The organism is Candidatus Enterococcus huntleyi, from assembly GCF_009933175.1.
GTDB lineage: Bacteria > Bacillota > Bacilli > Lactobacillales > Enterococcaceae > Enterococcus_K > Enterococcus_K huntleyi.
Map to the genome: position 1 here is coordinate 4,792 of NZ_MAEJ01000005.1, position 56,126 is coordinate 60,917.

At 40.1% G+C, this 56,126-nt stretch carries 46 protein-coding genes, 1 rRNA gene and 1 other RNA gene (1 of these 48 running past the window's edge); 12 read left to right on the forward strand and 36 right to left on the reverse strand.

Features of this window, described 5'->3' with window-relative positions; all coding sequences use genetic code 11:
* The 3 genes from BAU15_RS04230 to BAU15_RS04240 all read right to left on the reverse strand — a co-directional run.
* Positions 1–56, reverse strand: a 16S ribosomal RNA gene (locus BAU15_RS04230); it reaches 1,533 nt to the left of the window's first position.
* Between the two features lie 586 nt (positions 57–642).
* Positions 643–1,008: a hypothetical protein gene (locus tag BAU15_RS04235; RefSeq protein ID WP_161841524.1), complete on the reverse strand. Its 366-nt coding sequence runs from the start codon at positions 1,006–1,008 to the stop codon at positions 643–645.
* An 85-nt stretch (positions 1,009–1,093) separates the two neighbouring features.
* Entirely contained in the window at positions 1,094–1,456 is a 363-nt protein-coding gene (locus tag BAU15_RS04240) for a CvfD/Ygs/GSP13 family RNA-binding post-transcriptional regulator (protein WP_161841525.1), read from the reverse strand.
* Positions 1,457–1,545: 89 nt separating this feature from the next.
* Between BAU15_RS04240 and BAU15_RS04245 the strand changes: the two genes are divergently transcribed.
* Positions 1,546–2,712: a MalY/PatB family protein gene (locus BAU15_RS04245; protein WP_161841526.1), complete on the forward strand. Its 1,167-nt coding sequence runs from the start codon at positions 1,546–1,548 to the stop codon at positions 2,710–2,712.
* Between the two features lie 99 nt (positions 2,713–2,811).
* On the opposite strand, the gene BAU15_RS04250 is transcribed toward BAU15_RS04245, so the two are convergent.
* A complete protein-coding gene (locus BAU15_RS04250) occupies positions 2,812–3,399 on the reverse strand; it encodes a peptidylprolyl isomerase (protein WP_161841527.1) in 588 nt (195 codons plus the stop codon).
* 445 nt (positions 3,400–3,844) lie between these two features.
* Here BAU15_RS04250 and BAU15_RS04255 point away from each other — a divergent pair, with 445 nt between their 5' ends.
* Positions 3,845–4,834 (forward strand): NAD(P)/FAD-dependent oxidoreductase, encoded by a 990-nt coding sequence (locus BAU15_RS04255; RefSeq protein ID WP_161841528.1) that lies wholly within the window; start codon positions 3,845–3,847, stop codon positions 4,832–4,834.
* A 175-nt stretch (positions 4,835–5,009) separates the two neighbouring features.
* On the opposite strand, the gene BAU15_RS04260 is transcribed toward BAU15_RS04255, so the two are convergent.
* Positions 5,010–5,252 carry a DUF1450 domain-containing protein gene (locus BAU15_RS04260; RefSeq protein ID WP_161841529.1) on the reverse strand — a complete coding sequence of 81 codons (243 nt, stop codon included), beginning with the start codon at positions 5,250–5,252 and terminating at the stop codon, positions 5,010–5,012.
* 83 nt (positions 5,253–5,335) lie between these two features.
* On the opposite strand from BAU15_RS04260, the gene BAU15_RS04265 reads away from it, so the two are divergent.
* Complete coding sequence (locus tag BAU15_RS04265; protein ID WP_161841530.1) at positions 5,336–5,836, forward strand: phosphatidylglycerophosphatase A family protein; 501 nt, start codon at positions 5,336–5,338, stop codon at positions 5,834–5,836.
* A gap of 44 nt (positions 5,837–5,880) precedes the next feature.
* On the opposite strand, the gene BAU15_RS04270 is transcribed toward BAU15_RS04265, so the two are convergent.
* From BAU15_RS04270 to BAU15_RS04285, 4 genes are all read right to left on the reverse strand, one after another.
* Positions 5,881–6,525 carry a TIGR01906 family membrane protein gene (locus BAU15_RS04270; protein ID WP_161841531.1) on the reverse strand — a complete coding sequence of 215 codons (645 nt, stop codon included), beginning with the start codon at positions 6,523–6,525 and terminating at the stop codon, positions 5,881–5,883.
* Positions 6,522–7,295: a TIGR01457 family HAD-type hydrolase gene (locus tag BAU15_RS04275; RefSeq protein ID WP_161841532.1), complete on the reverse strand. Its 774-nt coding sequence runs from the start codon at positions 7,293–7,295 to the stop codon at positions 6,522–6,524. Before BAU15_RS04275 ends, BAU15_RS04270 begins: the two co-directional genes overlap by 4 nt.
* Positions 7,296–7,973 carry a YutD family protein gene (locus BAU15_RS04280; protein ID WP_237580133.1) on the reverse strand — a complete coding sequence of 226 codons (678 nt, stop codon included), beginning with the start codon at positions 7,971–7,973 and terminating at the stop codon, positions 7,296–7,298.
* A 70-nt stretch (positions 7,974–8,043) separates the two neighbouring features.
* Positions 8,044–9,423 carry a bifunctional metallophosphatase/5'-nucleotidase gene (locus BAU15_RS04285; protein ID WP_161841534.1) on the reverse strand — a complete coding sequence of 460 codons (1,380 nt, stop codon included), beginning with the start codon at positions 9,421–9,423 and terminating at the stop codon, positions 8,044–8,046.
* Between the two features lie 88 nt (positions 9,424–9,511).
* Here BAU15_RS04285 and BAU15_RS04290 point away from each other — a divergent pair, with 88 nt between their 5' ends.
* Entirely contained in the window at positions 9,512–9,973 is a 462-nt protein-coding gene (locus tag BAU15_RS04290) for a methylated-DNA--[protein]-cysteine S-methyltransferase (RefSeq protein ID WP_161841535.1), read from the forward strand.
* A 141-nt stretch (positions 9,974–10,114) separates the two neighbouring features.
* Here BAU15_RS04290 and BAU15_RS04295 read toward each other — a convergent pair whose 3' ends face one another.
* Positions 10,115–10,987: a helix-turn-helix domain-containing protein gene (locus tag BAU15_RS04295; RefSeq protein WP_161841536.1), complete on the reverse strand. Its 873-nt coding sequence runs from the start codon at positions 10,985–10,987 to the stop codon at positions 10,115–10,117.
* Between the two features lie 151 nt (positions 10,988–11,138).
* Between BAU15_RS04295 and tadA the strand changes: the two genes are divergently transcribed.
* Both tadA and ffs read left to right on the forward strand, forming a co-directional pair.
* Positions 11,139–11,672 (forward strand): tRNA adenosine(34) deaminase TadA, encoded by a 534-nt coding sequence (gene tadA / locus BAU15_RS04300; RefSeq protein WP_161841537.1) that lies wholly within the window; start codon positions 11,139–11,141, stop codon positions 11,670–11,672.
* A gap of 40 nt (positions 11,673–11,712) precedes the next feature.
* Positions 11,713–11,797: signal recognition particle sRNA small type (gene ffs / locus BAU15_RS04305), an RNA gene on the forward strand.
* Positions 11,798–11,934: 137 nt separating this feature from the next.
* On the opposite strand, the gene BAU15_RS04310 is transcribed toward ffs, so the two are convergent.
* From BAU15_RS04310 to BAU15_RS04360, 11 genes are all read right to left on the reverse strand, one after another.
* On the reverse strand, positions 11,935–12,270 hold the full coding sequence (locus tag BAU15_RS04310; RefSeq protein ID WP_161841538.1) for a hypothetical protein: 336 nt from the start codon (positions 12,268–12,270) through the stop codon (positions 11,935–11,937).
* Between the two features lie 169 nt (positions 12,271–12,439).
* A complete protein-coding gene (locus BAU15_RS04315) occupies positions 12,440–13,144 on the reverse strand; it encodes a zinc metallopeptidase (protein ID WP_161841539.1) in 705 nt (234 codons plus the stop codon).
* 157 nt (positions 13,145–13,301) lie between these two features.
* Positions 13,302–13,640 carry a zinc ribbon domain-containing protein YjdM gene (locus BAU15_RS04320; RefSeq protein WP_161841540.1) on the reverse strand — a complete coding sequence of 113 codons (339 nt, stop codon included), beginning with the start codon at positions 13,638–13,640 and terminating at the stop codon, positions 13,302–13,304.
* A 288-nt stretch (positions 13,641–13,928) separates the two neighbouring features.
* Positions 13,929–14,897, reverse strand: coding sequence for a DHH family phosphoesterase (locus BAU15_RS04325; protein ID WP_161841541.1), 969 nt, complete (start codon positions 14,895–14,897; stop codon positions 13,929–13,931).
* A 39-nt stretch (positions 14,898–14,936) separates the two neighbouring features.
* Positions 14,937–16,268 (reverse strand): DRTGG domain-containing protein, encoded by a 1,332-nt coding sequence (locus BAU15_RS04330; protein WP_161841542.1) that lies wholly within the window; start codon positions 16,266–16,268, stop codon positions 14,937–14,939.
* A 177-nt stretch (positions 16,269–16,445) separates the two neighbouring features.
* A complete protein-coding gene (locus BAU15_RS04335) occupies positions 16,446–17,126 on the reverse strand; it encodes a metal-dependent hydrolase (protein ID WP_161841543.1) in 681 nt (226 codons plus the stop codon).
* 479 nt (positions 17,127–17,605) lie between these two features.
* Entirely contained in the window at positions 17,606–19,033 is a 1,428-nt protein-coding gene (locus tag BAU15_RS04340; protein ID WP_161841544.1) for an MFS transporter, read from the reverse strand.
* A gap of 1,027 nt (positions 19,034–20,060) precedes the next feature.
* Positions 20,061–21,743 (reverse strand): ribonuclease J, encoded by a 1,683-nt coding sequence (locus tag BAU15_RS04345; protein ID WP_161841545.1) that lies wholly within the window; start codon positions 21,741–21,743, stop codon positions 20,061–20,063.
* Positions 21,744–21,763: 20 nt separating this feature from the next.
* The gene (gene dapA / locus BAU15_RS04350; RefSeq protein WP_161841546.1) at positions 21,764–22,636 is read right to left on the reverse strand and encodes a 4-hydroxy-tetrahydrodipicolinate synthase; all 873 of its coding nucleotides are present in this window, start codon (positions 22,634–22,636) and stop codon (positions 21,764–21,766) included.
* A 24-nt stretch (positions 22,637–22,660) separates the two neighbouring features.
* The gene (locus BAU15_RS04355; protein ID WP_161841547.1) at positions 22,661–23,713 is read right to left on the reverse strand and encodes an aspartate-semialdehyde dehydrogenase; all 1,053 of its coding nucleotides are present in this window, start codon (positions 23,711–23,713) and stop codon (positions 22,661–22,663) included.
* 414 nt (positions 23,714–24,127) lie between these two features.
* On the reverse strand, positions 24,128–25,378 hold the full coding sequence (locus BAU15_RS04360; RefSeq protein ID WP_161841548.1) for a glycosyltransferase: 1,251 nt from the start codon (positions 25,376–25,378) through the stop codon (positions 24,128–24,130).
* 228 nt (positions 25,379–25,606) lie between these two features.
* On the opposite strand from BAU15_RS04360, the gene BAU15_RS04365 reads away from it, so the two are divergent.
* Complete coding sequence (locus tag BAU15_RS04365; RefSeq protein ID WP_161841549.1) at positions 25,607–26,077, forward strand: S-ribosylhomocysteine lyase; 471 nt, start codon at positions 25,607–25,609, stop codon at positions 26,075–26,077.
* 103 nt (positions 26,078–26,180) lie between these two features.
* Here BAU15_RS04365 and BAU15_RS04370 read toward each other — a convergent pair whose 3' ends face one another.
* The 5 genes from BAU15_RS04370 to BAU15_RS04390 all read right to left on the reverse strand — a co-directional run bounded on the left by BAU15_RS04370 (position 26,181) and on the right by BAU15_RS04390 (position 34,002).
* A complete protein-coding gene (locus BAU15_RS04370; protein ID WP_161841550.1) occupies positions 26,181–28,592 on the reverse strand; it encodes a glycoside hydrolase family 2 TIM barrel-domain containing protein in 2,412 nt (803 codons plus the stop codon).
* A gap of 69 nt (positions 28,593–28,661) precedes the next feature.
* On the reverse strand, positions 28,662–30,377 hold the full coding sequence (locus BAU15_RS04375) for a glycoside hydrolase family 3 protein (RefSeq protein WP_161841551.1): 1,716 nt from the start codon (positions 30,375–30,377) through the stop codon (positions 28,662–28,664).
* A 182-nt stretch (positions 30,378–30,559) separates the two neighbouring features.
* Complete coding sequence (locus BAU15_RS04380; protein WP_161841552.1) at positions 30,560–31,819, reverse strand: PTS sugar transporter subunit IIC; 1,260 nt, start codon at positions 31,817–31,819, stop codon at positions 30,560–30,562.
* A gap of 15 nt (positions 31,820–31,834) precedes the next feature.
* Positions 31,835–32,584, reverse strand: coding sequence for a ChbG/HpnK family deacetylase (locus tag BAU15_RS04385; RefSeq protein ID WP_161841553.1), 750 nt, complete (start codon positions 32,582–32,584; stop codon positions 31,835–31,837).
* The gene (locus tag BAU15_RS04390) at positions 32,581–34,002 is read right to left on the reverse strand and encodes a 6-phospho-beta-glucosidase (RefSeq protein ID WP_161841554.1); all 1,422 of its coding nucleotides are present in this window, start codon (positions 34,000–34,002) and stop codon (positions 32,581–32,583) included. The genes BAU15_RS04385 and BAU15_RS04390 overlap by 4 nt, the downstream gene beginning before the upstream one ends.
* 180 nt (positions 34,003–34,182) lie before the next feature.
* Here BAU15_RS04390 and BAU15_RS04395 point away from each other — a divergent pair, with 180 nt between their 5' ends.
* Positions 34,183–35,274 carry an AraC family transcriptional regulator gene (locus BAU15_RS04395; RefSeq protein WP_161841555.1) on the forward strand — a complete coding sequence of 364 codons (1,092 nt, stop codon included), beginning with the start codon at positions 34,183–34,185 and terminating at the stop codon, positions 35,272–35,274.
* A gap of 68 nt (positions 35,275–35,342) precedes the next feature.
* On the opposite strand, the gene BAU15_RS04400 is transcribed toward BAU15_RS04395, so the two are convergent.
* From BAU15_RS04400 to BAU15_RS04410, 3 genes are all read right to left on the reverse strand, one after another.
* Positions 35,343–35,561, reverse strand: a complete 219-nt coding sequence (locus tag BAU15_RS04400) for a CsbD family protein (protein WP_161841556.1) — start codon at positions 35,559–35,561, stop codon at positions 35,343–35,345.
* Positions 35,562–35,632: 71 nt separating this feature from the next.
* The gene (locus BAU15_RS04405; RefSeq protein ID WP_161841557.1) at positions 35,633–36,238 is read right to left on the reverse strand and encodes an alpha/beta hydrolase; all 606 of its coding nucleotides are present in this window, start codon (positions 36,236–36,238) and stop codon (positions 35,633–35,635) included.
* 228 nt (positions 36,239–36,466) lie between these two features.
* Positions 36,467–37,510 (reverse strand): aldose epimerase family protein, encoded by a 1,044-nt coding sequence (locus tag BAU15_RS04410; RefSeq protein ID WP_337247986.1) that lies wholly within the window; start codon positions 37,508–37,510, stop codon positions 36,467–36,469.
* Between the two features lie 230 nt (positions 37,511–37,740).
* Here BAU15_RS04410 and BAU15_RS04415 point away from each other — a divergent pair, with 230 nt between their 5' ends.
* Entirely contained in the window at positions 37,741–38,211 is a 471-nt protein-coding gene (locus tag BAU15_RS04415) for a helix-turn-helix transcriptional regulator (RefSeq protein WP_161841559.1), read from the forward strand.
* A gap of 163 nt (positions 38,212–38,374) precedes the next feature.
* Here the strand turns inward: BAU15_RS04415 and BAU15_RS04420 are convergent, their stop codons facing one another.
* The 6 genes from BAU15_RS04420 to BAU15_RS04445 all read right to left on the reverse strand — a co-directional run bounded on the left by BAU15_RS04420 (position 38,375) and on the right by BAU15_RS04445 (position 51,899).
* A complete protein-coding gene (locus BAU15_RS04420; RefSeq protein WP_161841560.1) occupies positions 38,375–39,847 on the reverse strand; it encodes an AcpB/EbpR/MafR family transcriptional regulator in 1,473 nt (490 codons plus the stop codon).
* Positions 39,848–40,141: 294 nt separating this feature from the next.
* Complete coding sequence (gene yfcC, locus BAU15_RS04425) at positions 40,142–41,869, reverse strand: putative basic amino acid antiporter YfcC (protein WP_420022117.1); 1,728 nt, start codon at positions 41,867–41,869, stop codon at positions 40,142–40,144.
* A 318-nt stretch (positions 41,870–42,187) separates the two neighbouring features.
* Positions 42,188–50,437 carry a SpaA isopeptide-forming pilin-related protein gene (locus BAU15_RS04430; RefSeq protein WP_161841562.1) on the reverse strand — a complete coding sequence of 2,750 codons (8,250 nt, stop codon included), beginning with the start codon at positions 50,435–50,437 and terminating at the stop codon, positions 42,188–42,190.
* Positions 50,438–50,880: 443 nt separating this feature from the next.
* Positions 50,881–51,093 (reverse strand): DUF2922 domain-containing protein, encoded by a 213-nt coding sequence (locus tag BAU15_RS04435; protein WP_161841563.1) that lies wholly within the window; start codon positions 51,091–51,093, stop codon positions 50,881–50,883.
* Positions 51,090–51,311, reverse strand: coding sequence for a hypothetical protein (locus tag BAU15_RS04440; RefSeq protein ID WP_161841564.1), 222 nt, complete (start codon positions 51,309–51,311; stop codon positions 51,090–51,092). Before BAU15_RS04440 ends, BAU15_RS04435 begins: the two co-directional genes overlap by 4 nt.
* Before the next feature lie 93 nt (positions 51,312–51,404).
* Complete coding sequence (locus BAU15_RS04445) at positions 51,405–51,899, reverse strand: hypothetical protein (RefSeq protein ID WP_161841565.1); 495 nt, start codon at positions 51,897–51,899, stop codon at positions 51,405–51,407.
* A gap of 168 nt (positions 51,900–52,067) precedes the next feature.
* Here BAU15_RS04445 and BAU15_RS04450 point away from each other — a divergent pair, with 168 nt between their 5' ends.
* The 3 genes from BAU15_RS04450 (at position 52,068) to BAU15_RS04460 (ending at position 54,166) form a co-directional block, all read left to right on the forward strand.
* On the forward strand, positions 52,068–52,868 hold the full coding sequence (locus BAU15_RS04450) for a competence protein ComK (protein WP_161841566.1): 801 nt from the start codon (positions 52,068–52,070) through the stop codon (positions 52,866–52,868).
* Between the two features lie 310 nt (positions 52,869–53,178).
* On the forward strand, positions 53,179–53,460 hold the full coding sequence (locus tag BAU15_RS04455) for a hypothetical protein (protein ID WP_161841567.1): 282 nt from the start codon (positions 53,179–53,181) through the stop codon (positions 53,458–53,460).
* 73 nt (positions 53,461–53,533) lie between these two features.
* On the forward strand, positions 53,534–54,166 hold the full coding sequence (locus BAU15_RS04460; RefSeq protein WP_161841568.1) for a helix-turn-helix domain-containing protein: 633 nt from the start codon (positions 53,534–53,536) through the stop codon (positions 54,164–54,166).
* 129 nt (positions 54,167–54,295) lie between these two features.
* On the opposite strand, the gene BAU15_RS04465 is transcribed toward BAU15_RS04460, so the two are convergent.
* Positions 54,296–54,928, reverse strand: coding sequence for a DUF1361 domain-containing protein (locus BAU15_RS04465; RefSeq protein ID WP_161841569.1), 633 nt, complete (start codon positions 54,926–54,928; stop codon positions 54,296–54,298).
* Positions 54,929–56,126: the final 1,198 nt, after the last annotated feature.

Here is a 56,126-nt window from a genome sequence, read left to right on the forward strand (position 1 = left end):
GAATCAAGTGCACACTACACATTTGGTTTGTCTTACTTTGTTCAGTTTTCAAAGATCTACCATTGCTGTTTCAGCAACTTTTATATCTTATCAGTTAATCAAGTGAATGTCAACATCTTTTTTATAAAAGTTTTTTCAACTTCTTTTTCAGAAAGTTGTTTGCCTGTTTCAGCAACTCAATTAGAATAACAGTCATTTCGTTATTTGTCAATAACTTTTTTCAATAAATTTTATTGATTTATCAACTGTTTTTCTTGCCATCTCTCTCGAGCGACTTTGTTATTCTATCATGCTGATTACTCAGCGTCAAGAACAATTTGAAAAAGTTTTTTGAAAAAGAATTGAAAAGAAACAAATCTTTTTCTCTCTTCATCAACATATAATAATTTAGCATGTAACACTTGTCTGGTCAAGCCCTTTTCAGTGATGTTTTTCACCTGTCTAAGGGATTTTTCCAACCTATTAATCGATAACATTCGGCTTTTAGTTAAATTGCGTTTTGTCAGATCTTAGGAACAATAGAAAAGTTTGTTTTTCACCTTATAACTACACTGATGACAAAGGTAACATTCGGGAAAAATTCTTTTCAAAAAAAATAAAAGCTACAACAGAGACTGTTGTAGCCTTTATTTACCTAACTTTTTAGAAAAACGGGACACCTTCAAAATCATACGCACCTAGAACCTCTCTCATAACAGCTGGTTCTTCCCAGTGATAGCCTTCTGCAAGCGTCGTAATTTGTTGTGCAGCTTGTGTTTCAAAAACAAATAACGGAATATTTTCTTCTGTATTACTATGTGTGTTTGTTAATTCTACTAAATTAATTTCATTAACATCGATGTTCACTGTGTCCGTCAATAATTTCAAGATATTGGCTAACCCAGTCTGTTCTGCCGAAAAATCTGCGATTGCTAACTCTTTTGACTCTCCTACTGAATGCATCAAAAACTTCTTCGATCCATCCTCCAAATGCAACATAATTGTACCAGCGACTCTTTTGTCCCCCAAAATTTCCACCTCGATCAATTTAGTATGATTTTAGTAAATTCTAACACATTTTCAGAAAAAATCTACTTTACTTTCATATAAAAGCTCAGTCTAATTCATCAAGTGCCTCATCAATCCATATAGGAAGCTGTTCACCGATGGTTTGAAAGCCGATTTTTTTATTTTTATTCGTAAAATATCTTTTTCTTCTATGTTGAACAGGTGGAACGAATTGCTCTAGTGTTCGCAAAGATAAACTAATCTTTTGCGAGTACTCATCAATATCAATCACTTGCACCTGAACCTCTTGCCCAACAGTTAGTAACGATTGAATCGTTTTGGTGTAACCTGCTTGTACCTCTGATACATGGATTAGTCCCTGATTTTCTTCATCTAATGAGACAAAAGCACCATAAGGTTGAATCCCAGTAATCTTGCCTTCAATTATTTGTCCAATTTTATACTTCATTTGCTTCCCTCTCTTCGCACAATTCATTATACTGTAATTAGCAAAAAAATAGAAGTTCCATCATGGATTGTTTGAAAGGATGAAGCAAAATGTCAAGATTTGATGAACAAATTGATCGAAAAAATACGGATTCTGTCAAGTGGGATAGTATTGAAGAGACTTATCAAGCAACTGATTTACTACCATTATGGGTGGCTGATATGGATTTTCTAGCCCCGTCACCGGTTATCAAAGCATTTGAGGAGTATAGTAAGAAAGGATTATTCGGCTATTCGATCATCCCAAATTCCCTCTATCAAGCAGTCATCGACTGGCAAAAGAGACGCCATCACTATCTACTTGAAAAAGCAGACATTTTATTTTCTAGTGGAGTCGTTCCTAGCATCGCATTAGCTGTCCAAAGCTATACCAACGAGGGCGACAGTGTTTTAATTCATGACCCCGTCTATCATCCCTTTGCAGCGGTTGTTAAAGAAAATAATAGAAATTTGGTTCGTAGCTCACTTACTACAGAAAATGGTCACTTCCAGATGGACCTGGCGGAGATGGAACAATTAATTGTTGCACATGCGGTCAAGTTATTCATTCTCTGCAACCCACACAATCCTGGAGGGCGTGTGTGGTCAAAAGAAGAGTTATTAGCTGTTGGAAAATTATGTCAAAAACACGGTGTGACGGTTGTTAGTGATGAAATTCATCAAGACTTGGTATTCGCACCGCACACTTTCACAAGTTTTCAACTGGTTGATCCTTCATTTGAAGCATTTTCGATTGTGCTAACTGCCGCTACAAAAACTTTCAATTTGGCTGCGATTAAAAATTCTATGGTGTTCATTAAAGATCCTACGCTGCGTGAACAATTTCAGGAAACACAGAAACGAACAATGCACGGAGAAATTAATACCTTCGGCTACATTGGCACCGAAGCAGCTTATAATCAGGGCGAGGCCTGGTTGGAAGAGCTTTTGCCTTATCTACAAGAGAACATCCAATTTGTCGAATCTTATCTAGCTGAACATTTACCTGCGGTGGGTGTTATGTCACCGGAAGGAACTTACTTGATGTGGCTTGATTTTTCTAGTTTTGGTTTGACTGATACTGAACTACAGACACACTTCATTGAAAAAGCAAAAGTAGTCTTAAATTCCGGTATCATCTTTGGTTCAAAAGGAACGGGTCATATGCGTTTAAATATTGCCTGCCCAAGAGCAACACTTGAAGAAGGCCTGGCGCGGATCGTTCACTCATTTAACTAAGAAAAAAGCTAAGCTGTCTCACTCTTCAATGAAGAGGGACAACTTAGCTTTATTTGTATCTATTTAGACATAATCCTTATTACGAATAGTGGCAAAAGATTATTCTGTAATTTCAATGCTTTCAATCACGATATCATACACTGGCTTGTCTTGAGGACCTCTTTGGGCACCTGCAATATCATCCACCACGTTCATTCCTTCAATCACATGGCCAAAAACGGTATGACGCATATCTAACCAAGGCGTTCCGCCACCTTTGTAAGCTTCGATAATTTCCGCAGGGAAACCAGCGCCTTCTAGTTGACCAAGCATGTTTGCTGGAACGTTTTGATTATTGACGATGAAAAATTGACTACCATTAGAGTTGGGACCTGAGTTAGCCATTGACAATGCTCCACGTAGATTGAACAAATTAGGCGTGAACTCGTCTTCAAAGGAATCCCCATAAATACTTTCGCCACCCATACCAGTACCGGTAGGATCGCCCCCTTGAATCATAAAGTCTGGAATTACTCGGTGGAAAATCACTCCATCATAATAGCCTTTTTTAGCTAATTCAACAAAGTTTTTAACTGTTTTAGGGACTAATTCTGAGAATAGTTGAACGGTAATATCCCCTCTATTTGTTTTGATCGTTGCTTTTGGTCCTTTGGCGTTTTCTAAATCTATTTGTGGAAATTGAGACACAAAAATCTCCTCCTAAAAATTATTTTCTCCTTATGATAACGAATAATTCAAAAAAATGCTATTGTTCAAGAAAAAAAGAGTAAAAATAATCGATCTGATGGAGCCGAACCCTTTCTCAGCTAGTCCGCAGAATAAAATGTCGGGTTTCTAAACGCCTCAGCTAAAATACTAATTCTTCCTAGTGGTTTCAGTCACTCACTTTTTATAATATAGAAGCATTCACGTTTTTTCCTTCCTATGATACACTAGATAGAAACTAACAAAGCCGCAAAAATGCCCCTTTTTTTGCCCTACTTAGTCAATTTAACAAGTAGGCTATCGTTTCACAGAATCATTCTGAGAGCTTGACTACTATTTTTCTGTTGGACAAACTCTTTCACAAGCTAAAATAAAGAACAAATACGTATTTTTTTGTTAGACTATTTGAGATAGGAGGAATGTGACTATGGATATTTACGATATTACCATTGTCGGTGCCGGACCGGTGGGTTTATTTGGTGCCTTTTATGCAGGAATGCGAGATGCAAAAACAAAATTAATAGATAGTCTTCCTCAACTAGGCGGACAGCTCTCGACACTTTATCCAGAAAAATACATTTATGATATTCCTGGATTCCCGGCGATTAAAGCGGCGGATTTAGTAGATAATTTGGAGAAACAATTGACGACCTTTAATCATACTTACTGCTTAGAAGAGGAAGTTTTACTGATTAAAAAAGTCGATGATGTGATTGAAATTCATACGAACAAAACCGTGCACTATTCAAAAGCGGTGATTTTAGCCTTAGGAAATGGTTCATTTCAGCCACGGAAGCTCGCAATTGAAGGAGCTGAAGCGTTTGAAAATCGTGGACTTGATTATTACGTTACTGATTTGATGAAATACGCGGGCAAAAAAGTGGCTATAGCTGGCGGGGGCGATTCTGCGATTGACTGGGCCTTAATGCTTGAACCGATTGCAAAAGAAGTATATCTTATCCATCGCCGACCAGAATTTCGCGGACATGAACATAGCGTCAAAAAATTGATGGCTTCTTCAGTCAACATTTTAACCCCTTATGTGATTAATTCACTGCAGGAAGAAAATCAACGCTTAGCCGGACTGACCCTCAAGAAAGTCCGAACTGACGAAGAAATATCGTTGTCGTTGGATACATTAATTGTTAATTACGGCTTTTCTTCTTCCTTAGATCACTTAAAATCTTGGGGCTTAGAGGCAACCAGAAATGCTATTTTGGTTTCCTCGGATATGTCCACTTCAATTCCAGGTGTCTATGCGACGGGTGATATTTGTCAATATGATGGCAAAGTTCGCTTAATTGCGACCGGTTTCGGCGAAGCACCTACTGCGGTAAACAATGCATTGCATTACCTCAATCCTAAAAATAGAACGCAGCCGATGCATAGTACTAGCCTATTCTCTAATAAGCAATAAATAATAAATGAGTAAGAGTCACTTCCTTCCTTTTGCGGAGGGAACGACTCTTACTCATTTTTACGCTTTTTTACGCTCATTTTTTTTGCCGATTCGACTTGGCTCACGCGCGGTCTGCCTACTTAATCCTACTATATAATCCTGTAGACTTTGGATACGAAAAAAAACCGCTTCATTACATATATTCTTCTTGCCAAGACTTGACTGCCTTGAGAATTTCCTCTTTCAATGCTTCTGGTGAGTCGGCGACTAAGCGCTCCCCTTCAAAAAAAGCAAAATTTTTCTGAGCACATAAGGTACATTCGTTCATACAGGAATACGTCAGTATCTCTACTTGGCTAGTAACGGCCGTATCTTCTAAAATAAGCTGACTTCCTTGCGCTAAATTTTGCTCACAAAACTCAAGTAATGGATCCATTTAAGACACTCCTTGCTTTTCACTCTTCATATAGTATACCATTAGGCTAAGAAATCAAATTAGAACGCTTGGAGGATATATGGATGGTTATACAAACAGAAACGTTAGAAAAAAAAGCCCGGAATTTATTGATTGAACGTGGTGTCGGTATGCAAGATATTGCAGAATTAGTCATGTTTCTTCAAAAACAATACATTGTCGGCTTAACTATGGAGACTTGTATGGCAAGTGTCGACGCTGTACTGGTCAAGCGTGAGGTGCACAACGCAATTATCACGGGAATTCAATTAGATATTTTGGCAGAAGAACAACAACTCTTGCAGCCTTTACAAAATATAATCGAAGAAGATGAAGGATTATATGGCATTGATGAAATTCTGGCTTTATCAATCGTCAACGTCTATGGCTCGATTGGTTTTACTAACTATGGCTACATCGATAAAGTAAAGCCTGGGATTTTGGCTGAATTAAATTCCCATGAAGGACCTCGTGTACACACCTTCTTAGATGATATTGTGGGAGCGATTGCCGCAGCGGCAGCTAGTCGTTTGGCCCATAGTCAACCAGAGAAAATAAATCTATAATAGCCAAAAAGCTTGAGTTTCCTCTCCAACATCAGGAGAAGCACTCAAGCTTTTTTTAATTCTCTTTTTCCTAAAAGATAGAATCCTAAGAAAATCAGTTCAATCAAAAGGAAAAATAAGATAAAGCTATGCATAAAAAATTCTTCGGGTAAAACATTAATAATCGGATCCGTTGCTGGATCAAATAACCAATCATCATTATTAAAGAAAACTTCATGAAAAGTCACAAAGAACCGATCAAAGCCTAAGGCCATAAGAAAGCCAAAAAGCACAGGGATCAGCATACCAATCTGAAAGGGTCGAATAAGTAACCATTTCCGTTGATTTTTAAAAAGAGAACGTAAAAATAAAATCGTTGGAATGAGCGTAATAAAAAACACACCATAATCCAATAAAAATAACAATTTCACTTCATAAAAATGCTGAGCTCCACTAGCAGATGAAGGAAAATCCGCCATCGCCAAGACCGACTGAAATGGATTATTCAGATAGCTCATCAGCTGCCCAAAATTTTTCATCAGAACGTCTTTGCTGACCTCAGTGTAGTCAAGAATCTTCAGATAGTCGACATCAAACCGATACAAGGGTCGAAAATTAATCGTCACCAGTACCGCAAAACTAATACTCGTCAAAAAAAGTGAAAGCAGACCGCCGCGTTCAAGCCAGCGCCATTTTTTTAATTGGTTCATTCACCAATCACCCACTCATCCAATGAATCGATGACATAGCTTGGCGCCTCGGGTAAGCTCGGAACTGCTGATTTAGGCGTAAAGCCTGATAAAACTAACAAGGTATCAATCCCATTTTTTAGCCCTGCTTGAATGTCGGTTTCATAATTATCGCCAACCATAATGACTTGCTCTTTATGTAAGCCTAGATGAGCAACTGCTTTTTCCATAATAATCGCTTCAGGTTTTCCGATAAAGATAGGCTTGGTTTGGGTCGCTGTTTCGACTAATGAAATGAGTGAGCCTGCACCAGGAATTAAGCCTCGTTCAGTGGGTATATTTTTATCTGGATTGGTGCCGATAAAGGTCGCGCCTTTTTGAATCGCTAAGGTAGCTGTGACAAATTTTTCATAAGTCACTTGGCTGTCTAAACCAACCACGACATAGTCAGGATTCTCTTCATCCCAGACAAAGCCTGCCTCTAAAATTAAATCAATCAAGCCTGCCTCGCCAATCACAAAGACTTTTTTCCCGCGATTGTTGTCCTTCATGTAATCAATCGTCGCTAAACTAGCCGTGTAGACCGTCTCCGGCGAGACATGAATGTCAAACTCATTGGCTAAGCGTTCCGCTACAACTGCTGGACTTTTTGTCGTGTTATTGGTCACAAAAAGAAACGGAAGCTGAGCTTTTTGTAGTTGTTCAACAAAGCGTTTCCCCGCAGGAATTGGCTCTTTCCCTAAATAAATCGTCCCATCCAAATCAATTAAGTATCCTTGATAATTCTTCATCTATTCTTCTCTCTGACGAATGGTAAAACTAGCTTTTTTACCTTCTGGTTTCTTGCTTCCATTCGTTTTCTTTACTTCTTTTTTAGGCGTACTGTTCTTTTCCTCTTCCCGTTTCTTGATTACGGGCTTCGTCTTTTTCTTAGGAGAGACGGGTGCTTTTTTCTCTTCGATGTGCGCTTGATTTTGGCCTGTCGGTTTTTTCCGTCTTCTTCTGTTTTGCGGTTTTTCCCGTTTGCCACCTACTCGTTCAATAACAAAATAAGCACAACCAAAATTACAATATTCATACAAATAATCTTCCAGTGTATCAATTCGTTGATCTGGGTAGGCTTTGCGATTGTCTTCTTTAAAGAAGCCCTTTAGTCGCAGCTGCTCATAGCCCCAATCACCAACAATATAATCATATCGTGCAAGAACTTCACTATATCTTTCGCCTAATTTCTCGGCATCAAATCCTTCACGATGATTGCGTACGATATGATAGTGGCGTTCACCAACTAAAACGTTTGTTTCATCAATCAGTGTGACTGTCTCGCCTTTTTTCTTTTCTTTTACAGGCTCTTCGACAATCTCTTCAAGGACAGCGGCTAATTCATCCGTTACTGTACTTGGTTTTTCTGATGGGTTGGTCTTTTCTGAAGGGCTGGCATTGCTGGATCTATCGGCCTTTTTCTCCATACTCACACCTGATTCTTTTACTTCTTGCTTTGTCATCTCTTCACCACCTAAAAATTATTATACCTTGTTTTTAATCGATTAGATAGTGGCTCTTAAGGGAATCTCCCAGAACACTTCGAATAAATTCTGGAAACAGAAATTCACAGCTACCCGCAATTTCAATCGTTGGGAAAAATGGGATGAACATGAAATGATCCACAGTCACAAAAGTGTAGCTGCTCTCAGGGATAATCGGCTCACCCAACCAGCGGACTTTATGATTGACGGCATCAAATTCTAAGCCACTATAGCAAATTTCTCCAAAAATTTTCCCTCGGAAGCCCATTCCGATAATCGGATAATTTCTAAGAAAACTGCGATTCTTCTCCATTTCTAAAACCAATCGAATCAGATCACTTCCCAACAATGAAACACGAATTAAGTGCATAGGATGGGGCAAACTTTGGTGCAATTGATCTTGATCTACAAGGCCTTTCATAATAGGCGCCAAAAAAAGACCAGAATTAACAATCGCAACCTCAACGTCTGCGCGCTCCTTCATTGCCCGTAGTGTCGCTTCGATCAATAAATAATCACCTGTCCCCACCTTTAAATCATGAGGGATAGCCGCAACCTTTTTTTCTTGTAAAAGAGCATGACCACGAGCCAAATACCCTTCAATCTCGGCTTGATCTTCTGGAAACTCTGTCATAGTAGCCGTAGGAACCGCTCGAACAGTCGCCTCTTTCAAACGATGCTGTTGATCAACCGTCAACACAATATCACCGACGTATTGACCAAATTTGCCAGCCGCAGCTAATTGAACCCCGTTGACGATTTCCCCTTCCATAAATAAATGGTGCGTATGTGAGCCCAAAATTAAATCAATCTCAGGAAATGTCGCAGCAATCTTACGGTCCTCAGTAATTCCTAAGTGACTCATCAGAACGAGCACATCAACTTGACCACGTAACGACTCGACCAATTCAGGTAATAAATCTTGCGGAAATCGAATATCCCAGCCGTTCGGACTGTAGGTCAGTGGAAATGGCGCGGTCAAGGCAAACAAGCCTATTTTCGTTCCTTCTATACTAGTGATGATTTTTGATGGCTGGGCCCATTTGGGCATCTCTAATGTTCGTTTATCAAATAAATTTCCCAGTAGCACATCAAAATTAGCCTGATCATATAGATGGTCTAGCTCATCTTTTGAGCTCCCGACGCCTTCGTTATTCCCAATCGTCACTGCATCGTAGCCAATCTGATTCATCAATTCAACGTTCGCTTGCCCACTAGTTGCCTCTGTCAACGGATGCCAGCGATCGACAAAATCCCCTAGGTCAACCGTGAGTATTGTTTCATTATTTTGACTGGCTTCACGTTTTCTTTGATCCAAGAAACGTCGAATTTTTGGCCAATTTTCTAAATGGGAATGTAAATCATTGGTATGCAAAAGTCTAATTTTTTCCATTTTTGGTTCGCCTCGATTTCTTTTTTCCTCTAAAATATAGTACCATATCTTTGTATAGAAGAAAAAAACTTGAGTGGAGTGAAAAAATATGAAGATCCAGTTACCCATCGGCGAGTTTTGGCTGACTGCCACCGATAAAGGCCTAAGTCATGCATCATTTGTCCCGTTGCTAGTTGAAAATGAAGACTTAGACAATCCCTATCTGATCCAAGCAAAAGAAGAGCTACTCAGTTATTTCAATAAAGAACGTACCCAATTTACCGTCCCTTTCGATATCCAAGAAGGAACAGCCTTTCAACGAGCAACCTGGCAGGCCCTGTGTACAATCCCTTACGGTGAAACGCGTTCCTATCAAGAAATTGCTGAAAAGATTGGCAACGCAAAAGCCGTTCGTGCGATTGGACAAGCCAACCACAGAAATCCTTTAGCCATCTTCATTCCTTGTCACCGCGTCATCGGCAAAAATGGACAATTAACTGGTTATATGGGCCTGTCCGGAATCGAACTAAAAAAATCGCTATTAACGCTAGAAGGCATTCCCTTGCCTTAAACATGAAACACGCGCATTACCGTGTGCTTCACCAGACTGCTACACTGAAATTCCCCGATTGTTAGCTAAACTATTGATTATAAATATAAAAATAGACCGTCGTTTTCTGGCTAACTAATCCAGAAAACGTCGGTCTATCATTTAATTCAATAACAACAAATAGCACAAAATTAGTTCATCCATGTGGCGAACATTCAACCCAGAAGCTTCCTGGAATTTTTCTAAGCGATATTGTAGCGTGTTACGATGCATAAACAACTCTTTCGCCGTGGAGCTGATATTTCCTTGATTGGACCACAGTGTCTGAATAATATCTGACATCTCTTGATCAATCACTAAATTCTTTTTGTAATTCTGAATCACTGCGCTTTTTTGCATCTTTGTCTTTGTATAATAATGTAGAGCCACGTTGGCAATCGAAAAGACGTGTTGAGATTTAACAAAATCTAGCTCTTCTTGAAAAATTTCTTGTTCCTCCAAAAATAATTCAGCTAGATTTTCTTGGCTTGAATAGAAGCTCCCCACAAAAACCTTACTATTTGTTTCAAAATCGGCATCTAATGTGAGAAAAATGCCTTCTAATTCTTCAATCGAAAAATTGGCCTCTGCCTGTTGCTCAACGAGTAACACATCTCTTTCCGTATAGAAAAATAAATCAACCCAGTGAGGAAACATTTCTTGGAAGTTTTGTTTCCATTCTTTCAAAAGAAAGTCCGCTTTCTTCTGTAGCTGGATTTGAATGACCCGAAACGTGCCTTCTTTTTTTACGGGTTGCTGTTTAAATAAAATACCATACCATTCATGTGTTGCCCCTTGCTGTATTTTTTCATTAGGGACGAACATTTGTAATAAGCGACGTTCTCTTTCGCTTAACTCTTTTTTATCAATCCACAAATACCCTTCATCCATTGGGATAGAAAGCACTTCTGAATCTGAAGACGCCATTTTTTTCACCTGAGCGTCTGGATAAATTTCTCGTAATTGGCCTTTGTTCACGCTAGTCACCTCAACCATTCTACTCTAATCTAAATGAACCTATTTAAAAATTGCTGCATATATTGCTTGATAGATTACTTATATCTTACTATATATATTACCACGTCTAAGCGAATAACAGCTTAATTTATTGGAGAAAATATGCTAAAGTATACGGGGGTGAGCGGAAATGGAGAAAAAAAGTCTATTAACAAAAGAAGAAAAAGAATTCTTCATGGCAGAAGCACTCCGTGAAGCACAGAAAGCGGAGGCACTAGCAGAGGTGCCAATCGGGGCAATTGTCGTATTGGATGGAGAAATTATTGGCCGCGGACATAATTTGCGAGAAGATTCGCAAGATGCAACGGCTCATGCAGAAATATTTGCAATAAAAGAAGCCTGTGAAGCCATCGGTAATTGGCGGCTAGAACGAGCACAATTATTTGTAACCTTAGAACCTTGCCCGATGTGCAGTGGTGCAATGATTTTATCACGAGTCGATGAGGTCTACTTTGGCGCTTATGATCCAAAAGGTGGGACTGCGGGTTCACTCTTAAATCTCTTAGAAGATGAGCGATTCAATCACCGCGCCTATGTCGAAGGCGGAATTCTAGAGGAAACCTGCGGGCAACAGCTGACCACATTTTTCAAAGGAATTCGTTCACGAAAAAAGCTAGCAAAAAAACTAGCAAAGAAATTACAGGAAGATTTCGAGAAAGACTAGCCAAACAGATTAAAATACGTTATACTAATTATTGCCGCAAGGCTAGGACAATGGTGGGCTCACGAAGCGTGTCAGATCCGGAAGGAAGCAGCACTAAGTGGGTGCCGCCATGTGTCTGATTATATAAAAGAGAAACAATCTATAAGTTTAACGATTTGCCAGGCTGATGAAGCCTTTTTATTTTGCCCAAAAACTCCCCTTGTCCAAAGAGAAACAGAAAATAAAAAAAGTGGAAAGCGTCATTACACGCCTCCACCTATTTTTATAAGATACGATCAACAAATTTGAAGAGACGATCTTTTAACTCTTCCGAAGTATCTTTTACTGTTTCGCCTACCTCAGAAACCTTTTCGTGACCCTCTTTCACTTTGCCCACCACATGCATCAATGAATCCAATTCAGAATCAGATAAATCATCGACAATGCCGACTAATTTTTCGTTTCCATTGAATGTATCAGATACAAATTTTTTCACTTTGCAGCGTGTAGAAAGATGTTTGACCTTTTCAAAAACCTTTCCTGAGACGATGACAGTCGCCGTGGTACCAGCAGCGGCCGCAACACCTAGGGCAATCGCAACTTTTGTTGAAGTTTTCATTCCAATCAGCTCCTCTATTCCGATAGTTTATACATCAATCATAGCACAGCTACCTGAATAATACACTTATTCCACTTTGCTTATCGCTGACAGAAAAAAAGTTCAAGAAAGTCTTCGTGAAAGACCCTTCTTGAACTTTTTTGGATGAATAAGTAAACAGAATCAACCTTTAATCTCGACGATTTCCACCGAATAAAATAATTAATCGTAGTAACTGCAAGAAGGTTGCTGCAGCGGCTGCGACATAAGTCAAAGCGGCTGCAAATAAAACGTGCCGTGCCATCGGAACTTCCTCTTCAGTCAATAGGCCACCTTCACCGAGAATTTGTAGTGCTCGGCGTGACGCATTGAACTCAACAGGTAAGGTCACCAACTGAAAAACCAAGGCTAGTGAAAACGCCAGAATCCCTAGATTAATCAGGAATTGATTTTGGCCCAAAAATAAGCCTAGTAAAATCAACGGGAATGACGCCATCGAACCAAAATTCGCAACTGGCACAATCGCCGCCCGAATTCTTAGGGGAGCATAACCGGTCTGATCCTGTACCGCATGCCCACATTCGTGAGCTGCCACGCCAATCGCTGCGACAGAAGTTGATTGAGCGGTCGCTTGCGAAAGACTCAATAACTTGTTGCCAGAATTGTAATTATCCGTCAAATCCCCAGAAATCTGCTGGACACCGACATTCGTAATCCCTTGGCTTTGCAAAATATATTGAGCTGCTTGCGTACCCGTCACATGATTTTTACTCTTTATTTGATCATATTTTCGAAAAGTACTATTCACATAGCCAGACGCGGCCATGGAAAGCACCAGTCCTATGATAACTAAAAAATAGGTTGGGTCAAAGAAGAATCCACCTAATCCATACATCTAAATCTCCTCCTCAACTACTATCTTATGCTTCTATTTTTTCGAGTAAATGGTCTGTCAGAAATAACTTCTGCCATAAGCCAACTTTCTACTCCCTTACAATTGTAGCATGAAATCAGTGAAAAATTTGTGAAGAGACTTTGAACAATGCGTAATTTTAGTTTTTCTTCACGAATTCTGATTTTAATTTCATTGGACCAAAGCCATCAACTTTACAATCGATGTTGTGATCACCTTCGACTAAACGAATATTTTTAACCTTTGTTCCTTGTTTAATTGGGTTAGATGCACCCTTTACTTTCAAATCTTTAATGACAGTCACGCTGTCGCCCTCTTGTAAAAGATTGCCATTTGAATCCTTCACAACCAAGCCTTCTTCCTCTTGTGCTGCTACAGATTCATTCCATTCATTTCCACATTCTGGACAAACAAATAATCCTCTATCTTCATAAGTGTACGCTGACCCGCATGTTGGGCAATTCGGTAATGTTGTCATCTTCTTTCTCCTACTCTATTCTTTTTTCTTGAACCTCCATTTTAGCCTATCCCACCCCATTTGAAAAGCCCTCTTCACTTGGCAAATGAGGACCCACTCCCTATTTCCGAGATTATCCCATAACTACTCTACACACGAGAACCCCTCAGCAGTATAGGAAAAATGGCGGGTATAAATAGTTTTCCTGTAGCTAGTTTACGCAAAAAATCAGATAACCCATAGGAAGCAGTTATCTGATAGATTGGTCTTATTTAACAGAAAAAGAGCTATTTACTAGACTCAGATTCTTTATTTTTCAGCCACAAAGGCCTGGCATAATTGTTGAATTTCTTGATAGATTTCTTCTACTTCGGCTAAATCTTTGGCATTTGCACCACTAGCCAACGGATGCCCACCGCCGTGATGGCGTTTGGCCAATTCATTGATAATTGGACCTTTTGAACGTAATCTTACTCGGTAATAGCCTTCCGGTTGTTGAACAAAAATCGCCCAAGCCAAGACTTCGTCAATTGAGCCTGGTAAAGAAACAACTGCGGCTGTTTCAGAATCGACCACCTGAAACTCAGTCAACACTTCCTGTGGCAACATGACTTTGCCGGCGCCATTTGTGTCAACGTGAATATTTTGATACACGTAGCCAGATAATTTAGCCACAGACATTGGTTTTTGATCCAATTCTCGATTTAATTGCGTCACGTCAAAACCAAAACTCATTAATTCCGCTGCTGTTCTCATCGTCTGCGGAGTAGTGGCAGGATATAAGAAGCGACCCGTATCGCCCACAATTCCGCCATATAATAAGCGTGCTGCTTCTTGATTCATGGTTAAATCATCTGGAAATTGGAAGCAAAAATCGGCAATAATCTCACTACAGCTGCTAGCTTTTGTATTCACGTACACCAAATCGCCATAAGGCTCATCATTTGGATGATGGTCAATTTTAATTAATTTGTCCCCGAGCGCATAACGCTCATCACTGATGCGTGGCGAATTGGCAGTATCCGTCACAATCACCAAAGCCCCTTTGTACAGCGCATCCTCCACTGGTTGCATCTCAGCCAAAAACTCTAGGCCTTCAACGGGACCGCCCACTTGATAGATTTCTTTATCAGGAAAACTCGTCCGTAAAATCTCCGCCAGTCCGACTTGTGAACCCAACGCATCTGGATCAGGGCGTTGGTGGCGATGAATAATAATCCGCGGATATTCTTTAATTGCTGCTAAAATCTCTTTTTGAATTTGTTCTTGTACTTCCATCGTGTCTTCTGCACTCCTCTTATTTACGAACCGCCTCTATTATGACCGTTCCATCATTTGACACACAACAATGGCTTTTGCCACAATCGTATTTTCAATGTAGACTTCAATATCTAATTTTGCTGAACGACGCCCCATCTCAAGAATCTTAGGTCGAACGTCCAATTCACTTTCCAACTGGATCAAACGTAGGTAATGTAAATTCATTTGTTCAATCACAATATTGCGTTTTTGATTCATCATCATGGTTTTTTGCGCGACATTTGAAATCACTTCACTCAAGACGCCAAATGAAATCGTGCCGACACTGTTGACCATTTGCGGAGAAACAATAAAATGAAATTGTGGTTGACTAAGCTTGATTCCCTCAGGATCTTCTTCAATCGTAATCACTTCACCCGAAATTTGATCAGAGAGTGTATCAGAAATTTGCGGTTGTCTTTGGACCAGTTGCATTGCCTTCATAACATCTTGACGCGTCACCAAACCACATAACGAGAGATCATCCTCCACGACGGGCATGACTTCAAGTCCATCCCAAATCATTTGATGACTGACAGAAGCGACACTCATGCCTTTTTTCACCACAATAGGTTCCTTCGTCATGACCCGCTCAATCAGCTGGCTATCCACCTTGCCCACTATATCTTTGGCTGTAACAATCCCAACCACACGTAAACTTTTATTTACCACTGGAAAACGCGAATGTCCCGTCGATTCTGATATTTTTTTATACTCGAGTACGGTATCTGTCGCCGCAAGATACTGCGTTTTTTCGAGAGACATGTAAATATCACTGACCAGCATTATATCCTTTTTAATCAACTGATCGCTTAGCGCACGATTGATCATCGTGCCGACGGTAAACGTATCATACGTCGTACGCAAAACTGGCATCTCTAATTCGTCTGCCAATTGGGCAATTTCTGGCGTCGTATCAAAGCCCCCTGTGATTAACACCGCCGCGCCATCTTCTAGCGCAAGCTTTTGGACTTCCACACGGTTCCCCACAATCATCAGAGAACCTGGCGTAATGTAGCGTTCCATCGCCTCTTTGGTCATCGCCCCAATAACAAATTTGTTCAAGACCTTATCCAGTCCAGCCTGTCCACCCAACACGTCGCCTTCAATAATGCGAACCACTTCGCCAAAGGTCAAACGCTCAATATGTTTCTTTAATTTTCGCTCAATCCGAATCGTTCCAACCCTTTGAATAGTCGAAACAAGTCCAACATTTTCAGCATCTTTAATCGCTCGATAAGCTGTACCTTCGCTGACACCCAAATCCTTGGCGATACTTCGAACAGAAATTCTGTGTCCAACTGGTAAGCTTTCAATGTGCGCAAGTATTATATCATGTTTTGTTGCCATAAATTTCTCCTTTACCCTTCAATGCTTCAATCCGATACACCGCTAAAACACCGTAGTTTCATACTTTTTTCAATCGATTATCTTACTCGTTACTCCAATGCTTTCTTCCGGCAATTATTTCTACTTATATCCGATAATTTCTGCTAATTTATTCCTGCTAATTGCTAATGAACTAATTTAAAGCTCAATGCTTTCGCCAGCTGCTAAAACGAGACCACTATCACCGGGCAATTTAGCTACGAAGGCGTGAGGATCTTGTTTGATTACAGGGAAGGTGTCATAGTGAATAGGCACGACTTTCTTAGCCTTCAATAGTTTCGCAGCATAACAAGCTTCTTCTGGACCCATCGTAAAATTATCGCCAATCGGTAAAAAGGCTACGTCGATGGCGAACTGATCACCCCACAGCTGCATGTCACTATACAGTGCCGTGTCCCCTGCGTGATAAATGGTTTTGCCCTCTGCTTGAAAAATAATGCCACTTGCTAAGCCCATATATTGGTTAACGCCGTCAATCTCAATACTTGAGCTATGGTCAGCTCGAACTAATTTTACTGTCCCAAAATCAAAAACGTGTGTGCCACCCAAATTCATGCCATGACTCTTCGCCCCTTGACTCTGAGCGTAATTAGCCACCTCAACCATGCTAATAATCGGCGCATCATTCTTCTTAGCAATCGGAATCATGTCACCAATATGGTCGGAATGACCATGCGTAATTAATAGTGCATCCGTCTTGACCTCAGCTACTTTCAGGTCTGACAATGGATTTCCGCTGATAAATGGGTCGATCAGCACCGTTTTACCTGTTGCTAATTCAATCTCAACACAGGAATGTCCGTGATAAATTAGTTTCACAAAATCGCCTTCTTTCTGACAACTTTTTATTTTCTGTTGCTATACTGTATTATAAAGATGGTACAGTTCTACTCTCCTATTGTAACAGAGAGCAGACAAATCACCAATTACTATAGCTTGTTTTTAGTCGATTTTTTTTGGATGACTTGGATGAACCTACGATATTCTCATCAGCTGTTTCACCACTGACTAAAATTTACAAACCTTAACGTTCCTTCCAGTGGATTTCTAGCGTTATTTCAGCAAGCAAATCTGACAGTTTCCGAGGCTCTTAAGCACCAAAAATAGAGAGAACTAAATTCAAATAAAATTTTTGACAAACTAAATGAAAAGCTTCCTAAATTTCGTAATAGATACTCTCCCTTTAACAGCAAAAGAAGCATAGAAAATCAATACTACTGCTGACTTTCTATGCTTCTACTTTATTCGGACACTTCATTTATTGATGACTGAATACTATTTCTTGTAACAGAAATGGATTACACTGTTGCTTTCTTTCTCAAACGAATGATGGTAAGAAGGAGTGCTACCGCACAAATAATAAATGAACCAAGGAAAGTTACGCGCATCCCTGTGATAAAAATATCAGGTCGATCCGTAATAAAAGTCGTGACACGTTGCCCATATTCCGCACTCATGGCGTGATACAAGATCGTAGTTGCTAAAGCAATCCCGATGACCATCCCAATATTTCGAGCAAAGGAGTTCATGCTACCAGCCACGCCTAAATTTTCTTTTGTCACACTACTCATGACCATCGTATTATTTGGCGACTGGAACAACGAGTTACCTAGGCCCATAATGCCTGTGGCAATTACGTAGTACCAAATCGGCGTTGCTTCGGTCATGAACATATACATTAATTGCGTAATGGCTAACATTGCTAAACCAATTAGCACCAGGATTTGCGGTCCAATTTTATCCGTCAAATAGCCACTAATCGGCGAACCTATCACCATTAAGAAAGGAAAGACCATCATCAGCATTCCTGAATAGCTAGCACTCAAATGGCGCGCATCTTGCAGATAAAAAGGAATCACCACATTGACGAAGAAATTCGAAGAGAAAATCAAAACGGCCGTAATCAAACTCATGGTAAATATTTTATTTTTAAAAATAGTAAACTGGATTAAAGGATTTTCCTTCTTCTTTTCGATAGCGAAGAAGAAAATAAAAGTGATGACTGAAATAGCCAATAAAACTAAGGTTTGAATCGAGCCAAAACCGAGCTCTTGACCGATGAAAATACCGCCAAAGAAGGTCATGATCGTCATCGCAAAGGTCACAAAACCAGCATAATCAATTTTTTCACGAGATTTCGTAATATCCTTAGGCAAGAATTTTTCGCCAATCAACATCGTGATAATCCCCACTGGAATATTGATCCAGAAGATGTACGACCATGAAAGATTCGACAAAATTAAGCCGCCAATCCCAGGACCCGCGATTGAACCTAGAGAAACAAACGCCCCAATCGAACCCAGCGCGCGGCCTCGTTCATTCATGGGGAAAACTTCCGTTACAATTCCTGAATTACTGGCCATCGTCATGCTCGCGCCTAAGGCTTGCACAATCCGACCAAAGAGCAGGAAGCCAAGAGAGTGATTAAAGCCGCAGAGAAGAGACCCGATAACAAAGATCACCGTTCCAATCCGATAAACCTTAATTTTCCCCCAGCTATCACCAATCTTCCCAAAAAGTAACAGACAGGCACAAACCACCATTAAATAAATTGACACAACCCACTCCGATTGATTCATGGGCACATTCATATCTTTTGAAATAGTTGGTAACGCTATGTTGACAATACTAGAGTCAAGGGTCGACATAAAGGTAAACATCGCCACTGAAACAAGTATCCACCATCGATTTTTTTGAACCATTGGATCCTCTTGATATGTTTTCATTCTTAACTTCCTTTCCGCTATATTCCGTTCTCTATTATAACTACACTTAAGATAAATTCAACAAATAACGGTGGAAAAAAAGAATTTTCTTATCGTAATAAAATAGACGGGACATGCTTGTCCGTCATCTTCTGAAAGCTAAGAACTGCTCCATGTCGCTGGGATACTTAATCTATAAGAGATAATACTTTCGCTTCAGATAAGCGGTGCAAACTTGCTAATCAAATACCACAGTTGTTTGATTTTATTATTCATAAACTGTTATTTTATGTAGGCTAGAGAGATAAAAATAGACCCTTTTTCCCCTACTAGTCTTCATTCGCACAGATTTCACGGTAAAAAGTGAATTGAAAAGAGTGATTTTACAAAAAAAACTACTAGGTAATGGATTCTTGCTATTTGACGCTCTTCTAAAAATTTCTGAAAGTGTGCGAATAGACACTAGTGAGAAAAAACAGTGAAATCGCTATGCGAATGAGGAACAGGACTAGATATAGATTATATTTTTTGATTTTATTATAAAAATCACTCGTAGAATCCCCTATCTATAGGATTCTCACTCCCCTACATATTTCAATTCGAACGTTTAAGTGAGGAGGAATGTCCAGTTAATTCCCACTAGTCTTCATTCGCACAGATTTCACGGTAAAAAGTGAAGTAAAAAGAGTGACTTTATCAGAAAAACCGACTAGACAATGGATTCTTGTCATTTGACGCTCTTCTAAAAATCTCCAAAACTGTGCGAATAGACACTAGTGGGAAAAAATCCAAAAATCTCTAATTATCAACATTTTACAAAAAATTTTAAAAAGCGATTTGTTATTACAAGTCCCGCTTATCGGACAAATATAAAATGCCAAAAAATTTATCTCGCCTAGCTTTCTAGCATGCACAATAGTAATACTTTCTTTACTATCAAAAAAGACTTCTGTCATTCTCAGTATTCCGAGAATGGCAGAAGTCTTTCTTATTTGAACTGTGCTTTTGAACTGTACATTCGTATTGCTCTTCGCACTAATTTCTTGTGCTAGTTTTTTGTACGACGTCTTTGGGTTGCTTCCATGATAACTGGAAGAATCACTGGACGGCGTTTAGTTTGCTCAAACAAGTAGCGACTGAGTTGATCGCGGATATCTTGTTTTAGTTTGCTCCATTCGAAGTCGTCATTTTGCAAGTGTTTTTCGACAATCTCGGTGATCATTGAAGAACTTTCTTTCATTAAGTCTTTGCTTGTTTTTACATAAACAAAACCTTTTGACGTGATTTGTGGGGCAGAAACAATTTTCTTCTCGCGACGACTAATCGTTACGACAGCCACAAAAATACCATCTTCTGAAAGAATTTTCCGATCGCGCAAGACGATGTTTCCAATGTCGCCAACACCTAATCCGTCAATCATCACATTCTCAGCAGAGGTGCTACCTGCAACAGTCATACGTTCTTGCTTGTATTCCAAGACATCGCCACGTCCGGTAATAAAGATTTCCTTATAAGCCATGCCAATCTCGTGTGCCAAGTCAGCATGTGCTGCTAATTGACGATATTCTCCTTGGATAGGAATGAAATATTTAGGCTTCATGAAGTTCAACATTAGTTGTAAATCATTTGGGTTAGCATGCCCAGAAACGCGTAAATTATCCGAGATTTGTTTCACATTGCCGCCTGAGCGATAAATCATATCCTCTGTTTTTGCCACAGTGGTTTCCATCGCCGTTGTCGGTGTCGTTGTGATATAGACTAGGTCGCCTTCTTCAATTCGAAGAGTGCGATGCGTGCCGTTAGCCATTTTTTGTAATGACTTGATCGGCTCACCCATACGTCCTGTCTCAAGAATCAATAATTCTTCTGGAGAATAGTTTTTCATTTCTTTTAATGTGACAAATAAATCTTCACTTGGTAATTGGAGTTTTTCCAAACGCATCGCTGTCCGAATAATTCGTTCGAAATCCTGACCCGTCAAGACGACTTTTCGTTTGGTTTTATAGGCAGCATTTAAGACTTGTTGCACACGTTGCAAATTACTTGCGACACAAGCAACAATAATCCGGCCTTCCCAATAACGAATCGTTTCTAACACTTCATCAGCAATCTGTAATTCAGAAGCAACTGGTGTTGGATTTTCCGCATTCGATGAGTCACTTAGTAACGCAAGAACGCCTTCTTTACCAATCTCAGCCAGACGACTATAATCCGTTTGATACATCGGAATAGCCGTTTGATCAAACTTGAAATCACCAGTATAAACGATGCTTCCTTCACTGGTCTTCAAGCTAATGCCGACAGAATCGGGAATCGTATGCGTGGTTCTGAAAAAGCTGACACTCGTCTCGCCAAAATCAATCTCAGTATGCTCATCAACGACATGAAACTCTTTGAAATTCTTAGTTTCTTCATTACGACTCACGCTTAACTTTGCAAGCTCAATCGTTAGTTCCGTTCCGAAAACAGGAACGTTTAATTTGGATAGGAAATAAGGCAATGCCCCAATCGCATCTGCATGGCCGTGCGTTAAAAAGACGCCCGCTACACGTTCAGCATTTTCCTCCAAATACGTAAAATCCGGAATGACAATGTCAATTCCTAATAACTCGTTCTCTGGGTATTTTAGCCCGCAATCAAGAACGAAAATGTCTTCTCCTACTTCAGCAACGTACATATTTTTACCATTTTCTCGTACGCCACCAAGAGGAATTAGTTTGATGGTACTCAAACACGTTCACCTCTCGCTTTTTATAGATTTAAAATACTTAGTATTTGTTCTTTTTCTCTGTCTGTGCAAGCAACAAGTGGTAGGCGCAATCCGCCAACGTGAATGCCTAATTCATTCAGCACTAATTTTACCGGAGCAGGCGAAGGCACTGAAAATAGTGCATCCACTTTTGGCAAATAGTCCCGTTGAATTTTGGCCGCAGCTGAGATATTCCCCTCAGCCAATAATTGAAACATCGCATGGATTTCATTTCCATAGATATGAGAAGCAACTGAAATGACCCCTTGTCCACCTAATGCTTTGGTAGAAAAGGCTAAGCCATCCTCACCTGTGTAGATCAGAAAATCTTTCGGTGCTTTCTCGATCAGCTCAGTAATGGCATCCATACCTGAACATTCTTTAATCCCAATAATGTTCTCAATCTCGGCTAAACGTAACGTCGTTTCTACCGCTAAACTTGCAACAGTCCGTCCAGGTACATTATACAACAGAATCGGCAAATCACTCGCTTTGGCGATTGCTTCAAAATGTCGATACAAGCCCTCCTGGTTGGGTTTATTATAATAAGGGACAACAGCAAGACCGGCATCGATCCCATCCATTTCCGCAATTTCTTTGACAAAATTGACCGAATCTCTGGTGTCATTGGTTCCTACACCACAAATAATTGGCACGCGTTTGTCCACAATTCGGATCACTTCTTCAAACAAAGTAATTTCTTCATCATGGGTCAAGGTCGGTGATTCACCGGTTGTTCCCGCTAAAATAATTCCGTCTGTATGGCTACTCAGTAAGTGCTCGACTAAGGCTGGTAGCTGTGAAAAGTCAATTTCCCCGTGTTCATCAAACGGCGTAACCATCGCCGTAATAATTGATGCATTCGTTAATTTCATACTTAATTTCCTCCCGAAAAAAAATTAAACTCGTACCAAATTCATTTCATGTAACGTCTCAGCAATTTGAACAGAATTCCAAGCCGCACCCTTCAGTAAGTTATCTGAAACCACCCATAGATGGAAGCCATTTTTCACATCAACGTCTTGACGAATCCGGCCCACAAAGGTTTCTTTCTTACCGATACTAGTTAAAGCTTGCGGATACAACTGTTGACTTGGGTCATCTTGTAAAACAACGCCAGGTGCTTTCTTCAACAAATCTTTGATCGCTGAAACAGACGTTTCTTCCTTCGTTTCGATATAGACAGACTCAGAGTGTCCCATAACAACCGGAATGCGGACACACGTTGCGACAACTTTAATTGCCTCATCCGACATAATCTTTTTGGTTTCGTTAATCATCTTCCACTCTTCATTGGTGTAATCTAAATCAGAAAAAACATCAATCTGAGGCAACGCGTTAAACGCGATTGGGTAATGTTTCTTATCGCCACCTGCAGGCAAAATTTCGGCAGTCAACTCGTCAGCTGGCTTATCTGCTAGGTAGTCTTTCGCTTGCGTTTTCAACTCTTCAATGGCACTTGCTCCCGCACCAGAGACAGCTTGATAAGTAGAAACGATAATTCTTTCCAACCCAGATGCTTGGCGAATAGGTTCTAAAGCCACCATCATTTGGATAGTCGAACAATTAGGGTTAGCAATAATTCCCTTGTGCTCTTTTAGCGCCTCTTTGTTGACCTCGGGTACGACTAAAGGAACTTCTGGATCCATCCGGAAATGGCTCGTATTATCAACCACTACAGCTCCGCGTTTCACAGCTTCTGGCGCAAAGATTTTTGAAATCCCACCGCCTGCACTAAATAACGCCAGATCAATTCCTTCAAATGATTCTGGAACCAACTCTTCAATCGTTAATAACTGACCTTTAAATGGCAATTGCTTCCCTGCCGAACGTTTTGAAGCTAACAACTTCACTGTTTTGATGGGCAAAGTCGTTTGCTCAAGCATCTCGATCATTCTTGTACCCACTGCTCCTGTCGCACCTACCACTGCAACATGATATCCATTTTCCATCTTTACACCTTCTTCATTTTTTCATAGAAACATACTTTTCTCATTTTACCACAATTCCTATAATTACTATAGACTCAGTTAGCTTTTTTATCTTGAAATTAGCTCGATAAGTCAATCAGACGATTCAGACAGACGAACGCTTCATAAAATCTGCCTTTGCTACAGGCTTTTCACCGACTAAAGAGACAACCACACAGGGATTCTCAGCGGTAGAAATCAGCACGCACTAGAAATGATTTTCTCGACAAAAAAAGCCTATCTTCATGTCACACTCACGCTAGATCCAGAAATCTAGGGTTTCGAGTGTTACCATAAAAACAGACTTCATTTCCACTTTAGCCCAGAATTACTCAGTGTCTGACAACTCAGACGAGTAAAACACGGCAAAGTAAGGGCACTATTTTCAGAGAAAAACTATCTCGTAGACCAACCAGTTTTCTTAAGCGTAAGCAAGGCATAAATCCTGGTCACTGAGATGAAAAAACCATAAATAAAGCAATAGAACGTTGATAACAAGTACAGTCGCAAGCCAAATTGGCGATATTTAACCGAAGTAATCAGGGAGACTAGGAAAGAATAAATCACCCAGACGAAAACCATTTTGACCGTCACAGATATACCGATGGTCAAAACTAGGGCAATTGCCATCAGCCAATTAAAGGCCCATAGATAGGCTTCAAAGAGCTGATAAAGTAACACGATTGGCTTCTTCCAACAATGTCTAATTGAAAAAAGCGATTGTAAATAAGCTGATTTGAGCCAACGAACTTGTTGTTTGAAATACTTTGGTAGCTTTTCAGGTACTTCTGTATAACAAACAGCCGTATTTTGATACACACAATCATAGCCATTTTGTTTCGAGATATCAGTCAACAAACGATCATCGCCAGCAATACAATTAATGCCGAAGAATCGTTCGCGCCTAAATGTTTCCAGCGCGCGCTCATCGAAAATTGCTCTGCGGTGCATACTCAAAGCACCAGAAGCCACGATCACGCTATTAAACATACTTTGTGAAGCGCGCCCCACCTCGAACGTATTAAAATAGACAATTTCCTGAATTTTAGCTAAGTAGCTGGCCTTATAATTCCTCACCATAATTCTGCCACAGACAGTGCCAACATTCTCATTAGAAAATGGCTTACGTAGCTCTTCCACCGCATTTATTTTTAGCTCTCCATCAGAATCGAGCATCAATAACAATTCATTTTTCGCATGGGCAATGCCCCAGACGATGGCCTCTTTCTTGCCTTTATTTTCTTCAAATCGATGTACCACAATCGGGATATCCGTCTGTTGGTAAGACGATAGAAAATCGAAGCATTCCCTACTCTCGCTGCCATCATCGATAAAAATAATCTCATCCACCTGCACACTTTGTTTAACAAGTGAATCAATTGATTTTTCTATCGCATCCAGTGTCTCGTTATAACACGGAATAATCGCCGTTACTTTCAATTCATCAGATTCACCATGTATCGGTTTATAAAAAAACGAAACAAAAACTTTAAATAACAAATAGCCAAAATTCAAAGAAATCAGCATCTGGAACCATATGTACGTTTCGTCTCCATAACTTCTTACTAGAAAAATCGCCAGTAATAAAGCGAACACCAACAACACATCAAAAACAACATTCGTTTTACCTACTTTTCTCATACTCATCTCCCAGCACAATTTTTTCTTTGAGTATAACAGTCGTATTGGCATAAAACAACGATTTGAAGAAAAATCTAATAAATAAACACAGGTGTTTTTTTGACTCAGCACTCAGACTTATTTCCACCCTCACCATCAGGCCTCTCCAATTCTTCAACCGTATTTTCTACTATTGAAAGACGCTTCGATTTTTGCTATAGTAGCTGAGATTACAACATTTTAGGAGGAAAACAAATGGCTCGTGTCGAAAGTTTTGAATTAGACCACAATAAAGTGAAAGCACCCTATGTTCGTTTAGCAGGAAGCGAAACAAATCAGGGCGTCTTAATCCAAAAATATGATTTGCGTTTTTTACAACCTAACAAAGAGGCAATCCCAACTTCTGCTCTACATACATTAGAACATCTATTAGCGATTAATCTTAGAGATCAAATCGAAGGCATTATTGATATTTCGCCAATGGGCTGCCGCACTGGCTTCTATTTGATTGTTTGGGGCGAGCATACACCAACAGAAGTCCGTGATGCGCTAGAAATCGTGCTAAAAGAGCACGTGATAGGCACTGATTTTGTTCCGGCAGTTTCAGCAAAAGAATGCGGCAACTACCGTGACCATTCGCTATTTTCTGCTCAAGAATATGCCAAACAAGTCCTTGAAGCAGGCATCAGCAGTGATCCTTTCGAAAGAATCCTCAACCCACGCTAATCGTCCACATATAGTGTGGCAAGGAAAAACGTCTACCGCCGATATTTTTGGCAGTAGACGTTTTTTGTCTAGAAGAATTCTTTATTTGGACAGCAAAGCGTGCTTAATGCTGCTTCAGCTGAGCACTTACTTTAATTGGCTGCTCTTTGTTTTTTTTGACAACGGCGAGTAACTTACCGGAGAATAATCGTTTTTCTTGTCGATTAAAGCCTGACAAATCGGCTGGGTTACCATTGGCAAGACCGATAATTTTGCCGTTCTCACAAGCGACCGTCACCAGAGAGTCAACCATTGGGACAAAATTTCCTTGTGCATCGCGCCCAGCAACCTCTACTAAGGTGTACTCTTCTCCATCAAATCGCTCCGTAACGGCCACTGAATCGATTGTCCCACTGGTTACTTTACTTGTCTCAGCTACTGGCTGATCCGCCACATAGCCGACTGCTTTTAGACAACCCGCCTCAAATGGAATCTGCCACGTTGTCGAATCTTTTCCAGCTGGCTTTCTACCACAGCTCCGATCATTCACGAATAACTCAATCTCCGAACAGTTTGAAAATACACGCACCTCTGTCCGGCCTTCTTGATCAAGCTCGAGGCCTTCACTATTCCAATGAGGCATCAAATGAACCATCGGTTGCGCCGTCCATTTTGCTTGATAATAATAGTAATAATCTTTTTCGAAACCAACCGTATCGCTAATCCCAAATTGCGAACTAATCCCTGGCCAGGCAAATGGTGACGGCTCACCATAATAATCCATAAACGTCCATAAGAACACGCCGCCAGTATAAGGCTGATTTTCTAAAAAGTCCATGACTTCTTCAGGATGCGCGGTCCCGCCAGCACCCGGCTCACCAGGCTCTCGTTTGCCAGGAAGAACCATCGAATACAGCGAACCAAAATTCGACGTATGACATTTCGTCTCGTCATCTTGGTAAATCCCTCGTGTAGAAAAATAGGAAGCACTCTCGGTACTAAGATAAGCAACGTCCGGCTTTCTTTCCTTCAACTTAGCCAAACCAGCCCCGTTGACGCCAGACTCTGGGTAATTGACGCCTTTGACATCAAAATTGCTCATATACTCTTCATTAACAATTCCCTCTGAATTCAATAATTCAGCGGATACAATAAGACTTTCCTTAGTTGCTTTACGTACAACAGCGGCTAACTTCTTAGCCATCCGATTGGCGAAAGGTGTGTTGCCAATGACTTCCTCATTACATAACGACCAAAAACAAAGTGAGGGATGATGACGTGTTTGTTTGACCATCCGTTCTAACTCAGCAATTCGCCAATCACTGGACTCAAGGATACGATTTTCATTCATGACAATCATCCCCAGTTCATCACAAAGCGTTAATAATTCCCTCGAAGCAAAATGATGGGCACTCCGATAAGCATTGACGCCCATCGCCTTCATCTGACGAAGCTTGTAGCGCAGAATATCCTTGTTTAAGGCCACGCCAATGCCACCAAAATCTTGATGTTCGCAGACGCCTCTCAACTCAGTCAGTTTTCCATTTAGATAAAAACCCGCTTCTGTATAGTCGACGGTGCGAATACCGACAGTTTGGTGAAACTCATCGATGACCTCTCCGGCCTGCAACAACTGAAACTCTGCCGTATACAAATGCGGGCTTTCCGGCGACCACAATTTAGGATTGTCAACGGTTAGTTCATAGGAATAATTTCCACAAGACAAAGCTGCAATGGAATCTTCTAGCCATTCCGTGTGTCCTGAAAGACGGCTCTTAATCGTCAGTTGATCTGCATCATCAAAACTCTGATTCAGCACACCGACTGAGACAGATAGATAAGCTTTTTTCTCCTCTAGACGCTTCGTTTCGATAAATGTCGCCTGCGGATCGATTCGGACCTTCGGCAGAAATTCCAAATAGACTTCTTTATAAATCCCAGCGCCTTCATACCACCAACCCTCAGCACCTGTCGTTGTATCAACCTTCACCAACAGTACATTGAGGCCTTCCTCACCGTAACGTGCAAGTTCGGTAATATCAAAAGAAAAATCCGAATATCCACTGTAATGATCCCCTAGAAAAATCCCATTCAACCACACTGAAGCCATTCGCATCACGCCATCAAAATGTAGCATAACCTGTTCCTTGTCAGAGACATCTTCAGAAAGTGTAAAGGTTTTCCGATAATAGCCAATACCATCCGGCTTAGAACCACTCATTAAAAGCGCCGGATTATTAACGTACGGCAACTGATTTTTCCAATCGTGTGGCACATCCACCGTTTGCCAGTCCTCAGAAAGCTGACCCGATAACTCGGTACCAGCCAACATCGCCAAACCCTTGTCGCGATTCCCTTGGGCAATCAGCCGCAAAAAATGTTCGCCGCCAGCTCCCGTCAGAACCACTTCTCCTTCTTCGTCGGCAAGTGGTGCAGTTAATCCGCCAATCGCGCCAGCTTTTCTGACGGTCTTCATCGGCTCATCGATGGCGCCCAAATGAAATTGCCAATCTTCATTTAATCCTCTTCTTCTCATAACTATCCCTCTTACTTTCTTTTGCTTTCTGTGCTTTCTCCCAGTTCCGTTGATTCCACTGATTTCTGCTTACAATCGAGCAAACATGTCGCCACAAAATGGATCAACTGGACTAATCCCTTCAAATGTTTCTTGCCCCATCAATTTTCTGACTGTTGCTTTAACCGTTGCTGGATTTCCGGTATAGGCATTGATAAAGGTTGAGATATATGGCACATCAAATAAATGATATGGATTGGCTGTTGAAACAAAAACGGTTGGGATTTCTTTTTCAAACCATGGGGCATTTGCTGCCATCAATTGGACCCATTGAAGACGCGTGGTAGTTTGATTGCTCGCCGTTTCAATATTCGCCACGTACAAAGCCAAGTCAAATTTCTTCTTCAAGTCCGCTACGCCCTCTTCAAAAACTTCGTGAAAATCTAGCCTATGAGCATCGTATAACTGAACTTCAAAACCAGCTTCCGTCAATTCGTCCTTGAACAATCCGCCAACTTTTCCGCCTTCTTTAAAGCCTCCCTCATCAGAATCACCAAGTATCACTAAGCGAATCCGCGGGTATTTCTCAGGAAGTATAGGTAAATGTTCTTCACGATTCTTCACTAACGTAACCGATTGTCTGGCAATTTCTTCGACTATTTGTTGGTGAGCAGGTTCAATTTGAAAAGCGCGTGCTTCTATAGCCTGACTTTCTACGACGTCTTGTCCGCGAGCTAAATCAATTACTCCTTGGGCAAGTTTAGTCGCTAGAATCCGGATAACTGATGCTTCGATGCGCGCCAAGCTAAGCTGACCGTTAGCCAAAGCTGCTTCAATCGCTGCATAATCTTCATCAATATTTTTATTGAACAAGAGCATATCGACGCCTGCGTTAATGGTCGCCACCAATAACTCAGCTCGCGGCATCAGCGTTGTGTAGCCCAACATCGGCGTTGCATCAGTAATCACCAGTCCATTGAAGCCCATTTCGCCTCGTAATAAATCTGTCACTAAAATTTTCGAACAAGAAGCCGGTAGCAATTCCTGGTCTTTGATTTCTGGGGCAAATATTCGTTCGAGCGCAGGCTGATAAATATGGCCAACCATGACGCAGCCAATCCCCTCCTGAATAAATTCCTGATACAATTTCCCATAGCTATTCCACCAATCGTCCGCTGAAAGTGAATTGACCGAGCTGAGTAAATGTTGGTCCCGCTCATCGACGCCGTCGCCCGGAAAATGCTTAATCACCGGCAGAATATCCGCCTCTTGAAAGCCTTTAATCTGCTCTGAAGCCATCGTCTTAATTTTGCCACAATCACTGCCAAACGTTCGTGTGTTCGTGATTGGGTTCCGGAAATTAGTATCAATATCAATAATCGGTGCAAAAGCCATGTTAACGCCAACTTGATTTGCCTGTGTCCCAGCAATCTGACCCAAATGGTAGGCATTTTTCGGTTCATTCGTCGCAGCAATCTGTAACGGCATGCCAACCCACGTGCCTTCTGCCACAATCCCATTGCCACCAGACTCCAAATTTGCGGAGATAAATAAAGGCACCCTACTAGCTGTTTGTGCGGTCGTCACTTGTCGGTCTATTTTTTCAGCCTTATCTGGCCGATACATCATTCCGCCTGGTTTGTATTTGTTGATAAATTCTGGCAGGTCCACCATCGCTTCATCTTGACCAATAACAAAAAAAAGCTGCCCAATTTTTTCACTGACAGTCATTGAGGCAATCGTTTGTTCAAGATAGGTAATTTGTGCTTCGTTTAAATAATACGGTGCTTTTGTTAAATCAATCATTGTTTACTCCTCCAACTATTTTGTGAGAAAGAATGAGCGCAAGCCTGTCTTTGGCCTCGCGCTCATCCCCTCCTCTACTCAATTATTCCATTACTCAATTTATTGTTTACTCGTTTACTCATAGAGAAACGGAATACGTTCACGACTAGCCTAACCGTTGAGCTATCATATCTCCTAGTACTTTATTCCTGAATATCTAGTTGTTCATCAGAAACGTATTTTTTATCTAGAATTTTGATGAATGGAACGAACAGTAGAATATCCAATACAAATAAGCCGATTTCCATTAGTGATATTGTATAACTACCATTTAATAATCCAGTAAAAATCATAGGTACATTGAATACTATGACACCTGCAGCTCGAGCAACTAATCCTATTGATACTAAGAAATAGCCTACAACAAAATTTATTACTGGTGCAACTAGCCACGGAATAAGAATGATAGGATTTAATACAATTGGTAATCCAAAAATTAATGGTTCTGAGATACCAAAGAAAGCTGGCGCTACAGCCACTTTACCAACTGTCCGTAGTCTTCCTGATTTGGCAAACAATAATATAGCTACTGCGATAGCTGGATATAATGTGGCAGTTGTTGTGATATAAGAAAATGCCATCCCTATAATATTAGGAACTTGTTGACCTGCTGCATAAGCTGCTTGGTTAGCACCGTCTAGAGCAAACATAATTGGTGCAGTTGCCCCTGTTAAATAACCAGGATGAATCCCTAATGCCCAGTTACCTTGAACTAATAAATTGAGTACTGAGTTAGCAAACAGGTTAGTCCCTACTATAGATGTTAATGGTATCTGTAAAATAGAATAAATCATATTAAATATATCGTCATAAGGAGTTAGTTTTACTAGCATCGAAATAATCATTGCAAAAATGATAATAATAAAGGCAGGTATTAAAGCCAAAAATGAATCTGAGACATAAGTTGGTGTTCCTTCAGGCATTTTTAGTGTGATGTTTCTATCAATAACAAATTTATATAATTTGCAAGTTATTATCGAAATAAAAATCCCTACAATCATTCCTTTTGATCCTAAATAATCAAAAGATAAAACAGATGCACCATCTGCTGAATGACTAACTGGAAGTAGAATTATATACGTAATCATTGCCAAAACTGGCGTAATTTGCGCTTTAATCCCCATTTTTTCAGATAATTTTTTACAAATTCCATACGTAAATAGCAAACCCAACAAATTAGTTGTTGCATTAACAACTATGGAAAGTCCACTTCCCAAACCTGTTTGATTAATAAAGCTCTGCCAAGCATCAATTGGTAGTCCTGCAAATAAACTTGCGAATGATCCGACAACAATAACTGGTAAAGTACTCAAACCGCCCTGAAAAATAGCTTGTAAATACATATTACCGCCAATTTTATCCCCAAATCGAGATAATTTTTCAATAAACATATTATTCTCCATTGTTAATTCTCCCCTTTATCTATATGAATTAAATTCTACAATCTGAATGTTCTTTTGTTTAATATAGCTTTTAAATTTTTTAGAACATAAAAATTCTGTTTCCATTGGCCTAATAAGTGTATAGCTTGAATTATCTAATAAGTATTGATCAATGTACCCAGGGTGAAAAACCAAGACTGCACATTGCTTATTCAATATATCTGCTTCGTCTTCAAAAATATACTTTTCAATATCATATAACCCATTCTTGTCGAGTTGATAAAATGAAGAACATTCAATTCCATATTTATCAGACCATTCCTTATCAACTGGATTAATGTAAAACAATCCGTTTTTTTCAGCGACATTACTTAATGCTTGAAAGAATTTTTCAGAAAAAATAGCGTGCCCTTCAAAGTAATCAGGATCTTTTCCTGTAATTTTTCTGAATCGCTCTAATTGGGCTTCAATCTCTATCTCTACCTCTTCTATCACGATTGTGTCTTCGGTTCTTTCACGAATTTCCCGACTTGAATAGAACTCACCATTCTCTTGTACTAGTGAAGGGATCTTATTTGGGTCTGCTACTGGTTTCCCTACACAAATATTTGTATGTTGTCCCAAACAAATATGATAATCTTTAATCATTTCGTATCCACTTTTTGCCTCTACCATATTTGGCATCAAACCTACATTTGTAATCAACCCGGCTTCTACACTTTTCAGAATCCCACAATTAACACCATCAGAAAATCCTAGATCATCAGCTCTCATAATTAACTTCATAGCTCATTCCTCCCTAGATTCTTACCATTTGATGTGATCACTTCTTTATACCAATAAAAAGAATCCTTTTTATATCGCTTATATGTTCCTTTCCCACAATCATCCTTATCTACATAGACAAGACCGTAGCGCTTTTTCATTTCTCCACTTCCAGCACTAACTAAATCAATACATCCCCAAACCGTGTATCCAATTAATGGGACGCCATCTTCTTCTACCGTCTTTTTCATTTCTGATAGGTGTTTTTCTAAGTAATCTACTCGATATTGATCATGAACTGAACCATCTTCTAATAAGGTGTCTTCCGCTCCTAATCCATTTTCAACAATAAATAATGGTATCCGATATTTCTGATATAAGTAATTCATCGTAATTCTTAGGCCAACAGGATCAATTTGCCACCCCCATTGATTCTTTTTCAAGTAAGGGTTTTCAAGACCAGCGACCATATTCCCTTTTGCGAAGGATTCGCCTTCTCTGTGTTCACCTTGCACCATTGACATATAATATGAAAATGAACAAAAATCAACTTTCCCTGATTTAAGAATTTCTTCGTCTTCTGTATTCATAGCTAAGATAACATTTTTCTTTTTATATTGAGCTAGCTGATAGTCAGAATAGTACCCAAAAACTTGAACATCTGGGATACCTAAGAAATCTTGATTTGTTAATTCCGATTTCAAGACATCATCTGGATGACAAGTTCTTGAATAATTCACTCCAAATAAAGCCATGCATCCAACTTTATTTTCTGAATTGATTTCATGCGCATATCTCACTACCTTTGCACTAGCAACCAACATATGATGTGCTGCTTGATAAATAACTTGATCCCTAGATTCTCCTTCTTGGATAACCAGTCCAGCTGGATAATATGGCATAAATTCAATCGCATTAATTTCATTAAAAGTTATCCAATATTGAACATAGTTTTTAAATCTTTTCATTACTGTTTTAGCATATGTGACAAAAAAATCGATTACTTTTCGATTTCTCCAAGACCCATACTCCTTAACTAAATGCAAAGGCATTTCATAATGTGATAACGTAACTATTGGTTCAATGTTGTATTTCTTCAATTCTTTGAAAACATTTTCATAAAATGTCAAACCAGCTTCATTCGGAGATTCTTCATCCCCATTGGGGAAAATTCTTGTCCAAGCAATTGACATACGATAACATTTAAAGCCCATCTCCCCCATCAATGCAATATCTTCTTTATAATGATCATAAAATCTATTTCCATCATGATTCGGATAATAGTATTCCGATTTAATTCCATTCGTAATTTTTCTTTTACTTTCTTTTGAGCCTCCGGTCATAACATCCATGATGCTCAACCCTTTTCCATCCTTTAAATAAGCTCCTTCACATTGATTAGCAGCAGATGCTCCACCCCATAAAAAATTCCCATTCATTCCTTCGCCTCCAGCAACAATTTATATTTTCTATTCTTTCCAAATCGATTTGTTATGCTTAGTATAAAGAATAATATATGGAACTTCTATGTAGTAAATTTAGAAGAAACCGACTTTTTTTTAGGTGAGAATCTTTTGACATGATATACTGTTTATAGCTCAATGGAAAGGATAATTGATATGAATGAAAATAAGATTAGTCTCGGAACAGTACAAAATACTATTAATCTTTTAGCTAAAAGAACAAATGATAATGTCAGTTATAAAACATTGACTGCTTACTTAAAAAATAATTATGAAAGTTTAGTCAAAGATCAAATTATATTTGAGGACAATAATCCCCTTATAGCTGAAATTAATAATACTAAAACTTCACTAGATACATTACTATCCCCTTTAAATAATCAAAAAAAAGAAGATAGCTCACTCATACCTTCTAATAAAAATATTTTTGCCATTAAGCAACTTAACCAAATAAAAATCGAACTCCATGATCACGATTGCATAGAAATAGATTATATAGTTAAAGGACAAGCTACTTTAATATTTGAGAATAAGCAAGTTTTACTAAAAGAAGGTATGGTTTGTTTTATCTCGCCGACATCTAAGCACGATATCGAAATCGGAAACGATGATTTCGTCATTAATATCTTTGTAAGAAATAAGGTATTACAAGGTATTTTGAATAATCAAGAAGAAGAATTCGATTTGATTTCCAAATTCGTGTATAACATCTTATTTAGTAAAGATCTTACAACTAACTATCTTTTATTCGAAGCTAAAGAAAATCAAACCTTGCTCAATTGTGTAAAAAATATTATTTCTGAAAGCTATTCTACTAGTGACAAATACTCTTCAAAAGTAACCCTTTCATGGTTAAATATTTTTATATGTAGCTTGTTACGTAACTTTCATAATTTTTCTCTATATGCACCTCTTGATGATCTGCAGCAACATGCCTATCAGATATTATCCTACATAGAGAAAAATTACACGACTGTTTCTTTATCATCATTAGCTGCACATTTTCACTATAATAGTTCGTATTTAAGTAACTTCATAAAAGAAAATATTGGACTATCATTTTCACAGATCATTACAAATATTAGAATGGAAAATGCAAAAATCTATCTTACAACTACTAATCTATCTATAGCTGATATTGCTGGAGGTCTTGGATATGGGAGCGTCGATCACTTTAGTAGAACTTTTAAAAAATTCAATAATATAACCCCTTCAAAATACAGAAAAAAAATACTGTCGATGTCTTAAAATAAGATTAAATGAAAAACAAAAAAAGAAGCGAAAGACCTTAGTCTCCCGCTTCTCACTGAGTTATTTTATTTGTTGTCTTTTTTGAATTTATCTTTGACGTTGTCAAAACCTTCTTTGATGTCGTCGCCTAAATCGCGCGCTTTTTCTTTGACATCTGCACCAAAGGATTGAGCTTTACCTTCTAACTCTTTGCTTTTGTCATCGGTTGCTTTTCCGTATGCTTCTTTTGCTTCACCGACCACTTTGTCTTTTGCATCATTTGCACGTTTGTCTAAATCTGCCATTTCAAAATTCCTCCTTTATTCTTTATATATAAAGGATAGCACGGTCTCAGGACGGAAACAAAGAAAAGCACTTACAAATTCCAGGCCTGTTCTTCTAACCATTTTTTGGCAGAATTTAACTCTGGCATCGCCACTTGGTGTCCTGTTTCCGTGACTTCCACCGCAACGTTTGCGCCTTGCTCTCTGAAGTTTGTTACTAGCTCTTCAAAGACAGCTTTTTCGACAATCGGATCGCCTTCACCAAAAGAGAGCCAGATGTTCTTGTCTGCTAAGACTCTCGCACTTTTTTTATGCCCCAATGACATCGGATGGAGCAATATTGCCTTATCTAAACGCGTTTCCCGTTCCATCATAAAATACGCCGCGATATTCGCGCCATTTGAGTAGCCGACAATGACCCAGTCTGCTATATCGATGCCTTTTTCTTCACTCAGTCGATAAATTTCTGCTAACAGCCGGTCACTTTCCTCATCTAAACTCTGATAATCAAATTGATTCAAGCCATTTCTTTTGAAGAAACGATTCATGCCCTGCTCCTGTACCGCTCCTCGAAAAGACAGAATAGTTGCTTCTTTGTCCAAAAGACGCGCCACCGAAACTAACGACGTCTCATCGCCACCTGTACCATGCAACAACAATAAATGCCTGCCTGTCCCCTCTTCAAATAAATAATCCATCTAGACACCTTCTTTTACTTACTTTTAATAAGTTCAAGTTACCATGTTTTCACTTTTGCCACAAGTATTCCGCTTAGACTGCTTTCGCTAGACAACATGAAACAAAAGAAATACTAACTAATAATAATACCATCCAATAACAACAGACAAAGAAACGCCCAAAACAATTTGCTTCAGACGTTCCATTTTTTATCGTCAACTAAGTTCGAATGCTGTCTTAACTAAGAATTACTCAGCAATCACTTTATAAACCGTTTCTGAAGTGAATGTTTCCGTTGGTTGAAGGACAATGTCGCCGAAGCCTTCAAATTCAATCGCTCCTGGCATCACTTGCGTTTCTAGCGTGATTCCACCATGTTGAGCTAACTTTTCGCCACGCATGATTGGTGCTTTTTCACCAAATTGCGCCGTAAAAATAACTACAGATGGTTCAGTTGTCGTCATTTCAACTTTGATACTGTCGTCAGGCGAACTGATCGTTGCCTGAGGTGCTTTAGCATCAGCTGAAAGAACAAATGGATGATCCAAACCACCAACCAAGACATTTTGTTGATAATCCGCCGCATAAGCCTGCGTCATTTCTTGTGCTTTTTGGAAATCAAACGGCGTGCCTGCTACTGAACGAATCTCGCCAGTCGCTGTGGTATCATCGCCCACCACTACGAATTTATCTGCTGCTACTTGCAATTTGTGGGTATCAGTCGCTTGAGTAACATCCCCTGTCAAATTGAAATACACATGATTGGTCGGATTAAATAACGTTGCTTTAGTCGTTTTTGCTTGATAGTTCAGACGCCATTCATTGGCATTATTCAAGGTATAAGTGACGCTGACTGCCAACTCGCCAGGAAAGCCCTTTTCACCATCTGGACTTGTATAAGAAAAAGTCACGTGCACACCCTGTTCGTCGATTGCCGTTTCAGCTGCCCAATAAACCTCCTCGAAACTATGCGGGCCACCATGCAGTGTATTGCCGTGCTCCGGTTGCGTTTCCACTTGATAGTTAGTCCCATCAATTGTGAAAAAACCTTTCGAGATACGCCCCGCAACACGTCCGATAGTTGCGCCGATATAGGTATCTTTTTCCAGATATTCCTCGGCTGAATCAAAGCCTAACACGATATTCTTTTCACCATTTTTAGTAGGTACTTTAAAGTTAACCACGCGCGCACCAAAATCCGTCACTTCTAATTTGTATCCGTTGTCATTTTCTAAAATAAATAAACCTGCTTTTTCACCGAACGACTGTTGACTAATTTTCAATTTTTCCACCTCAACTATTTATTTTATCTCTAGTCTACCATATTTCCCGCCAATCATTTAGCCTTTTAATCAAAAAAATAAACTTACTCAATTCGCTAAGCTGAAACACCTTTCAGCCATCGCTTGTAATCAAACGAAAAGACTGGACAACGCCCTATTATCCTCTAATTCCTTGGACCAGCAATGATGAACAATCCGCATTTTTTACAGAAAGCATCTTTTTAATAAAAACATATGTTATGATTAATTCAACTAAAACAACCGAGGTGATGGCGATGAACTTAGCACGAAAATTGAGCTACTATCGAAAAGAAGCTGGCTTCTCTCAAATAGATGTTGTCGCAGAATTGGACATTTCCAAACAAGTTATCTTCGATTGGGAAACTGGGCAAGCGCAACCTGATAGACTTAACTTGGTCTTATTGAGCCATTTGTATGGCGTACCACTGCAGGAATTAGTGAAGGAAAACGAGCCAATAGAAGCACCCATCAACCTACATAGAATGGAACTATTAGAGAAGAAGAAGTCTCAGAAAAAGCTTTTCAGCTCTAACGTTGTAAAGCATATCGTAACATTGGCTATCATGTTGACCTTAGCTGGCATCGGCATTAGAGCCGCTCGGGAGATTGGTTCTACCCTCATACTCATCCTAAGTCTAGCATTTTCTTTCTTAGCTACCTATATTCTTTATGATAAATTTCCGGAATAACCCGTATAATTATCAAATAAATAATCGCATAAATCTCCTCTGAAACCAGCCGTTTCAAAAGGAAATTTATGCGATTATCTTTATTTTATTAAGTTAATTTGAGCCAAAAGAGGACTCAATCTACTCTCCTCTAGTGAAACTCGCCCTACCTCAGAACGCATGATTACTTCTTTTGTTTTCTTTTGATCAGTGCAGCAAATTCTTCACCTAAAATCAGCCAATCGCGTGTATTTATTTCTGAGCGAATATAGATTGTTTTTTCTGGATCCGCTCCCTCAAGAGGATAATTAGCAATCAACAAATCGTGAGGTTCTGAAGATTTCACATATTTGAAATCATACTGCCCGCCAAATGAAATCACGATTTTCTCTTTAATCAGATCTTCGAAAACTTTTGAGGAATCGGTCTCTATTGCCAACACAATCTGCTTCTCTTTTTCGACTAGATTTAAATGCTTCAGGGCAATTAATGCGTAACGCGGAAACAGAAATTCTTTATTAATAAAAGTCTCTTTATAAGGCGATTTTTGTAAAAATGTAAAGAATTCCTCCAGTTGCCGATTGAAAATAGGCAAAGTATCTCTTAATTCATCCGAATATTTATAATGAGGAATAAAATCAATATCATGACGCAATAAATACGTCCGATAATGACAACGAATCAATTTTTGCAAAATCTCATCTTTATTCTCTTCGGGAAACGACAAATCAAAAAAGTGCTCAAATGAGTGAATCCAAAATTGACTCACTTGATACATCGACGTATTCTGCTCCCTATGTTGAAGTAGCACGCTATTCCACGGACTAATCTTGTCCTCAATCCCCGGTGTCACCTGCAGCACAATCAAGACTGACAACAGCTCCGATTCATTGACGAGAATCTGTTTACCCAAATAAAGCTGTCCAATAACTTCTTTTAACGGCTTATAAAATGGATTCGTCTTCATAAACTCAGAAATAGCAATCTCTAGTCTCACCGTGTGTCCTTGCTTTCGGCGAATCGCACTAATAGCATAGAAATAAGCAAACTTTTCCTTGGCACTCGGCCTAAAAGATAGCGATAGCTTCTTTTCTATGGTATCGATTGCCTGTAAAATACTGTCGCGATCAATATGCGGAAATGGCCACTTTACTCCCCGAAAAACTGACCAATATAGCTGATAATAAAAATGCCGAACATCCTCTTCCCTACCAATCACCGTTCGCTCTACCAACGAAATCCTCAACTGCTTCGTCTTCAAGAACTCATTCACTTTCTTTAACTTACGGCGCATCGAAGAATGACTCACGTAGTGCTCTTGACAAAATTGTTCTAAAGAAACAAATTCATCAAATAAGAATTGTTCCACTAGATTCATGGTCAAATTCTCCTCTAAAATAGACAGCACCACTCGCTGAACGCAAAAATTTCGACTACGGAAATAATCGATTTTTTGATTATTGACCTTCAGCATAATATCCTCTGGATCAAAATATGTATTAATTTGAGTTTCTAACATCTCTAAGTATTTGCGCACAGTATTCCGGGAATGCTCCGTTTCTTTTGTAATCCCTTCAATTGTATAAGGCACAACTTGACGATCAATTCGTTCTAAAAGTTCTAATTCGATTCGCTCATTAACTTCTATCCATACCATAAAGCATCCCTCCTTTAGTCAGATATAGTTAATTTCATTAAATCATTATTCAAATCATAAGTAAAATGATATAAACTTTTTTATTTTATTGACAATTCCCCAGCCAAAATTAGCTAAAATTACCCACCTTTTTCGTGCTACTTCTCTTCCCCTTTTTCACCAAGCAAAAAAACTCACCCTCGACAAACAAATACTGGATTTGTCCATCAAGGATGAGAATTAAACGAATGAGCATTCATTATACAGCCCTATACAGAGCTGATTAAAGCGCTGAATTTGGCATGACCGATTGGCTTATTGTAAACCGATGGCAATCGCAATCATGATAAAGATTGTACCTAATACAAATAAGAAAGCTTGCATTTTAATTTGGAATCGAGCCCATTTTGCCCACTCAATCCGTGCGACACCTAAGACCCCAATTAAACTTGCAGAAACGGGTGTAAAAGCATCGACAAAGCCGGCCCCTAATTGATAAGCCAAGACCGCAATCTGTCTAGGAACACCTACTAAGTCAGCCAACGGCGCCATAATCGGCATCGTTAACGCTGCTTGACCGGAATTTGAGGTAACAACCAGATTGAATAAACTTTGGAAAATATACATTACCCACGCGCCAACCATGGCAGGCACACCGGTTAATAAATTACCAATACTGTGTAAAATCGTGTTAAGCGCAGAAGGAACATTGGCATCAGATCCACCTAAAACCAGTAGAATTCCTTTAGCCATACCGACAACAATCGCCGTACCTGCTAAATCTGCAGCACCTGACTGGAAGGCTGTTGCGATATCATTAATTCGCATATCATTTAATTTGAAAATAACCGCAATAATTCCTGAAACTAAGCCCATCACGAAAAATTGTGAAGCAATTTCTGGAATATAATAACCTTTTTGCGTAACGCCCCAGACAATCCAAATTAAAACAACCAACATCTCAACCAGAATTAATTTGTGACCTAAAGTAAAGGCCACTTTATCCTCAGCTGTTTTCTTAATATGATCTCTGAAATATTGATCTGATTTATGCGTTAATGAAGCCTCTGGATTTTTACGAACCTTCTCTGCATAAAACATCATGTAACCAGCAGAAAGTCCTGTCACAATCACCCACATAATCAAGCGGAATGTGGCTCCAGATAAGACTGGAATCCCCGCAATTCCCTGAGCTACGGCTACGCTAAATGGGCTCATCCACGAGGTGGCATTCCCAATCTGCGAAGCCACATAGGTGACCGTCACCGCGACAATCGAATCATAACCCAAGGCAATCACAAATGGCACCATCACCATCGAAAACGGAATAACTTCCTCTGCCATCCCGAAGGTTGCCCCACCGAATGAAAATGCAAAGAACAAGAGTGGTAAAGCCAAACGTTCCAATCCTTTAGTCCGGCTAATAAACGCAAAAATCCCTGCGTCGATTGCGCCTGTTTTCATGATAATTCCGAATGAACCACCCACCACTAAAATCAGTGCAGCAATCCCCACTGCCGAACCATATTTATCACCTGAAACCAAGCCTTCAAAAATGAAATTCAAGAAACCGAAGCCGTTAAAATCATCCGTCCCCCAAATTTTAGCAGTCTTATGCAACTTTTCCGACGTATCATAAATTTTCATGCCATATTCGTCATACAGCACATCATCTGTCAGCGCAAGCTCATCTAGCTTCTCTTGCGTGACTCCTTTTTCCCCTTCAGAGAGTAAAGCAGACAAGCCTTCTTCAGGAACTTCCAGCGCCTGCATCTCCTCAGGATTCTGTGCTAAATCCTCCAGTTGATCAAACACATACCCTTTATCTAACGGATAATCATAACGAAATGAATCCTGGCGCAAGACAGTTCTTGTACTAGTCTCACCATTCGCATCCTTGTATTCAATATCCTGCGTGCTGAACTTCCCTGCTGGAACCAAAAACGTCAGGATCCATGCAACAATCACGACACCAAAAATAATCACATACGTATGCGGTGTGCGCATTTTAGTGAAGTCTTTTTTTGGCTTCACTGTTTCCATTTTTTCTTCCAATTTTTATTGCCTCCTATTCATCTTCTATATTCAAAAATAATTGCTTTTTGCATAAAAACTCAAAAACCATTACAAATTATAGCATGATTTCTTAAGCAGAAACATGTGAATTTACTAAAAAAATCGAATTTTTATTCTTCAATTATCTGATATTTCCTAGAAAAAAAACTCTGTAAAAATTTCTAACAAGCAATTCAGCTAAACTAGTAAAAGAAAGAAGACAGAAACACGTATCTCATCGATGCGCATCTCCGTCTTGCTATTCATTCACTTCCATCTCAGATTAGAAATGACAGTTACTTTTGGTTAGTTCTTTTTCTTCTTCCAATAATATAGAATACCTGCCACAATCACTACGCCTATCCCAAGCACTACAAGTCCCAAATTGTTCTGATCGTTCGTTTTGGGTAATGGCTTAGTCGTAGATTTTGAGCCTGCGGATTCCGTCGGTTGAGCATCTGGTTTCTCACCCTCAGATTTTGGTGGTACTGGTTTATTTGGCACAGGTTCTGGTGTCCTTTTATTAATGAAATTCCCAACATTTTGAACAGCTGGTTCATTTTCAGTCGCTTCCTCTATCGTAAAGGATACTGGCTGCTCGTTTAATTCATAACCCGTTGGTGCCGCAACTTCGACAAACTGATAGGTCCCTGGTGCCAAACCAGCCACAGAAATTTTCCCTTGATCGTCGGAAATAAGCTGCGTAGCTACCGATTTCCTTTGCTCATCAAGTACCTTAAACTCTGCTCCAGCTAGCGGTTCATTCGCTTCATCGACTTTTGTCAACTCAGCAGCCCCCTGATAATTGATGAAATGTTCGCCAATATCAACAGTTGCAGGCTTTCCTTCATGAGAAGCGTCAATCGTAAACTTGATTATTTTTGTATTCAAAATATAGCCAGCTGGCGCTTTGGTTTCTACTAGCTGATAGTCACCAGGAGCCAGTCCATCCGCAGCAACATTCCCAGCTTCGTCAGAGGCAAGAGATTCCCGAACGGTTTTGCCATCTATATCGACAATCTTGAACTCTGCACCTGCTAGAGGTTGATCCGATTCATCAACCTTCATCATCACGACAGAGCCTTGATAGTTAATCATCGGATTTTCAATGATAACTGTTTCTGGCTGACCTTCATTAGAATTATCAATTGTGAAAGCAATTGATGTGGTATTTAAAATATAGCCGTCTGGTGCTTTCGTTTCTACAAATTGGTAATCTCCAGGGGCTAAGTTCCTTACTTTAACTTTCCCGTCCTCGTCAGAAACCAGTGACTCTTGGACTGTCTCTCCATCTGCATCAACAATCTTGAATTCCGCTCCAGCCAATGGTTCGTCAGATTCATCTACTTTCGTCAACTCAACTGAACCTTGATAGTTGATTATCGATTTCTCAATCATAACAGTTTCTGGTTTACCTTCATTAGAATTACCGATTGTGAAAGCAACAGGCACGCTATTCAAGATATAACCGTCTGGTGCTTTCGTTTCTACCAATTGATAGTCACCGGGAGCTAATCTACTCGCATTAACTTTCCCGTCCTCGTCAGAAATCAGTGACTCTTGAACCGTTTCTCCATCTGTATTAACAATCTTGAATTCGGCTCCTGCTAATGGTTCGTCTGCTTCATCAACTTTCGTCAACTCAACTGATCCTTGATAGTTAATCATCGATTTCTCAATCACAACCGTCTCTGGTTTACCTTCATTAGAATTATCGATTGCGAAATCTACTGGCATGCTATTCAAGATATAGCCGTCTGGTGCTTTGGTTTCTATAAATTGGTAATCTCCTGGGGTTAAGTTCCTTGCCTTAACTTTCCCAGCTTCATCCGAAACAAGTCCTTCTTGCACCGTTTCTCCATCTGCATCAACAATCTTGAATTCCGCTCCTGCTAAAGGTTGATCCGATTCATCAACCTTCATCATCACGACTGAACCTTGATAATTGATTATCGATTTCTCAATGATAACCATCTCTGGCTGACCTTCAGCAGACTTACCAATTGTGAAATCTACCGGGGTTGTATTCAAGATATAACCAGTCGGTGCCTTAGTTTCTACAAATTGGTAATCGCCAGGAGCTAGTCCACTCGCTTTAACTTTCCCGGCCTCGTCAGAAATCAGTGACTCCTGGACTGTCTCTCCATTTGTATCAACAATCTTGAATTCGGCTCCTGCTAATGGTTCGTCTGCTTCATCAACTTTCGTCAACTCAACTGATCCTTGATAATTGATTATCGATTTCTCAATCATAACCGTTTCTGGTTTACCTTCATTAGAGTTACCAATTGTGAAATCTACCGGGGTTGTATTCAAGATATAGCCGTCTGGTGCTTTCGTTTCTACCAATTGGTAATCTCCAGGGGCTAGTCCACTCGCTTTAACTTTCCCGTCCTCGTCAGATATCAGTCCTTCTTGCACCGTTTCACCGTCAACATCAATAATCTTGAATTCGGCTCTAGCTAATGGTTCGTTTTCTTCATCGACTTTCGTCAACTCAACTGATCCTTGATAATTAATCATTGGATTTTCTATCGTGACTACCTCTGGCTGACCTGATGCGGAGTTTCCAATCGTGAAATCTACTGGCACGCTATTCAAGATATAGCCGTCTGGTGCTTTCGTTTCTACCAATTGGTAATCTCCAGGGGCTAAGTTCCTTGCTTTAACTTTCCCGGCCTCGTCAGAAATCAGTGACTCTTGAACCGTTTCTCCATCAACATCAACAATCTTGAATTCGGCTCCTGCTAATGGTTCGTCTGCTTCATCAACTTTCGTCAACTCAACCGATCCTTGATAGTTAATCAACTCATCAGAAATCGTTAACCCAGCTTTCCCTTCAGCTTGTTCTGGAATCACGAGTTTGATTGGCTGTGTATTGACGATAAATCCTGTTGGTGCACTAGTTTCGACTAAATAATAAGTTCCCGGCTGTAATCCTTGCGCTTTGATATGGCCAGCGACAGCATGCAGCTCGGTGGTTTCCTCGCCAGCCATTCCAATCACCGTAACTGGCTGACTACCAGCGGGATCTTGCGCTAAGATGAACGTTCCACCTTCTAACAATTCTTTATTGGCGTTCGTTTTCGTGATGTCGATTTGTCCACGATAATTATCGATATTCCCGAGGTCAAATGGTTCTGGTTTACCCAGTTGCTGACTGATTTCAAAGGCATGAGCGGTCGTATCCAAAACATAACCAGCTGGAGCTTTAGTTTCAATCAAGACGTAACGTCCAATCGGCAGGCCTGCTGCATAGAATTCGCCAGTCGAATCAGTCGTCAGTGTATCCAGTGTTTGACCACTTTTATCTTTAAATGAAATCGGTCCATCGCCTTTTGTTCCATCAGATAACTGTTGATAGATTTGGAATTCTGCCCCCACTAAGCCAGCTTCTGTCAAGCCATCGCCAGCCACTTTTTTACCAATCAGCTCAGATTGATAATTCTCGAACAATAGCGCGTCCGTCACGTCCTCCGTGGTTTCTCCCACCACGAAATAGATTGGTTGACTATTAATAATGTAGCCTGGTGCTGCTTTGGTTTCGACTAATTTGTACGATCCTGCACCCAAGTCCTCGATTGGTAAAATCCCCGACTCAGGAACAACCACGGTTCGTTCAAATTTTTCTTGCCCATCTTCCAGCACACTCAAAGCAAACTCAGCGCCTGCAATCGAGCCATGTGCACCCGTTTTTTGAATCTCCGCTGTACCCTTGAAGTTTTGGAATTGGCCTTTATCGATTTTGACTGGCTGATTATCCGTCGTCTCAGGAATAACCACTTCTACCGGATAAGGATTGATCACATAATCGGTGCCGTCAGGTAGTTTAGGCGCCACCGTTTCAACTAAATAATAGGTTCCTGGTGCTAAATGTTCAAATAAAATCTGGCCATCCGCTTGGGAAATCATTTTATCCAAGACGTTCATTTGACTATCGTATAAGGTGAATTCTGCGCCCGCTAAAGGTTCCTCCGCGGAATTTACTTTTTGAATGCTGACAGCTCCTTGATAATTGATCAGACTGCCCGCTTCAACGATCGCCGGTTCCCCTTTGCTAGACTCAGCGATTGTAAAATCGACAGCCTTCGTGTTTAAAATATAACCTGCAGGTGCTTTCGTCTCGATAAATTGGTACGAACCCGCACGTAAACCGTCAATCTTGACCTTACCAGATGCATCCGAAGCCAAGTTCTCTTTGACCGTCTGACCTTCTTCATCAACCACTCTAAAGATGGCGCCAGCCAAAGGATTGCCCGCTTCATCTTGCTTCGTTAGCTCCGCCGAGCCTTGATAATTAATCGCTTGGCCAGCTGTAACCACTGCCGGTTTTTCATCCGCTTCCTCAGCAATCGCGAACGGATAGGTTTCTGTATTCACTACGTAACCCGTCGGCGCTTGGCTTTCGACAAACGCATAATTTCCTGGCGCCAAGTTAGTCACACGGACGACGCCCTGCTCGTCTGATGCCAGTCCTTCCTGAACAATCTCACCCTGCGCATCAATGACGTTAAATAACGCACCGGCCAAGCTTGTTCCATCCTTGGCTACTTTCGTCAACTCTGCTGACCCTTGATAATCCGTCAGCGATAGGCGAATCGTAGGCAATTGATTTTGCTCATTCTGAGCCACCGTAAATGTCAGTGGCGTGGGATTCACGAGGTAACCTTCGGGTGCTGTGACTTCCGTTAGACGATACGCTCCCACTAATAAGCCATCTATTTCTAAAATCCCCTGTGCATTTGTCGTATAGTGACGACTCGGTAGCCATAATGCGCCTTGTTGTTTTTCCAATAAGAATGTCGCGTTGGCTAAGCCTTCATTTCGTTCATTGGTCTTAGTTAAAATAACTTTATTCGGCGTATTTACCACAACTGTCGGTTCCGCCGTTTCTGATGACGTCGCCGCAGTAATTGATACCCGACGTCCCCGCACTAAATCGTTGGGAATCGTATAACCAATCGGCGCGCTAGTTTCGACTAATAAATAATCGCCAATCACTAAGTTCCCAAAGGTAATTTGACCCGTTTCATCGACCTCACCTTCTCGGACAACTTGCGATTTGGTAGCATCCCATAATTGGAAATGAGCCCCCGTTAAGGTAGTCGCACGGTCCTCAGCGGTCTTTTTGAACGTAATTTGACCTTTTTTCCCAGAAGCCGAGCCTCCACTATGATCGATTGACACGGTGATATCCCTACCACTATTGTCCGTCACCACGCGCTCGCCATCCCCTGTAATCGTCGCCTGATTGGTCAGCTTATCACTGCTGCCCGCCGCTGAAGAATTAATCAACGCTCGATAGTTCATCACATAAGCCGTCTCAATCTCGTGGAGCAGCTTCACCTCAATCGTTTGTTCCCCCGTGAGGTTGTCAGTCGTCAAGACAACGGTGTAATCTAGGTCTTTTTGTAAAGGTTTGGTCAGATCCGGTGTCACCGTGCCATCCACCGCGACAGTCGTTTGGTAGAGCTGTATGGACGCTTCGTCAACAATCTGATTAGCTGAAGGTTTGTCCACCACGACGACATTTTTCAAGACAGATTGAGTCGGATTAATCACTAGATGCCAATTCACGTAGTCTGGATTTTCAGAATCCTGTTCGCCAGATTTTTGCAAATGAGCGCCCCCATTTTTCACGGAAACTTGCCCCAACACATCTCGCGATTGACCCGCATTTTCATAGGTCGCATGATTATCGTAACTCTGGGCTGTTTCAATCACCTTCCCTTCGACAGAAGTCTCAAACTCAATCACATACGTGTGCTGACTTTCATCAGGGAAACGAATCGTCATGGTTTGTTGATTATCATCTGCTGGCTCAATCACCGCCGGCAACAACTCATTATCTGCCTCCTGGTCAAGCTTAACAGCCGTTCCATCGGGATTTGTTTTCGCTTCATAGATTTTCAACGAACCCGCAAGATACTGTTGATTTTCCAAAATCTTATCAGTAAACTGCGCATTCTCTAGCAAATTACCACTCAGGTTAATCACTGCCCGCCAAGTAATTTTCTTCGTTTGGGCATTATAGCTGCCCCCTTTTTCAGCATTCAGAGCATAAGAAGTCGTCGGTTTAAAGGTCGCTTGATCCTCTGAATGATGACGCTCGCCATTCTCCGCCGTCCAATCAACGCGTGCCCGATTGGTAAAATGATCCAGTGCTGGCGTGTTAGGATCAATCAACTCCGGATCAAAAGTTGTTCGGTAGTGCACCGTGAAGGCTTCATTCGTCGGATTATAAGTACCCAGAAATTCCAAGACAAACCCGGTTTGCTGCTTGGCTTCATTAAAGCTAGGAATCACACGATAGTCCGTTCCTTGAGTCAACTCTTGACCTGAAGAACTAGTAATCGTCAATTGATAGCGAGACAAATCGACCGTCTTCTTCAAGGTCAAACCCGGTACTGGAGCAAACGTATCAGTCACCCGTAAATCAGTCATTTGATACTGATTAGCATTTATTTTAAGCGTCCAATCGACCGTGCGATTACGGTAATCAATGCTACTATTATCCAGCGACTTGAGGATATTCTGCTGCTGAGCCGTCCCTGATTCCGTCACAGCTTCCCCGCTACCACTAGCCACTCTGTTTTCAATCGCCGTCACATCCGTCACAATCCCGTTAACCTGTGTCTTATAGGTAATTTTATAGGCACGCTCGATATCCTGTAAAAAGTGAATAACGAAGCCATTTCCTGTAGGATTTTTGACAAATTCATAATCAGTCCCTGCGCGTAAAGGGGTCTCGCCTTGGATTTCTTCGCCATTTGGTCCAAAGGTAATCGGATAAATCAGCGGTTCGCCAGTTAAGATCAGGTTTTCACTCATTTCATCACGAATGATCGCCTCTGCTGCAGCAATTTTCTTTTCGCCATAATTGTAGGCAATTTCCCATGAAAACTCCTGCTTCGCGGCATCGTAACCTGTCCGCTTCTTCTCGATCATCTTACCAAAAGTATTGGTAACCGTAGCTCTGGCATCTAATCCATCCGGATGCTTGTCATCTGTCAGAGTTGCTGTATTCACGAAAGTTACCTGACCCCCCTCTTCAGGAATCGCCTCATCCTGGATTTGTGTCAGATAAACGACCCGATAAGCCTCCGTCGTTTCCCCTTTTATCGTCAAATTGCCCGCCTCATCAACTGTATAATCGTCAGGTGAAAGCTCTTCGCCCACGCGCGCCACTGTCCCATCAAAATTCATCACTAACTGATAAACCTTAACAGATTCATACGCCAAGCCAGCTGGCCATTTTTCAGTAATCGTCGGATTCTCTAACAGATTCATTGCTTGGTTAAAGTCCACTTCCCACGTCACCTCAGTCGGATTTGGCGTACGATCGAAGTGGCCTTTTTTGGCAATCGACGTGTTAGTAGTCGGCTTAATGGTCACTTCAACAGGCGGAATTTTATCCTCAGTAGGAAACGTAATCGTGTAATCCCCCGGGCCACCAATATGAATCTGATCAAAGCGCGCACTATACTCAAAAGAGCCAGCAATCTCAAATTCCTGCGTCACATGCTCATTAAAGGTCAACACGACTTGACCCTCTTCATCCAAAACGTAAGTAGCGTAGGTCTTGCCAGCCGCATCTTTCAATTCACCCGACTGACTTGATAAAGGCTTAATCCCTTCTGGCAAATGAAACGTAAAAGTATCTCCCGCTTGAATCTGTTCACGCACCTCTTCTGGAATCGACCAATCATAATGTAGACGAATCTCCGAATCAGCCGGCACCGATTGCTCTAACGGCTGACCCTCTTTATCATAAAAACTCACCTCTGCCTGATCAATAATCGTGCCCATCCCTCCAGGAAAATACGTGCGGATATCCGTCCCCGCAGCAGCCCTCGGCTCGTTCAGCTTCCCACGATTAGACTCTTCGGACTCTGACGTTTCGGCAGTCTCCGACACCTGCGTTATATCTGAAGTTTCTGCAGTCTCCGACGTTTCCGTTGTTTCTGAAATTTCCGCAGTATTTGATATTTCGGTTGTTTCTGATGCTTGAGTTGAATTTTGTGTTGATGCTGTACTTGATGATTGCGTTGAATTTGTTGCTTGTGCTGTTTCACCAGTTGTGGTTAATTCGGATAATAAGCCACCAGCGCGCTCCATTAATTTGTTGGAAGCCGCTAGATTAATCACTTGCTCACCTAAATGAACGGTCAGATTTTCAGTCAGTGTCTCAGACTTTAGTGGCACTTCGATTGAGAAAGTCCCACGACTAGCCGCACTTATATGAAAGGTTAGCTGCTCTTTAGACACCCTATATGTAGACTGTCCTACCCCTAACGATTCAGCTTCCTTTGGAACAAACTCCGTCCCACCTGCCAGCGAAAGAACTTCTTCCAGCGCCTGTCCCTCATTATCGACTCTTCCTGCCAACTTGAGGAATACAGACTGACCCTCCTCACTCAGCTCCGCCTTCTCTAAGGCAATTGCGGTGGAATAGCTCCGTGTCTCAGCCACCGCAAGAATGGGTATAAATGATTGCAAAAAAACTAAGATAGTCATTACACTATAGATTATTTTTTCAAATTTTTTATGGGTCATATCGAATCCCTCCTTCACTAAAGTATATGAAGAAAGTTTCGGTATCTCCAACGATATACACTTTAAATTTTAGGCAGCTAGCTCTCAAAATCACACTAGCTTTTCACAAAGAAATTTCCCCTCTCATGAATCCGTTAAGCCGAAACAAATCAAACAATCAAAAATTTACCTTCACAGCTTTTCCACAATCCTTGAAAATAAAAAATATTTTTCTCCTCTAGTCAAGCGACCTAGAAATTTGCACAAACTATAACAATTGTATTATAATAATTATGTAAAGAGTTTTGGGGAAAGCTCTTTCGTCAGCGTGTATGGGAGAGGCTATTGTTGTCTCTCTCTTTTTTTGTTTGGGCACTTTTGTAGCTCAGCCATTCAGTAGATAAGAAAAAAACTAGCCTCTCCCAAGTGGGAAAGACTAGTTTTTTTAATTAACTGAGGGATGTTTAGAATAATTCATCTTCAGTCGTGATGACGTATTTAGCACTTAAAGAGTCTTGGAATAATAAAATACCATCTTTTTGGAAAATTGTGAGTTTCTTGAATTCATCCATTTTTGCGTGGACCTCTTCACCTGTTAAATCGCCATTTGATAAAAGTGGTTTAAAGGTGTGTTTGCCACCAATTGAGTTTGAAAAACTTAAATGTAATTGTTTCATTTAGCTTCCTCCGTTTTCTTGTAGCTGACTTGTTCTGTCTTAATCACTGATTCGCAAACGGTAGCAACAGGTGCAAAACTTACTAAAATATCACCTAAAGCTAAAATTTGTTCTTCTGCTGGGTTCGGGGCAATTGTAGCAATCGTTTGTTTTTCGGTTTTCTCCACTCCTGGGACCATCATGACCACTGTTAATTTTGTACTTTCTAATGTTTGCATTTCTTTGACCTCCTATTATTTTGTGGCAACCCGTGCACGGCTTACACTAGTAGTAACGTAAGTTAAATGGAAAAACAAAAATTTATTTTCAAATCAGTTAAAATATTTTAGAAATAACTCTCTTTTTTTGTTACGAATCGTTTGCGGAGTGACTTTATAGTGCTTTGCAAGATAGCTGACTCGCGTTTCCTTCAATAGAGACTGTAGAAATTCTTTTTCTGTTGGCGTCGCCCGACGATAGACACTTTCAAATAAGTTCAAGACTTCGACCTTATTTTGCGGAGTACAGCTGACTGACTCACGATAATACAAAGTCATTCGGCGAAAAACCTCTACTTGACGCTTTTCCACCCGCTGAAGATTAATAATTTCCCAGCTCAGTCGTTGAAACAAATAGCCCACAGGAAACGCTAATTCAAATGCTCTAATTGACGCATGAGGAATGGACAGCTCAAAAAACTGAATACGCAACCGCTGCAGATAATCTTCGTAAGGAAAACTATCCTGATAGACATGACACTTCGACAAAACACTTCTAAATAATCCTTCATATTTAGCTAACAACTCTTCAAATTCTCTTTCATCCATAAAAAACACACCTTTAATCGAATTCCGGCCGGTAAACAAAGCATAGAACGACCCGATTGCAATGGCAAAAGTGAAAATAACGCGCAGATATGTAAAACGGCAAACTTTCTCGCTATTTTTCGTGTTACACTATCGATGAAACAAGCATCTATGAGGAGGAGCAATTTTATGCGCAATCACTACATGTTTAGAAAAGAACACACTACACATCCCGTAACTCGTCAAATAAATCCCCTTTTTCAGAAGCTACTTCATGCACACTCCGTTCACTCAATCGACAGCTGCCGCCAGTTTTCTAGACAATTAACCCTCTCTCCTTCAGAAAAATATGTAGATGAAATCTATGCTTTGATTCCTTTTGAAAGCGATTCCAAAGAACTCTGCACACTAATCATCTACGAGAATTACATCCGCATCGTCAATCAACCACCCTTAGGCTGCGTCCAGTTTATCCTTTTGCAAACACACTTTTTCAGCTATATTACCTACTGTAAAGCCATTTCTAATTTATTAGACACACACATCTATAAAATCCCCGTTGCCACGCTCAATTCTGTCCTAATTCCCCTAGAGACACCTATGCGCCAGAATACTACTATTTGGATTAATCCTGCGCGGGTGGCAGATATTCATCTAGACGGCTTAACCACTTATATAACCTTTTCCAATAAATTTTCGATTACTAGTCCTGTTCAAAAGAGGGCATTGCAGCATTCCATGTCTCGTTCCTTTGTTATTTGGGGCATCATTCATCAAGAATTCGTCTTTCCTATCAAATTGCTCAGCCAGAATTCTCTAGCCAACTTTTTGGATATACAAATGAATCCCTTACTCGCAGTTATCTTCAAAAAGTTGACGCCAACTGATTATCAATATGAGAAATGGGCCTTCTCTACCTCGTATCGAAAAATAGCCTACGAAGAACGTCTAAAGCAATACGAAGAAACGCATAATATCCTGCTTGATTAGACCAGACTTCGATAAACCTTGTCTTAGTAAATCTTATCTCACTAGATCGTATCTCAGTAAATCTTGTCTCACTAGTCGCTGATTATTTTCTGAACACACGCGAAACGAGCTTGATTGCTACTCACGTAAAGGAAGAGAGACTTTTGTAGATATAAGATTTGTGCTCATTCGATGGCAGAAAAATAACGATAGATTTTTTTAAACCGATTTCAACTCAGCTAATTTATCAAATTAAAAACACAAATTAAAAAACTAGCATTGTGTAAAAAAACATGTTAAATTTATAGAAGTTGATCTTGGAGGGAAAATCTTGAAATTATTTAAATTTATGAGTCGTTTTTCACTATTTTTATTTGCCATTCAGCTGATCGCCACTTCCCTTTTAAACCTTTCTTTCCCTAAAGGGATTAGTTACTTTTTTGTTGGCGCTCAGGCCGTTTTATTCGTCAGCTACGCAGTGTTACTTGCCATGTATTGGCGTGCACGGGTCAGCTATAATAAACGAAAACCAGTCGCCCCTATAGAGAAATTACCGACTGTAGTGGTGCAGAGTAAAAATAACTATCGTAATAAACACGATAAAATCGCTTAAAAAGCCCCTTCACTTGAACTTTTTGTCAAAAAGTTTGAGTGAAGGACTTTTTTATCAGAAATGGAGGGTCCAGATGAATAAAAAACAACGACAACAGTGGGCACAAATCGCTGAATTTTTACTACACATCAGCACAAATCCAGTCGAAATACTCCTTCAATCAGTAGGTTCAGATGCCAAAATCCTAGAAGTCTGGTCTACAGACACGGCCACCTATCGAAAAGAAGCAACACTCCCCTTCTTTTCAAAAAATATTTTAGCCGAAAAAGCTACCCTTCTGGCTGACCAACTTGTCTTAGACACGACAATCACACCAACAAAAAAAGCCGCCACTCTACTCATTCGAGAAGAAGGCAAGCTAATTGGTTTATTCAGTATCATTCAAGACTTCTCAGCCTATCAAGCAGCCGCCGCAAGCTTACTTTCATTAGTCCAGCTGGACAGCTTGCTAGAAGAAAGACCCACTGCCTTAACACCCGGCAGCCTAGAAGAACCCACAAAATTAATTCCTGAAATTATTCAAGAAGTCCTCTTGGAATTACAACTAGAAGGACAGCGCAAATACAATAAAAAACAAAAATTAGCCATCCTGGCAGAACTAAAAAAACGTGGCGTCTTCCACACAAAAGGTGGCGTAGCCGAAACCTCCAAACTACTAGCAATTCCCGAACCCAGCATGTATCGCTACCTCGCAAGCCTCACTTAAGCACACAGAAAAAGGGCTAGATCGAAAACTCGCAAGTTCTCAATTTAGCCCCCTCTATCATAGGTATATCCCAGAAATACAAGTTCCTCATAAACTCACTCTAAAAACGCTGACTCATTGAAAATAAATTTATAATCTTCTACTAGATTGACTATAATGCATTCGTCGATTTAATTCGATTAGACCGATAATCGCGATATGTAAGAATAGTAAGACCACGAGTAATTTGACTTTCACAAGGGACCACTCAAAGAAGATCATTTGGATGACTTTGAGAGGATCAAGTAAAAAATCTACTGAATGAAGTCGTGCTGAAAATCTTCCAGCATATATCCCTAAAGAGGATAATCCACAAACAAAAAATGTAAGTAACCATTGAACAACTAAGTTCAGCTTAAGATCCCTAATTTGTTTTAAAAGCTCTCCAAAACCAATCAAAACAAACCCAAAAATCGCTAGGAATAATAAAATAATCAGCAACCAAGCTCTCGCTGCTTCTGAACTCATCCCGTTACTATAATCATAAATTTTCAACATATCCATATGAATCATATCCGTTACCAAATAAGGAATGTTAGGGAAAAACAATACGAAAAATAAGCTCAATATTATTTTCAAATATTTATTATTTGCATTAGAAATCTGAAAAGATAATTCCAGCGGGATATACGCTAAGAAGACATTTAAAGACAAAAAGGAAAATTTCGTACCACTCGCTACAGCAATTAATACGAGGCTCAAAATTCTGACTACATTTCTCATTTACTCAACTCCAATAATTCAATAAGTTTTAGTGTACCATACCCTCTCGAGAATAATAAATAGACGTACCCAAATACTCAACATTCTTAATAAAAATTTGAAATAGAATCGTAAGTGTCGAATTATCTATTACCTATACACTAAATAGCTCAAGCGCATGCTATGCTTAGCCTATTTAGTATCCTACTGCACACTACTCTCGAACAGTCGCCTGCCAGGGGAGTACTTTATCCAGTTCTGTATTTGTTGGTTCCTCCATATTTGGCTTTTCTTAAATAGAAATTCCAAATAACGAGCAGAGTTCAAGCCGTTTGCCTCAGCCGTTCGATAGATGCTCAAAATCACACCGGAAGTAAGTAATCCTTCGAAACTACAAAACGCAAATATTTTTTCTTACAAATACCAACTCTTTGGTGTGACGTTCCGCGAGATTGTTGATCAACACAAGGCGTCTATCCTCAAAAAATCAATCAAAACCAGTATGCATCTTCTACATGTAAGTAACTCCCTTATCTGGTTTTGATTTCGGAACGGCATCGAACGTCTTTAGCCATTCGTAGAAATTGGTCATCAATGGTTTGAGATAGGTTATTCGATTCTTCAGTAAAAACTTTAGGACGTACTATTGAAATTGCTGGAAACTCACAATTTAGCAATAATATATTTTCTCTACAATCTGACAATACTTGTTACATTGGCACGATTTCTGATTTTTTAAATAAAATCATATAAGTTTATTAAAAAGGGCTAGTGTGAACCCAGTAATAATTCAAAAAAACGATACAAGTATGAGAATATCAATGCTGTAATAATTTTTGGAAAATGTGTAGATATTGAAGACTCATCAACAAATTTTTAGATAATAAATGTTGTTTAATGTGCAAATACTACAAGCTCACTAGATATCACTTTAACAATATCAGCAAATATAAATGGTATTATTCAGAGAGCTTATATTACAAATACTTTTTTATATCTAAATATGTCAAGATGTAAGATATCTTGTGATTGGCTTATCATCAGGATTAGGTAATTTAACTGATGTTACGGCATGCATATCTAGTACAGTATCGGGAGGAACTAATTAGTAATGTCATTCCTACAGAGATAAAAATACTAGCTTCTGATATATTCAATATGTGATATAATGTTTAATATTACAGTTTATTAATAATTAGGGTGTGTCAAGAAGTTTGTG

Coding starts and splice junctions, on each gene's coding strand:
- BAU15_RS04240 (WP_161841525.1), bottom strand. CDS start 1,456: ATGAAGTATAAAATTGGACAAATAATTGAAGGCAAGATTACTGGGATT.
- BAU15_RS04245 (WP_161841526.1), top strand. CDS start 1,546: ATGTCAAGATTTGATGAACAAATTGATCGAAAAAATACGGATTCTGTC.
- BAU15_RS04255 (WP_161841528.1), top strand. CDS start 3,845: ATGGATATTTACGATATTACCATTGTCGGTGCCGGACCGGTGGGTTTA.
- BAU15_RS04260 (WP_161841529.1), bottom strand. CDS start 5,252: ATGGATCCATTACTTGAGTTTTGTGAGCAAAATTTAGCGCAAGGAAGT.
- BAU15_RS04265 (WP_161841530.1), top strand. CDS start 5,336: ATGGTTATACAAACAGAAACGTTAGAAAAAAAAGCCCGGAATTTATTG.
- BAU15_RS04270 (WP_161841531.1), bottom strand. CDS start 6,525: ATGAACCAATTAAAAAAATGGCGCTGGCTTGAACGCGGCGGTCTGCTT.
- BAU15_RS04275 (WP_161841532.1), bottom strand. CDS start 7,295: ATGAAGAATTATCAAGGATACTTAATTGATTTGGATGGGACGATTTAT.
- BAU15_RS04280 (WP_237580133.1), bottom strand. CDS start 7,973: ATGGAGAAAAAGGCCGATAGATCCAGCAATGCCAGCCCTTCAGAAAAG.
- BAU15_RS04285 (WP_161841534.1), bottom strand. CDS start 9,423: ATGGAAAAAATTAGACTTTTGCATACCAATGATTTACATTCCCATTTA.
- BAU15_RS04290 (WP_161841535.1), top strand. CDS start 9,512: ATGAAGATCCAGTTACCCATCGGCGAGTTTTGGCTGACTGCCACCGAT.
- BAU15_RS04295 (WP_161841536.1), bottom strand. CDS start 10,987: ATGGTTGAGGTGACTAGCGTGAACAAAGGCCAATTACGAGAAATTTAT.
- tadA (WP_161841537.1), top strand. CDS start 11,139: ATGGAGAAAAAAAGTCTATTAACAAAAGAAGAAAAAGAATTCTTCATG.
- BAU15_RS04310 (WP_161841538.1), bottom strand. CDS start 12,270: ATGAAAACTTCAACAAAAGTTGCGATTGCCCTAGGTGTTGCGGCCGCT.
- BAU15_RS04315 (WP_161841539.1), bottom strand. CDS start 13,144: ATGTATGGATTAGGTGGATTCTTCTTTGACCCAACCTATTTTTTAGTT.
- BAU15_RS04320 (WP_161841540.1), bottom strand. CDS start 13,640: ATGACAACATTACCGAATTGCCCAACATGCGGGTCAGCGTACACTTAT.
- BAU15_RS04325 (WP_161841541.1), bottom strand. CDS start 14,897: ATGGAAGTACAAGAACAAATTCAAAAAGAGATTTTAGCAGCAATTAAA.
- BAU15_RS04330 (WP_161841542.1), bottom strand. CDS start 16,268: ATGGCAACAAAACATGATATAATACTTGCGCACATTGAAAGCTTACCA.
- BAU15_RS04340 (WP_161841544.1), bottom strand. CDS start 19,033: ATGAAAACATATCAAGAGGATCCAATGGTTCAAAAAAATCGATGGTGG.
- dapA (WP_161841546.1), bottom strand. CDS start 22,636: ATGAAATTAACGAATGCATCAATTATTACGGCGATGGTTACGCCGTTT.
- BAU15_RS04355 (WP_161841547.1), bottom strand. CDS start 23,713: ATGGAAAATGGATATCATGTTGCAGTGGTAGGTGCGACAGGAGCAGTG.
- BAU15_RS04360 (WP_161841548.1), bottom strand. CDS start 25,378: ATGAGTATGAGAAAAGTAGGTAAAACGAATGTTGTTTTTGATGTGTTG.
- BAU15_RS04365 (WP_161841549.1), top strand. CDS start 25,607: ATGGCTCGTGTCGAAAGTTTTGAATTAGACCACAATAAAGTGAAAGCA.
- BAU15_RS04370 (WP_161841550.1), bottom strand. CDS start 28,592: ATGAGAAGAAGAGGATTAAATGAAGATTGGCAATTTCATTTGGGCGCC.
- BAU15_RS04375 (WP_161841551.1), bottom strand. CDS start 30,377: ATGATTGATTTAACAAAAGCACCGTATTATTTAAACGAAGCACAAATT.
- BAU15_RS04380 (WP_161841552.1), bottom strand. CDS start 31,819: ATGGAGAATAATATGTTTATTGAAAAATTATCTCGATTTGGGGATAAA.
- BAU15_RS04385 (WP_161841553.1), bottom strand. CDS start 32,584: ATGAAGTTAATTATGAGAGCTGATGATCTAGGATTTTCTGATGGTGTT.
- BAU15_RS04390 (WP_161841554.1), bottom strand. CDS start 34,002: ATGAATGGGAATTTTTTATGGGGTGGAGCATCTGCTGCTAATCAATGT.
- BAU15_RS04395 (WP_161841555.1), top strand. CDS start 34,183: ATGAATGAAAATAAGATTAGTCTCGGAACAGTACAAAATACTATTAAT.
- BAU15_RS04400 (WP_161841556.1), bottom strand. CDS start 35,561: ATGGCAGATTTAGACAAACGTGCAAATGATGCAAAAGACAAAGTGGTC.
- BAU15_RS04405 (WP_161841557.1), bottom strand. CDS start 36,238: ATGGATTATTTATTTGAAGAGGGGACAGGCAGGCATTTATTGTTGTTG.
- BAU15_RS04415 (WP_161841559.1), top strand. CDS start 37,741: ATGATTAATTCAACTAAAACAACCGAGGTGATGGCGATGAACTTAGCA.
- BAU15_RS04420 (WP_161841560.1), bottom strand. CDS start 39,847: ATGGTATGGATAGAAGTTAATGAGCGAATCGAATTAGAACTTTTAGAA.
- yfcC (WP_420022117.1), bottom strand. CDS start 41,869: ATGGAAACAGTGAAGCCAAAAAAAGACTTCACTAAAATGCGCACACCG.
- BAU15_RS04430 (WP_161841562.1), bottom strand. CDS start 50,437: ATGACCCATAAAAAATTTGAAAAAATAATCTATAGTGTAATGACTATC.
- BAU15_RS04435 (WP_161841563.1), bottom strand. CDS start 51,093: ATGAAACAATTACATTTAAGTTTTTCAAACTCAATTGGTGGCAAACAC.
- BAU15_RS04440 (WP_161841564.1), bottom strand. CDS start 51,311: ATGCAAACATTAGAAAGTACAAAATTAACAGTGGTCATGATGGTCCCA.
- BAU15_RS04445 (WP_161841565.1), bottom strand. CDS start 51,899: ATGGATGAAAGAGAATTTGAAGAGTTGTTAGCTAAATATGAAGGATTA.
- BAU15_RS04450 (WP_161841566.1), top strand. CDS start 52,068: ATGCGCAATCACTACATGTTTAGAAAAGAACACACTACACATCCCGTA.
- BAU15_RS04460 (WP_161841568.1), top strand. CDS start 53,534: ATGAATAAAAAACAACGACAACAGTGGGCACAAATCGCTGAATTTTTA.
- BAU15_RS04465 (WP_161841569.1), bottom strand. CDS start 54,928: ATGAGAAATGTAGTCAGAATTTTGAGCCTCGTATTAATTGCTGTAGCG.